The 45,919-nt window shown below is 65.2% G+C and carries 44 protein-coding genes and 2 pseudogenes; 24 read left to right on the top strand and 22 right to left on the bottom strand.

Going from position 1 to position 45,919, the window contains the following annotated elements:
- The coding region (locus G4O04_02250) for a homoserine kinase (protein ID HEY57358.1) at positions 1-168 on the top strand (168 nt) is incomplete at its 5' end.
- A gap of 67 nt (positions 169-235) precedes the next feature.
- On the opposite strand, the gene G4O04_02245 is transcribed toward G4O04_02250, so the two are convergent.
- Genes G4O04_02245 through G4O04_02220 form a run of 6 tightly spaced genes read right to left on the bottom strand, consistent with a single transcriptional unit; the run spans position 236 to position 4,751 of the window.
- Positions 236-784, bottom strand: a complete 549-nt coding sequence (locus G4O04_02245) for a hypothetical protein (GenBank protein HEY57357.1) — start codon at positions 782-784, stop codon at positions 236-238.
- A 51-nt stretch (positions 785-835) separates the two neighbouring features.
- Positions 836-1,321: a DUF402 domain-containing protein gene (locus G4O04_02240; GenBank protein ID HEY57356.1), complete on the bottom strand. Its 486-nt coding sequence runs from the start codon at positions 1,319-1,321 to the stop codon at positions 836-838.
- Positions 1,314-2,126 carry an energy-coupling factor transporter transmembrane protein EcfT gene (locus G4O04_02235; protein HEY57355.1) on the bottom strand — a complete coding sequence of 271 codons (813 nt, stop codon included), beginning with the start codon at positions 2,124-2,126 and terminating at the stop codon, positions 1,314-1,316. Before G4O04_02235 ends, G4O04_02240 begins: the two co-directional genes overlap by 8 nt.
- A gap of 9 nt (positions 2,127-2,135) precedes the next feature.
- Positions 2,136-2,312, bottom strand: coding sequence for a hypothetical protein (locus G4O04_02230; protein ID HEY57354.1), 177 nt, complete (start codon positions 2,310-2,312; stop codon positions 2,136-2,138).
- Between the two features lie 25 nt (positions 2,313-2,337).
- A complete protein-coding gene (locus G4O04_02225; protein ID HEY57353.1) occupies positions 2,338-3,588 on the bottom strand; it encodes an AI-2E family transporter in 1,251 nt (416 codons plus the stop codon).
- The gene (locus tag G4O04_02220) at positions 3,585-4,751 is read right to left on the bottom strand and encodes an AI-2E family transporter (GenBank protein ID HEY57352.1); all 1,167 of its coding nucleotides are present in this window, start codon (positions 4,749-4,751) and stop codon (positions 3,585-3,587) included. Before G4O04_02220 ends, G4O04_02225 begins: the two co-directional genes overlap by 4 nt.
- A 69-nt stretch (positions 4,752-4,820) precedes the next feature.
- On the opposite strand from G4O04_02220, the gene G4O04_02215 reads away from it, so the two are divergent.
- Positions 4,821-7,157, top strand: a complete 2,337-nt coding sequence (locus G4O04_02215; GenBank protein HEY57351.1) for a DNA translocase FtsK — start codon at positions 4,821-4,823, stop codon at positions 7,155-7,157.
- A 45-nt stretch (positions 7,158-7,202) separates the two neighbouring features.
- On the opposite strand, the gene G4O04_02210 is transcribed toward G4O04_02215, so the two are convergent.
- Positions 7,203-9,242: a peptide ABC transporter substrate-binding protein gene (locus G4O04_02210; protein ID HEY57350.1), complete on the bottom strand. Its 2,040-nt coding sequence runs from the start codon at positions 9,240-9,242 to the stop codon at positions 7,203-7,205.
- A 287-nt stretch (positions 9,243-9,529) separates the two neighbouring features.
- On the opposite strand from G4O04_02210, the pseudogene G4O04_02205 reads away from it, so the two are divergent.
- The 3 genes and pseudogenes from G4O04_02205 (at position 9,530) to G4O04_02195 (ending at position 14,387) form a co-directional block, all read left to right on the top strand.
- Positions 9,530-10,789 (top strand): annotated as a pseudogene (locus G4O04_02205) (ATP-binding protein).
- The gene (locus G4O04_02200; GenBank protein ID HEY57349.1) at positions 10,786-11,553 is read left to right on the top strand and encodes a hypothetical protein; all 768 of its coding nucleotides are present in this window, start codon (positions 10,786-10,788) and stop codon (positions 11,551-11,553) included. The pseudogene G4O04_02205 and the gene G4O04_02200 overlap by 4 nt, the downstream one beginning before the upstream one ends.
- A gap of 56 nt (positions 11,554-11,609) precedes the next feature.
- A complete protein-coding gene (locus tag G4O04_02195; protein HEY57348.1) occupies positions 11,610-14,387 on the top strand; it encodes a hypothetical protein in 2,778 nt (925 codons plus the stop codon).
- 79 nt (positions 14,388-14,466) lie between these two features.
- Here G4O04_02195 and acnA read toward each other — a convergent pair whose 3' ends face one another.
- Positions 14,467-17,175 (bottom strand): aconitate hydratase AcnA, encoded by a 2,709-nt coding sequence (gene acnA / locus G4O04_02190; GenBank protein ID HEY57347.1) that lies wholly within the window; start codon positions 17,173-17,175, stop codon positions 14,467-14,469.
- 153 nt (positions 17,176-17,328) lie between these two features.
- Between acnA and G4O04_02185 the strand changes: the two genes are divergently transcribed.
- On the top strand, positions 17,329-18,471 hold the full coding sequence (locus tag G4O04_02185; protein HEY57346.1) for a CoA transferase: 1,143 nt from the start codon (positions 17,329-17,331) through the stop codon (positions 18,469-18,471).
- Between the two features lie 19 nt (positions 18,472-18,490).
- On the opposite strand, the gene G4O04_02180 is transcribed toward G4O04_02185, so the two are convergent.
- Entirely contained in the window at positions 18,491-19,258 is a 768-nt protein-coding gene (locus G4O04_02180; GenBank protein ID HEY57345.1) for a triose-phosphate isomerase, read from the bottom strand.
- Positions 19,259-19,298: 40 nt separating this feature from the next.
- Entirely contained in the window at positions 19,299-21,119 is a 1,821-nt protein-coding gene (locus G4O04_02175; GenBank protein HEY57344.1) for a protein kinase, read from the bottom strand.
- A 237-nt stretch (positions 21,120-21,356) separates the two neighbouring features.
- Between G4O04_02175 and G4O04_02170 the strand changes: the two genes are divergently transcribed.
- On the top strand, positions 21,357-22,532 hold the full coding sequence (locus tag G4O04_02170) for a M48 family metalloprotease (GenBank protein HEY57343.1): 1,176 nt from the start codon (positions 21,357-21,359) through the stop codon (positions 22,530-22,532).
- Between the two features lie 71 nt (positions 22,533-22,603).
- Here the strand turns inward: G4O04_02170 and G4O04_02165 are convergent, their stop codons facing one another.
- The gene (locus tag G4O04_02165; GenBank protein HEY57342.1) at positions 22,604-24,505 is read right to left on the bottom strand and encodes a hypothetical protein; all 1,902 of its coding nucleotides are present in this window, start codon (positions 24,503-24,505) and stop codon (positions 22,604-22,606) included.
- A gap of 94 nt (positions 24,506-24,599) precedes the next feature.
- Between G4O04_02165 and G4O04_02160 the strand changes: the two genes are divergently transcribed.
- Genes G4O04_02160 through tsaD form a run of 3 tightly spaced genes read left to right on the top strand, consistent with a single transcriptional unit; the run spans position 24,600 to position 27,284 of the window.
- Complete coding sequence (locus G4O04_02160) at positions 24,600-24,974, top strand: hypothetical protein (GenBank protein ID HEY57341.1); 375 nt, start codon at positions 24,600-24,602, stop codon at positions 24,972-24,974.
- Positions 24,974-26,203, top strand: coding sequence for an aminopeptidase P family protein (locus G4O04_02155; protein HEY57340.1), 1,230 nt, complete (start codon positions 24,974-24,976; stop codon positions 26,201-26,203). The genes G4O04_02160 and G4O04_02155 overlap by 1 nt, the downstream gene beginning before the upstream one ends.
- A gap of 1 nt (position 26,204) precedes the next feature.
- Positions 26,205-27,284: a tRNA (adenosine(37)-N6)-threonylcarbamoyltransferase complex transferase subunit TsaD gene (gene tsaD / locus G4O04_02150; protein ID HEY57339.1), complete on the top strand. Its 1,080-nt coding sequence runs from the start codon at positions 26,205-26,207 to the stop codon at positions 27,282-27,284.
- Positions 27,285-27,383: 99 nt separating this feature from the next.
- Here tsaD and G4O04_02145 read toward each other — a convergent pair whose 3' ends face one another.
- The 11 genes and pseudogenes from G4O04_02145 to G4O04_02095 all read right to left on the bottom strand — a co-directional run bounded on the left by G4O04_02145 (position 27,384) and on the right by G4O04_02095 (position 34,486).
- Positions 27,384-27,860 carry an OsmC family protein gene (locus G4O04_02145; GenBank protein ID HEY57338.1) on the bottom strand — a complete coding sequence of 159 codons (477 nt, stop codon included), beginning with the start codon at positions 27,858-27,860 and terminating at the stop codon, positions 27,384-27,386.
- A gap of 58 nt (positions 27,861-27,918) precedes the next feature.
- Complete coding sequence (locus tag G4O04_02140; GenBank protein ID HEY57337.1) at positions 27,919-28,521, bottom strand: TlpA family protein disulfide reductase; 603 nt, start codon at positions 28,519-28,521, stop codon at positions 27,919-27,921.
- A gap of 263 nt (positions 28,522-28,784) precedes the next feature.
- A pseudogene (locus tag G4O04_02135) lies at positions 28,785-28,856 on the bottom strand (hypothetical protein).
- Positions 28,857-29,072: 216 nt separating this feature from the next.
- A complete protein-coding gene (locus G4O04_02130) occupies positions 29,073-29,330 on the bottom strand; it encodes an NrdH-redoxin (GenBank protein ID HEY57336.1) in 258 nt (85 codons plus the stop codon).
- Between the two features lie 24 nt (positions 29,331-29,354).
- On the bottom strand, positions 29,355-30,026 hold the full coding sequence (locus G4O04_02125) for a glutaredoxin (protein ID HEY57335.1): 672 nt from the start codon (positions 30,024-30,026) through the stop codon (positions 29,355-29,357).
- 111 nt (positions 30,027-30,137) lie between these two features.
- The gene (locus G4O04_02120; protein HEY57334.1) at positions 30,138-30,320 is read right to left on the bottom strand and encodes a DUF2892 domain-containing protein; all 183 of its coding nucleotides are present in this window, start codon (positions 30,318-30,320) and stop codon (positions 30,138-30,140) included.
- Between the two features lie 102 nt (positions 30,321-30,422).
- A complete protein-coding gene (locus G4O04_02115; GenBank protein HEY57333.1) occupies positions 30,423-30,692 on the bottom strand; it encodes a hypothetical protein in 270 nt (89 codons plus the stop codon).
- Positions 30,689-31,300, bottom strand: a complete 612-nt coding sequence (locus G4O04_02110; GenBank protein HEY57332.1) for a sigma-70 family RNA polymerase sigma factor — start codon at positions 31,298-31,300, stop codon at positions 30,689-30,691. The genes G4O04_02115 and G4O04_02110 overlap by 4 nt, the downstream gene beginning before the upstream one ends.
- A gap of 115 nt (positions 31,301-31,415) precedes the next feature.
- Positions 31,416-32,684 carry an exonuclease SbcCD subunit D gene (locus G4O04_02105; GenBank protein ID HEY57331.1) on the bottom strand — a complete coding sequence of 423 codons (1,269 nt, stop codon included), beginning with the start codon at positions 32,682-32,684 and terminating at the stop codon, positions 31,416-31,418.
- A gap of 60 nt (positions 32,685-32,744) precedes the next feature.
- Positions 32,745-32,909 carry a hypothetical protein gene (locus tag G4O04_02100; GenBank protein ID HEY57330.1) on the bottom strand — a complete coding sequence of 55 codons (165 nt, stop codon included), beginning with the start codon at positions 32,907-32,909 and terminating at the stop codon, positions 32,745-32,747.
- Between the two features lie 47 nt (positions 32,910-32,956).
- On the bottom strand, positions 32,957-34,486 hold the full coding sequence (locus G4O04_02095) for an L-lactate permease (GenBank protein ID HEY57329.1): 1,530 nt from the start codon (positions 34,484-34,486) through the stop codon (positions 32,957-32,959).
- A gap of 147 nt (positions 34,487-34,633) precedes the next feature.
- Between G4O04_02095 and G4O04_02090 the strand changes: the two genes are divergently transcribed.
- The 14 genes from G4O04_02090 to G4O04_02025 all read left to right on the top strand — a co-directional run bounded on the left by G4O04_02090 (position 34,634) and on the right by G4O04_02025 (position 45,850).
- Positions 34,634-35,434 carry a DUF2085 domain-containing protein gene (locus G4O04_02090; protein HEY57328.1) on the top strand — a complete coding sequence of 267 codons (801 nt, stop codon included), beginning with the start codon at positions 34,634-34,636 and terminating at the stop codon, positions 35,432-35,434.
- Between the two features lie 16 nt (positions 35,435-35,450).
- Positions 35,451-36,020, top strand: coding sequence for a DUF4126 domain-containing protein (locus tag G4O04_02085; GenBank protein HEY57327.1), 570 nt, complete (start codon positions 35,451-35,453; stop codon positions 36,018-36,020).
- Between the two features lie 10 nt (positions 36,021-36,030).
- The gene (locus tag G4O04_02080) at positions 36,031-37,035 is read left to right on the top strand and encodes a carbohydrate kinase family protein (GenBank protein HEY57326.1); all 1,005 of its coding nucleotides are present in this window, start codon (positions 36,031-36,033) and stop codon (positions 37,033-37,035) included.
- A 5-nt stretch (positions 37,036-37,040) separates the two neighbouring features.
- Positions 37,041-38,150 (top strand): M20/M25/M40 family metallo-hydrolase, encoded by a 1,110-nt coding sequence (locus tag G4O04_02075; GenBank protein HEY57325.1) that lies wholly within the window; start codon positions 37,041-37,043, stop codon positions 38,148-38,150.
- A gap of 3 nt (positions 38,151-38,153) precedes the next feature.
- Complete coding sequence (locus tag G4O04_02070; protein ID HEY57324.1) at positions 38,154-38,894, top strand: DUF72 domain-containing protein; 741 nt, start codon at positions 38,154-38,156, stop codon at positions 38,892-38,894.
- On the top strand, positions 38,891-39,340 hold the full coding sequence (locus G4O04_02065) for a GatB/YqeY domain-containing protein (GenBank protein HEY57323.1): 450 nt from the start codon (positions 38,891-38,893) through the stop codon (positions 39,338-39,340). Before G4O04_02070 ends, G4O04_02065 begins: the two co-directional genes overlap by 4 nt.
- Positions 39,341-39,424: 84 nt before the next feature.
- Entirely contained in the window at positions 39,425-41,599 is a 2,175-nt protein-coding gene (locus tag G4O04_02060) for an HDIG domain-containing protein (protein ID HEY57322.1), read from the top strand.
- Entirely contained in the window at positions 41,577-42,029 is a 453-nt protein-coding gene (gene ybeY / locus G4O04_02055) for an rRNA maturation RNase YbeY (protein HEY57321.1), read from the top strand. The genes G4O04_02060 and ybeY overlap by 23 nt, the downstream gene beginning before the upstream one ends.
- A gap of 12 nt (positions 42,030-42,041) precedes the next feature.
- On the top strand, positions 42,042-42,428 hold the full coding sequence (locus tag G4O04_02050; GenBank protein HEY57320.1) for a diacylglycerol kinase family protein: 387 nt from the start codon (positions 42,042-42,044) through the stop codon (positions 42,426-42,428).
- 196 nt (positions 42,429-42,624) lie between these two features.
- Positions 42,625-43,476, top strand: coding sequence for a TIM barrel protein (locus G4O04_02045; GenBank protein ID HEY57319.1), 852 nt, complete (start codon positions 42,625-42,627; stop codon positions 43,474-43,476).
- Positions 43,477-43,495: 19 nt separating this feature from the next.
- On the top strand, positions 43,496-43,852 hold the full coding sequence (locus G4O04_02040) for a cupin domain-containing protein (protein HEY57318.1): 357 nt from the start codon (positions 43,496-43,498) through the stop codon (positions 43,850-43,852).
- Between the two features lie 29 nt (positions 43,853-43,881).
- Positions 43,882-44,442: a hypothetical protein gene (locus G4O04_02035; GenBank protein ID HEY57317.1), complete on the top strand. Its 561-nt coding sequence runs from the start codon at positions 43,882-43,884 to the stop codon at positions 44,440-44,442.
- A 16-nt stretch (positions 44,443-44,458) separates the two neighbouring features.
- Positions 44,459-45,520, top strand: coding sequence for a M42 family metallopeptidase (locus tag G4O04_02030; protein ID HEY57316.1), 1,062 nt, complete (start codon positions 44,459-44,461; stop codon positions 45,518-45,520).
- Between the two features lie 3 nt (positions 45,521-45,523).
- Positions 45,524-45,850 (top strand): antibiotic biosynthesis monooxygenase, encoded by a 327-nt coding sequence (locus G4O04_02025; protein ID HEY57315.1) that lies wholly within the window; start codon positions 45,524-45,526, stop codon positions 45,848-45,850.
- The last annotated feature ends 69 nt before the right edge of the window (positions 45,851-45,919 follow it).

Below are 45,919 nucleotides of genomic sequence, written 5' to 3'. Positions count from 1 at the left end.
GCGGTGGCCGTGGCCCTTTCGGGTGCCGGGCCGGGGGTTGTGGCCTTTGCCCCGCAGATGGACGACGCCACGCCTGTAGCCGACGCCATGGTGGCCGCGTGGCGCGAGCAAGGCGTCGCGGCGCGGGGGTGGGCGTTGCGCCCGGCCATGACGGGGGCCCAGGTGTAGCATCAGGGGCGTTAAACGACCCCAGGGGTGCGCGCGGCACCCCTGGGGGTTCGGCATGAGGGGGCGTTTATTTGGGATGGCCGTACAGGAACCAGAAGGGGCCTGCAGGGAAAGCAGGGGCCAGATCCTTGTCCCAGATAAAGGGGCCTGGGGCAAAGGAGGCGCGTAGGACACGATCCAGACGATGGCACAGATCGGCCTCGGCTTCGGGCCAGCCGCCCAGGTCCTGGGCCAGCAGTTCCACGATCACCCGCTGGCGCACCTGGTAGGTGTAGTAAGCGGCCTGGGCAGGATCAGTCTCGTATTCGTGGAGATAATCGGCCCAACACTGCAACCGGGATTGCAATTCGTGGCGCGCTTTCTTGTTCCAGGCGGTGCGCCACTGTTCGCGCAGTTGCGCGATGGGGGCAAACAGGGCTTCGGCTTCGGCGGAAGACCGGGCCCGCAGGCGGGTATAGGCCAACAGTACATTCCCCAGGGTCAGGCAGGGGAAGGGAGGCTCACCCTTGGGGGGCTCGGCCCGAAGCATCCAGTACAGGTCCTGGGCGTGCAGGTAATCTTCCAGCACGCTCTGGATGGCTTCCAAATAAGCCCGATCGTAGGCAGCGCTTTTCATGGGCACCTCCTTGGGACGCAGAGCGCCCGCTGCGGGTTTGTGGCTTCACTTTTATTGTAGCACGGAGGCCAGGGGTTTGCATGGCCCTCGCTGCAACCGCGCCCGGACCTCCTGGAGGGCCTGCTGCGCCCGCAGGCGTTGCGCCGGGCTCAAGGGCAAGGCGGCAAAGGCCTCTTCGTCCAGCAGGGCCAGGCGGCCATCGCGGAGGAAGACCAGGTCCAACTCCCAGTCGCGGTAAAGCAGGAGGTTCCCGCGACGTTGAGTTGGCGAGGCGATGTTGATGTACCAGCCTTTGAGGCGTCCTCGGGGGCCGTCGTACACGGCGAACAGGTTGTACCAGCGTTGGCGGTAATAGAATTCGATCAGCCGATCGCCGGGGCGGAAGGTCAGGCCGCCAGCGGTGACGGCAGGCCCCTCAAAGAAGGCTTCGATGGCCCAGCCTCGCGGCGTGGCCCAGAGGAGACGGCCCTGCCAGCGCCGCACTTCCTCCCCCCAGTAGTTTTGTTTGCTAACCCACAGCCAGAGGAGTTCAGACATGGGGAATCCACTGCAAATCGGCCAGACCGAAGTGGAGCGCCATCCAGTACACCAGGGCCGTGTAGCCCGTCAGGATGAGGACGAAGAGGGCGTCGCGCCAGGTGAGCCACATCTGGCGGTAGTAGGTGCGTTCAGGCCCGGCGCCGAAGGCTTTGGCGTCCATGGCTAGGGCGGTGCGCTCGGACTTGCGAATGGCGGCGGCGAGCAAGGGGATGGCGTAGCGTCGGGTGCGGGCCAGCAGCCCCCGCAGCCCCCGGCCTTCGGCAAAGCCCCTCACCCGGTGGGCCATGCGAATCGTCTCGTATTCCCGTCGCAGGAGGGGGAGGAACCGGTACGAGACGAGCACGCCGTAGCCGAAGCGGTAGGGCACCTTGAGGTTCTGGATGAGGCTCAGGGCAAAATCGGTGGGGTCGGTGGTGCTGACGAAGAGCAGGGAGGTGGCCATGAAGGTCACCACGCGCAGTCCCAGGCCGATGGCGCCCCGCAAGCCCTCGGCGGCGACGACCCAGGGCCCCCAGCGCCACAGAATGTGTGGTTGCGGGTACCGGCTCAGGTCGGCGTAGAGTGCGGTGAAGACCACCAGGGGGAGGGGGAAGAGCAGCAGCGGCACGCTCCAGCGCAGCATTTGCCGCCAGGGGATGCGCCCCACCCACCAGGCGGTGAGCACCAGCCCCAGGGCCAGCATGCCCGGCACGAAGGGGTCGAAGGCCAGCGTGGCCCCGGCGGCGATGATGGCCAATCCGACCAACTTGGCCGCCGGATTGAGCCGATGGAGCGGGGAGGCATGGGCCAGATAGGTGAACATGAGGAGGAATTACAGTTGGCGAATCAGGGTGAGAAATTCGTCCCATTCCTCCTGGAAAAAGTGCAGCGTCACGGCGCCCAGTTCCACATGGTAGGTGGTTTCGCCGTCCGGCTCCTTGGCTTTCCACACGATGAAGTTTTGCGTTTCGGCCAGGGTTTCCGTTTGGATGTCCATCGGTTCGCTCATGAGCCTTCCTCCATCAAAAAAGGGTTCAACGGCGACGCAGCCGTCGCCAGAGTTTGACCAGGGAGGGGAGCAATGGCCAGGTGGGGGAGGAGGCCGGCTGAAGCCCTTCCCACGGGTTGGGGTGGTCGGCCAGTTTGGCCAGGATGTAGTGGCCGATGAGGCGCAGGGAGGCCACGGTGGGCGCGGCCAAGAGCAGCCCCAGGATACCCACCAACCGGGCCAGCACCAGCGCGCCCACCAGTACGGCCGCCGGATGCACGCCCAGCACATCGCCCATCATTTGGGGCACCACCACGCTGTCGAAGACCTGGTCCACAAACATCATGCTCCCCACGACCACCAGCACATGCTGCAGGGCGGTCATCCCCCAGGGGTGCTGGGGTTGGAGCAGGATGACGACCCCGGTGATGATGTACACCACCAGGGGGCCCAAGTAGGGCACGAAACGGCCAGCCACGACCAGCATGGCGAGCACCAGGGCGTTGCGTACGCCCAGGGCCCCCAGGAGCACGCCGTTGACCAGCCCGACCATCAGGGCGATCATGAGTTGGCCGCGCAGGAAGGCGTTCCAGATGCGCCCCAACTCGCGCCCCATGCGTTCCAGGTCGGCCTGGTAATCGGGGATCTCCACGCGCACCAGGGCCACGGAGACCTGCCCGGCTTCGGCCAGCAGGAAGTAGGACACCAGCAGCACGAAGGCCGTCCAGCCCAGGGCCTGCAGCGTGCGCGAGGCCAGCCCGCTGATCAGGCTGCCCAGTTGGCCCAACAGAGGCTGGACCGAGGTCAGCAGGTTTTGGCTCAGGGTGTTGAAGTCGAAGCGGGTGAAGTCCAGGGTGAAGGGGCCGAGGACGAAAGGATGGGTCTGCAAGACGCTCAACCAGGAAGGGAGGGTGGTGAGCAGAAAGTCGGAGACCACGGTGTAAAGGCTTTGGGCCTGTTGCACCAGGGCCAGCCCGCTCAGGGTCAGTACGCCGAGGAGGAGCAGAACCAGGGCCAGGTAAAGCAGGGCCACCACGGCCCGCCAGGGGAGGGGGGTGTGGCGGTCCAGCCAGGCTGCGACCGGGTGCAGCAGGTAGGCCAGGATGAAGGCCAGCGCCAGGGGGACGATATAGGCGCGAAAGTAAATCAGCGCTCCGAAGAGCAGGGCGACCAGGGTCAGCCCCACGATGAGTTTGGTGGTGGGGCTCCAGGGGGGCGACGATGAAGGCGGAGGGGTCTCGCGGTTCGGGGGTGGCTCTGGGGAAGCAGCCGGTGACGAAGGGGTCGGGGCTTTCATCGACGCCTCCTGCGCGGAAAGCGGCGGCGAGAGGTCGAGCGCTTTTGCCACCATTGCAGGTTGGGCGGCGGTAAGGGCTCGGAGACCGGGCTGGGGAAGGGGTCGAGGTCGAAGAGCCGGGCGTACACATAGCGCCCCAGCACCCGCAAGGAGGCGATGGTAGGCGAGGCCAACAGCACCCCCAGCACACCGCCCAAAATGGCGCCGGCCAGGATGCCCAGGATGACCACCATGGGGTGCAGATGCACCCGTCGGCCCACGATGCGCGGGATCAGGTAGTTGATGTCCACCTGTTGGAAGATGAGGTGGATGCCGATGATCAGGGCCGCGAAAGCCCAGTTGGGGAGGGGCAGCCAGGTGGAGCCCACGAAGAAGGCCAGCAGGCTGGCCAGGGTGAGCCAGATGCCGTGCCCCAAACTGGGCAGGAATTCCAGCAGGCCGGCCAGAATGCCCATGGGAATGGCTCCGGGCAGGCCCACGATCAGGCCGATGACGGTGAACAGCCCGCCCACCACGGCGGCCAGGGTCAGTTGTCCACGGAAGAAAGCGCCCCAAATGGCACTGATTTCGCGGCGCAACCGCTGGTAGTCTTCCTGGAAGGGTGGGGGTGGCAGCGAATCCAGGTACGCCTTGACCAGCGGCGCGTCTTTGACCAGGTAGAAGGAGATGATGAGGACGAACACCCCCAGCGCCACGGAGGACACCACATTGACCACGATGCTCAGCGTGCTGCTCAGCAGCGCCTCGATGCCCTGTTGCAACACGCCGCGCAACTGTTCCAGAGCCTGTTGCCCGTCCAACACCTGCCCGGCGATGACGATCCGCTGGCCCAGGATGGATTCGGCCTGCAGGATGAGCCGCTGGACATCGAGGTTGAGGCTTTGCACCTGCCCGACCAGCAGAGGCACGCCCACCAGCAGGGTGACCAGCAACACAGCGAACAGGAGCAGGTAAACCAGCGCGGTGGCCCACCCGCGGGCCAGGCGAAAGCGTTTGGTGAGGAGTTCCACCGGCCAGGAGAGCACATAGGCCAGGAGCACCGCCACAATCAGCGGCGGCCATAGTTCACGGAAGCGGGTGAGCAGATAGACCCCCAGGGCGAGCAGCATCAGGGAGACGGTCCACTTGGTTTGCCACGACCAGGCAGCATGCGGTTTGCGCATATAGTGATTTTAGCCGCATTTGCTTGCCGACGCAACCGCCATGCTATAATCTTTTTTTGGAGAGGCGGTATGTCCCCAGCGCGAAAACGGAAAGGTTCCTCGAAGAAGCGAAAAAAAGCCCAGACCCGGCGAGGCTCCCGCAGCCCCCGACGTGCCGCGACGCGGAGTACGAGCCGCTGGCAGGGGGTACTGGCGCGCATCCCGCGTCCCCGGGTGCGGCTGCCTTCTCTCGGCCTGAGCGTGAGTCCGGAGCGCAAGGCCGATTTGGGGACGTTGTTGCTCTTGGTGCTGACGCTGTTTTTGCTGCGGGTGTTGCTCGTTCAGCAACCGGCGTGGGCGGCGGCCATGGGCGGGGGACTGCGGCGTGCCCTGGGATGGGGCGCGTATCTTTTCCCCCTGGGGCTGGGCGGGATGGCGCTGTGGCTGTTGTTGCGGCGGGTGGAGCGCGTTCCGCCGCCGACGCACGGCAGGGTATGGGGTGTGACGCTGGTGGGGGTAGCCCTGCTCACGGCCTTCCATGATCTGGTCGCCTCTGGCGAGACGGCGTGGCAGGTGGCCGCCCAGGGCAAGGGGGGCGGTTATGTGGGCGCCGTGGTGCTGCGCGTTTTTGCCGCTGCGTTGGGCGAAGTGGGGGGCTGGCTGGCCGTGCTGGCCCTGGGGTTGTTTGGTCTCTCGCTGGCTCTGGATCGACCGATTGTTGATCTTTTCGTTTGGGTGGGGGCGTTGTGGGAGCGGTTTCGGGACTGGCGCGACGAGCGCCGTCTGCGGGCCTGGGAGCGGCGGCCTAAGGTCTCCGTGGCGCCGGAGGGCCCCTTGGCTTCGGAGGAGGCTGCCGTGGCTCAGACCGCCACGACCTCCGAGGCGGCGCCCTCAGCGGAGGGCTCTGCTGCCCCGCCCACAGAAATCGTCTGGCAGTTGCCCTCGGTGCAGGCGATGCTCGATGAGGCTCCCTCCATGGAGGTGGACGACGCCTTCATCGCCGAACGGGCGCGCCTCATCGAGGAGACGCTGGCCCACTTCAACGCACCAGGCAAGGTGGTGGAAATCCAGCGCGGCCCCACGGTCACTCTGTTTGGCGTGGAGCCGGGTTATGTGGCAGGGCGGAACGGGGCCACCCGGGTCCGAGTGGCCAAAATCGCCTCCCTGGCCGACGACCTCGCCCTGGCCCTGGCGGCCAAGCGGGTGCGGATCCAAGCACCCGTCCCCGGCAAAGGCTATATCGGCATCGAAGTGCCCAACGACCGTCCGGCCCTGGTCACCCTGCGGCAGGTGATCGAAAGCGAGGCCTTTCAGCGCCTCAAGTCGCCCCTACGCATCGCCCTGGGGCAGGATGTGGCCGGGCGGGCCGTGGCCGCCGACCTGGCCGCCATGCCCCACCTGCTCATCGCCGGGGCCACCGGGTCGGGGAAGTCGGTTTGCGTCAACGGCATCATCACCTGCCTGTTGCTCCACAACACCCCCGAGGACCTGCGCCTGCTGTTGGTGGACCCCAAACGGGTGGAACTCAACGACTACAACGGCATCCCGCATTTGTTGGCCCCGGTCGTCGTGGATTTGGAGCGGGTGGTGGGTGCTTTGCAATGGGCTGCACGGGAAATGGAGCGGCGCTACAAATTGCTGGCCGAGGCCGGGACGCGACACATCGCCGACTACAACGCCAGGCAGGCGGCCCGGGGCGGCGAAAAGTTGCCTTATCTGGTGATCGTCATTGACGAGTTGGCCGATTTGATGATGTTGGCTCCTGAGGCCACCGAGCGCACCATCACCCGACTGGCGCAACTGGCCCGGGCCACGGGGATCCATCTGGTGCTGGCGACGCAGCGGCCCTCGGTGGATGTGGTGACGGGGTTGATCAAAGCTAACTTCCCGGCGCGGATTGCCTTTGCCGTGGCTTCCAGCGTGGACAGTCGCGTTATTCTCGACCAGCCTGGTGCCGAGCGCTTGTTGGGTCGGGGGGATATGCTCTTCATGGCCCCCAATGCGCCGGAGCCCATCCGGCTGCAAGGCGTCTATGTCTCCGACGAGGAGATTCGCCAGGTGGTGCGCTATTGGCGGACTTTTGTCGAGCAGGGGCTGGCTCCCGCGTCCACCACGGGCACGGTGGACGCGCCGCTGCCCCATGTGCCGTTGAAGCAAAAGCCGCTTTGGGAGGAATTCGAGGCGGCCAAAGAAGAGGAAGAACGCGACCCGCTTTGGGATGAGGCCATCGCCGTGTTACGCCGCGAGGGACGGGCGTCGGTCTCCCTCTTGCAGCGCCGGTTGCGCATCGGCTACACCCGCGCGGCCCGGCTCATCGAGGCGTTGGAGGCCGCGGGCGTCGTGGGGCCGCCACATCCCACCACTGGGATCCGGGAGGTGCTCCCGGAATCCGGTGACCCAAACCCGGATGCGGAAAAAACGGGCTGACCCCCTCGGAGGTCAGCCCGTTTTGGGTTTGTCTGGTTCCCCTGTTCAGGGCTGGCAGTCAGGGCCGTAGTCGAAGAACTCGATATGCCAGAGCACCGAGTCGGTGGTGGGGTCCACCAGGAAGCCGCACATGTCGGGCCGCGAGGCGGCGATTTTCACATGGAAATAGAGTGGCACCGCGGGCAGGTCTTCGGCAAAGATGGCCTGGGCTTTGAGGTGGTTTTGGGTGTAGATTTCCTGGTCTTCCAGGGAACTGTTGGCCGCGATGCAGGCGCGGTCGAAGTCGAGGCTGAAGTAGCCGGAGAGGTTGGTGCCGCCCCAGCCGTAGAGGAAGGCGGGCAGCTTGAGCGTGGGGTCATCCTCTTTGAAGGCTTTGCGGATCCATTCGATGTCGCCCCGGGTGGCGTTGGGGTCGCCGGGGGTGAAACTGCTGGTCCACAGCAGGCAGGGCGGCTCGCCCCCGGTGGCGAAGGCGGTTTGGGCCAGGTCGAACTGACGGCCAAAGAGCGGCCCTTCGGGCCCGGGCTGGTAGAGTTGCTTTGGAGGCAGGGTTTGCACTTCCACGCCCACGCCACAGGCCTGCAGGTCCTGAGCGATGCGCTGGGCGGCCTTTTGGCGGAAAGGTGCCGTGTCGGTCAGGTAGCGCAGCGTGAGGGGGGTGCCCTGGGGAATGAAGTACGGCTCCTTGGGGCCCTGGTACACGCGGGGTGTGGCGGGGTCGCCGTCGTCATCCACCCAATTGGCGGCTTCCAGCAAATCCTGGGCCTTTTGCGGGTCGTAGGGGTAATCCCGGGCTTCTTTGTTGTACAGCGGGTGCTGCGGCGGCAGGTAAGTGGCCGAGGTTTCGGCCAGCCCGTGGTACAGATCGTCCACCAGGGCCTGGCGGTCGATGCACATGGCCAGCGCCTGCCGCACACGCGGGTCGCTGAGGATTTCGGGCCGGTCACCGTATTGCCATCCGTTGTCGTAGGCCGCCGGGTTGATGCCGAAGTAGAGGAATTCCTCGGTGGTGGCCATGGGGGCGATGTGCAGGGCGATCTTGCCGGCGTCGGCCAGGGCTTTCAAAGTGTCGAACTGCTCATCCAGAGGGATGGAGGTGTCCAGCACATCGCATTCCCCGGCCACGAGGGCATCCACCGCCGTGGCCGCGTCCTGGCCGATGAAGCGGAAGACCAGGTACTCGAACCGGGGGAGCCCCTGGCCGCCGCGGAAGTAGTAGGGGTTGCGGGCCAGGGTCAGGTGGTCGCCGGGGACCCATTCCTGGAGCAGGTAGGGACCCCAGCCCAGGGGGCGCAGGCGGGCTTCCTCGACTTGCCCCAGGCCCTGCTGGGCGGTGTATTTCCCCAACCGGTGCTTGGGCAGCGGAGTCCAAAAGTTGAGGAAGTAGGTGGGGTCGTAGAACCCCGGCAGGCCCACCCAGCGGACGGTGTGGTCGTCTTCTGCTGAGTAGGCGGCGGTGCGTTGCTTCTTGAAGTTTTGTGGGGCCACCTGGAAGGAGAACACGCTATCGTCGGCGGTCAGGCGCTCTCCGTCGGACCACTTCACGCCGGGGAGCAGGCGGAAGGTGATCTCCAGGCGATCCATGGTCACGGCGCCGTCCTGGTTGGCGTCGTAGGTGCGCGCGCAGGTGAGCCGCTGGCAGCCCGAGGGGAAATAGGTCACCCCGTCGATCAGCGGCGTCACGCGGCCCCGCACATCCACGATGGTGTCCCCCGGCTGCACGGTGACGGGCTTGAGTTGGGCGTCGCCATCGGCCAGGTTGGGGAGTTTTTCCAGGATGACGGGCTCGTAGCCGTAGTTGGTGGTGTCAATGGGGCCGTCGTAAAGGGCATCCAGCACGGCTTGCTTGGCAGGCGAAGCCGCGCCGTAAAGGTAGAGGTCTTGCGGCTCGGCGCCCAAGCAAACGGTGAGGGTTTTGGGCGGGCTGGCGGGAGGGGTGGGGGTGATGATGCGCACGCCCACGGTGGGGGTAGGCGGTGCGGTGACGACCGGCGTCACGCTCACCGGGGTGGGGGCGCCTGAACATGCGACCAGCAGCAGCGCCGCGAAGGTGCCCATGAACCAGAGTATTGCGCGTCTTCGCATACCTTCCTCCTCAAAACGGGCCGCAAAGCGCCCGCGGGGGCTTGGGTTCGTCTTCGGCGCCCTGCCGGGGGGAGTGCCTGGGAGCATGGCAGGGACGCGATGAGCACAATTGTACCATCCCGCCTCTGGTCGTTTGCCGGGGAGCCGGGCCCGTGCATGCTATAATACTTCTGGTCGCGTTTCGGTGGCGGTTGCGCCCGCCGGAGCCTCTCCGACCCAGTCCCTCCCCCTGGAGGTGCTTGATGACGGCGACATCTGGCGAGTTTATTCCCAAACCCATCACCCGCATCGAAGAGACCGGGCTTTCGCCGTTGTGGCTGCAGGATTTGATCCTCAAGATTTTTTACTTTCAGGGTTATCTGAGCGGGTATGAGTTGGCCGAAGCCATCGCGTTGCCTTTCACCGGCGTGCTGGCTCAACTGCTGGAGACGCTGAAACGGGAGAAGTTGGTCGAAGTGCGTGCCTCCCGGGGGGGCTTAGGGGCCGGGGCTTATGAGTACGGCCTGACTGGCGAGGGGGTGCGGCGGGCCCGGGAAGCGTTGGAGCGCAGTCAATACGCCGGCCCGGCGCCGGTGCCCCTGCAGGATTACATCCGCGCCATGCATCGTCAGAGTCGCAAGCGGCTCTTCGTCACCCCCAGGGTGATGCGGCGCGCGCTCGCCCACCTGGTGCTCTCGGAAAAGACCTTCCATCGGCTGGGCCCGGCGGTGAACTCCGGTGCCTCCATTTTTCTCTATGGGCCGCCGGGCAACGGGAAGACCACCATCGCGCGCGCCATCGGCAACCTGGTGCTCAGCGAGACCATCTACATTCCCTTTGCCCTGTATGTGGATGGGCAGGTGATCACCCTGTACGACTCGGTCAATCACAAGCTGGCCCCGGAGGAAGACAGCACCCCTGTGGGCACCGGCTCCCTGCGCAGCAGCCTGCGGCGTGACCCACGCTGGGTGCGCATCCATCGGCCTTTCATCATGGTGGGGGGCGAGTTGACCCTGGCCAATCTGGACCTGATCTTCGATGAAGTGAACAAGTTCTACCAGGCTCCGGTGCAGTTGCGCGCCAACGGCGGGTTGTTGTTGGTGGACGATTTTGGTCGGCAACAGGTCCGCCCCCGGGATTTGCTCAACCGCTGGATTGTGCCCCTGGAAAACCGCATCGATTATCTCACCCTGCACACCGGGCGCAAAATCGAGGTGCCTTTTGATGTGCTGGTCATCTTTTCAACCAACCTGCCCCCGCGCGATCTGGTGGATGAGGCCTTCCTGCGCCGTTTGCGCCACAAGATTTACATTGGCGATCCTTCGTACAACGATTACCGTGAGATTTTCCGCCGCGTGGCCAGGGAAAAAGGCGTGGCCTACAGCGACCAGGGGCTGGCCTACCTGCTCCAGGAGTGGTACATCAAGCGCGGGCGCAAACTGCGCGCTTCGCACCCCCGCGACTTGTGCGACCAGATTTTGGACGTCGCCCGCTATCGCTCCGTCGAGCCGGCCATGACCAAAGAACTCCTCGATCAGGCCGCTGAAGCCTACTTCGTGGATCTATGAGCCTGTTGGAGCAACTGCCTCGCCCGGCGATTATTGCCCATCGAGGGGCTTCGGCTTACGCGCCGGAGAACACCCTGGAGGCCTTTCGCCTGGCCGTGGCCCAGGGGGCCCACGCCATCGAACTGGACGCCAAACTCACCCACGACCAGCGGGTGGTGGTGTTTCACGATATGCGTTTGGGACGCACCGCCCGGGGCACGGCGCGGATTCGGGATGTGGACCTGGTGGACCTGGAACCTTTGGATGCCAGTCAAGGCTTTGCCGGGGGCTATGCTGTCACCCATATTCCCACTCTGGATGCCGTGCTGGCGCAGTTGGCCGGGCAGATCCCCATCAACATTGAGTTGACCAATTACAACCATTTGTGGGACGACCTGCCCCAACGGGTGGTCGAGTTGGTGTTGCGTTTTCAGGCCACGCAGCGCGTGTGGTTTTCGTCCTTCAACCCCCTTGCCTTGTCCCGTGTAGCCCGTCTTTTGCCCGAGGTGCCCCGGGGGTTTCTGGTTCTGCCCGGAGCCCGGGGACGCCTGATTTATCGCCTGTTTGCGCCTTTCATTCCCCACCAGGTGGTGCATCCGCACTTTTCCCTGGTCGATGCGGCGTGGCTGCGGCGGCTGCACCGCCGGGGAAAGCGGGTCTTCGTGTACACCGTCAACGACCCGCGGGAGATGCAGCGCCTTTTCGCCCTGGGCGTGGACGGTATCTTCACCGACGATCCCGTACTGGCCCAGCAGGTGTGGTCGTGTCAGGCCGGGGCCGCGTGACCGGAAGGCCGTCAAGCCGTCGCCGCACGGCAAGTCTCTCTCGGAGGAGGAGGGTGTTGCCCAAGGCCCGTCGTCGCCGTCTGGGTAGCGTGTGGATACTTTTTTGGCTCCTGGGATGGCTTGTAGGGGTTCCTACCCAGGCGGCCCCTCTACCTCAACCTGTTACCCCGGAAGAGCGCGCTCAAGCCCTGCTGGACGAGATGACCCCAACTGAGCGGGTGGGGCAGTTGTTCCTCGTGGCGGTGAGCGACACCGACCTCACCGAAGGCAGCCCGGTGTACAACCTCATCGTCCAGCGGCACATCGGCGGCGTGATCCTGCGCCGGGACGCTCCAGGCTCCGGCGACATCCCCGAGACGCCACGGGCCCTCCAGGAGTTTACGCGTCGGATGCAGGGTCTGGCGTGGCGGGCGCAGTTTAGCACCTTCACGGATCCCGTGAGTGGGGCATCGTATCATCCCACCTTTGTTCCGCTGTTTGTGGCCGTGGCGCAGGAGGGGGACGGTTACCCCTGGGACACGCTGCTCAGTCCCGACCTGACCCCGCTGCCCAGCCCCCTGGCCCTGGGGGCCACCTGGTCGCCAGAGGTGGCGCAGGAGGTGGGACAGGTGCTGGGACGGGAACTGGCCGCGTTGGGGTTCAACATGCTCTTCGGCCCGCCCCTTGATGTGGCCACCACCCCCTCGTCAGAAAGCCCCGGCGATTTGGGCGTGCATACTTTCGGCGGCGATCCCTACTGGGTGGGCCTGCTGGGGCAGGGGGTTGTCCAGGGCCTGCACGAGGGGGCGCAGCGACACCTGGCGGTGGTGGCCAAGCATTTTCCGGGGTACGGGGCCTCGGATCGGGACCCCACCCAGGAGGTGGCCACGGTCCGCAAATCCCTGGAACAGTTGAAACAGATCGAACTGGCGCCTTTCTTTGCGGTGACGGGCAATGCCGCCACGCCGGACGCGGTGGCGGATGGACTGTTGACCTCTCATCTGCGCTACCAGGGCTTCCAGGGCAACATTCGGGCCACCACCCGGCCGGTGAGCCTGGATGCGCAGGCCATGGCCCTGTTGATGGGTTTGCAGCCTTTTACCACCTGGCGGCAAAACGGGGGTTTGCTGGTGAGCGATGATCTGGGCAGCCCGGCCCTGCGGCGGTTCTACGACCCCACGGGGCAGACTTTCAGCGCCCGGCAGGTGGCCCGGGATGCGTTTCTGGCGGGAAACGACCTGCTGATCCTGGGCGACATGACGGAGCCGGGGGACGATTCGCCCTATCCGGCCATCAACCGGGTGCTGGATTTCTTTGTGCAGAAATACGGCGAGGATCCGGCGTTCGCCCGTCAGGTGGATGAGGCCGTGCTGCACATTCTCACGGCCAAGGCGCGGCTTTATCCTTCCTTTGCCCTTTCGGCGGTGCAGGCCTCGCCTGACGACCTGGCGGTGTTGGGCCAGGGGGAGGAAGTGGTGTTTCGCGTAGCCCAGGCAGCGGCCACTTTGATCAACCCTGGGGCCACCGACCTGGAGGCCGTGCTGCCCCAGCCGCCCGGGCCAAAGGACCGCCTGCTGTTTCTCACCGATGCGGTCTCCTACCAGGCCTGCGAGACCTGCCCGGTGCGCTGGGCGCTGGCGCCGGACGCCCTCTCCCAGGCCGTGCTCCGGCTTTACGGCCCTGACGGCAGCGGGGTGATTGCCCCCAGGCGGGTGGTCAATTTGACCTATGACGATGTGCTGGCCTGGCTTCAGGAGCCGGATCAGCACCCTGAGGTGCCCGCGTTGCTGCGCCAGAGCGATTGGGTGATCGTGGCTGCCCTGGATGCCGACCCCCAGCGGCCCTCCTCGCTGGCCTTCAAGGAGTTGCTGAACCAGCGCCCGGACCTGTTGCAGGACAAAAAGGTGGTGGCCTTTGCCTTCAACGCTCCGTACTATTTTGACGCCACCGATCTCTCCAAAATCAGCGCCTATTACGGCCTGTACAGCAAAGCGCCCCCCTTTGTGGAGATGGCGGCCCGGCTGCTCTTTCGGGAAGTGCGTCCCCAGGGGGCCTCGCCGGTTTCCATTGAAGGCATCGGCTACGACCTGATCACGGCCACTTCGCCGGACCCCGAGCAGGTCATCCCGTTGACCTGGGATTTTCCGTCCCCCACTTCGGCGGCCGAAGCGGTGACGCCGGAGCCCGGTCAGCCGTTGACGGTGGCTTCGGGCACGGCGGTGCCCATCCGCACCGGGGTGATCGTGGACCACAACGGGCATCCCGTCCCCGACGGCACGGTGGTGCGCTTTCTGCTCACCGGGCCTGGGGGTGAGGGGGTGCAACAGCAGGTCACGGTGACCACCATCTCCGGAGTGGCCCGCGCTTCGTTGCAACCGACTCAGCCGGGCACCTGGGAGATCCGCGCTCAGAGTGAGCCGGCATATCAGTCGGAGGTGCTGCTGGTGCAGGTAGGCGGGGAGCTGGAGGAGGAGGCCACCTTGACGGTGGCTCCCCCGGCCACGCCCACGGCCCCGGTGCCTCCGGCGACGGTGGAGCAACCTGGCCTGGCCCCGGTGCCGCACACCCAGGTGGATTGGGAGGATTACCTGACGGCGCTGGCGCTCAGCGTGATCCTGGCCTGGCTGGTGTACCGGCGTTTTCTGCGCCAGGGGCAGGTGCGGTGGGGATTGCGCTATGCGGCCCTGCTTCTCAGCGGGGGCATGCTGGGCTACCTCTATCTGGCGTTGCAACTGCCGGGCAGCACGGCGGGGATGGTGCATTTGGGCCGCGGGATGCCTGTGTTGTCCGCTGCGGTGGGGTGGCTCCTGGGCGTGTTGGTGGGGCTGCTCTGGCAGCGCCGCGCCGCAGGATAACGGCGATTTTCTGCCGCCCAAAAAACCAACCGGGGTCGCTATGGACCCCGGTTTTGTGTTGCGGGCCGCGCCGTGCGGCTCAGGCCTCGCGGGCCATGTTGCGCAGCACGGTGTGCAGGATGCCGCCGTTGCGGTAGTAGGTGATCTCCATCGTCGTGTCCAGGCGCACGATGACGGGGAAGGTGATTTCCGTGCCGTCTTCGCGCACCGCGCGCACGGTGACCACGCTCAGCGGTTCCAAATCGTCCTTCAGGCCCTCAATGTGGAAGACCTCGTGGCCGGTGAGGCCCAGGCTCTCCACGCTGTCACCGGGCTTGAACTGCAAGGGCAGCACGCCCATCCCCACCAGGTTGGAGCGGTGGATGCGCTCGAAGGACTCGGCGATGACCGCCTTGACGCCCAGCAGGGCCGTACCCTTGGCCGCCCAGTCGCGGCTGGAGCCAGTGCCGTATTCTTTCCCGGCCAGCACCACCAGCGGCACGCCTTCCTCCTGGTACTTCATGGCCGCGTCGTAGATGGTCATCTGTTCGCCGTCGGGCAGGTGGATGGTGTAGCCACCCTCCACACCCGGCACCAACTTGTTGCGCAGGCGGATGTTGGCGAAGGTGCCGCGCATCATCACCTCGTGGTTGCCGCGCCGTGAACCGTAGGAGTTGAAGTCCTTGGGCTGCACGCCTTTGGAGATCAGGTGCTTCCCGGCCGGGCTGTCGGGCGGGATGGCCCCGGCTGGCGAGATGTGGTCTGTGGTCACCGAGTCGCCCAGCACGGCCAGCGCGCGGGCGTTGTGGATCTCGGTGATGGGCGGCACATCCAGGGAGAGGTCCATGAAGAAGGGCGGCTCCTGGATGTAAGTGGAATCCGGACTCCAGGCGTAGATTTCGCCGTCAGGGCTGGGAAGGCTGTTCCACATTTCGTTGCCGGTGAACACATCGGCGTACTTTTCTTTGAAGAGATCGGGGGTGACATGCTCGTCGATGGCGCGCTGAATCTCTTCCGTGGAAGGCCAGATGTCGCGCAGGTACACCGGATTGCCGTCCTGGTCGTAGCCCAGGGGATCGGTGGCCATGTCGAAGTCCACCGTACCGGCCAGGGCGTAAGCCACCACCAAAGGCGGGGACATGAGGTAATGCGCCTTCACCAGCGGATGGACACGGCCCTCGAAGTTGCGGTTGCCCGAGCTCACCGCGGCTACCACCAGATCGCCCTCGGTGACCGCCTTGGCGACCTCCGGCGGCAGAGGCCCACTGTTGCCGATGCAGGTGGTGCAGCCGTAGCCCACCAACTGGAACCCTAGTTGGGCCAGCGGCTCCAGCAGACCTGCCTGTTTCAGGTATTCGGTGACCACGCGGGAACCGGGGGCCAGGCTGGTCTTCACATAGGGCTTGGTGCGCAGGCCCTTCTCCACCGCCTTTTTGGCCAGCAGCCCGGCAGCGATGAGCACCGAGGGGTTGGAGGTGTTGGTGCAGGAGGTGATGGCCGCAATGACCACCGAGCCGTGGGTCAGTTCGGCCTCCTGGCCGTTGCGCACCACGGGCACTTTGCGCACCAGGTCTTCCGGTTTCAGCCCGAAGCCGTGCAGGCCCTTCTCATTGGTCAACGCCTTGCGGAAGGCAGGCTTGAGGTCGAAGAGCCGCACCCGGTCCTGGGGGCGCTTGGGGCCGGCCACGCAGGTCTCCACCGTGCTCAGGTCCAGTTCTACCACATCGGTGAATTCGGGGTCCGGGGTATCGAGAGTGCGGAAGAGGCCCTGGGCTTTAGTGTAGCGTTCCACCAGGTCGATGAGTTCTTCCGGTCGCCCGGTCAACCGCAGGTAGCGCAGGGTCTCCTCGTCCACGGGGAAGAAGCCCATGGTTGCGCCGTATTCGGGGGCCATGTTGGCGATGGTGGCGCGGTCGGGCAGGCTCAACGCGATCACGCCGGGGCCGAAGAACTCGACGAACTTGCCCACCACGCCTTTCTGGCGCAGGATGTTCGTCACGGTGAGCACCAGGTCGGTGGCCGTGACGCCTTCGCGCAGTTCACCGTAAAGTTTGAACCCGATGACATCGGGCGTGACCATGTAAATGGGCTGGCCCAGGATGGCAGCCTCGGCCTCGATGCCGCCTACGCCCCAGCCGACCACGCCCAGGCCGTTGATCATCACTGTGTGGCTGTCCGTGCCCACCAGGGTGTCGGGGTAGGCCACCGTCTCGCCGTCCACCTTGGTGGTCATCACCACCCTGGCCAGGTATTCCAGGTTGACCTGGTGGATGATGCCCGTGGCGGGGGGCACGACCTTGAAGTTGTCAAAGGCCTTTTGCCCCCAGTGGAGGAATTCGTAGCGCTCGCGGTTGCGCCGGAACTCGAGTTCCACATTGCGCCGCAGGGCGTCGGGCGTGGCGAAAAAGTCCACCTGCACCGAGTGGTCGATGATCAGGTGCACGGGGATGAGCGGGTTGACCTTGGCCGGATCGCGGCCCAGGCGGGCCATGGCCGAGCGCATGGCGGCCAGGTCGACTACCGCCGGGACGCCGGTGAAGTCCTGCATGACCACCCGCGCCGGGCTGTACGGCAGGGTGGGGCGATGCTCGGCCCGGGGCGTCCACTTAGCCAGGTTGACCACATCCTCCTCGGTGATCTCGACACCGTTGACCTGGCGCAACACCGATTCCAGCATGACCCGGATGGAAAAAGGCAGCCGGTCGATCTGGGTCAGACCGCGCTCCTCCAGGGCGGCCAGCCGGTAATACACCACTTCACCGCTGGCCGTCTTCAGCGTGCTTCGTGCTTCTACAAAGGGATGGCTCATCACGCGCTCTCCTTGAAAAAGTCTAAAAGCGGTCGCTCCGCAGGCTTCCTGACAAAAAGTAGGGTCGGAGAATTATAGTAAGATTATACCGCACCCCGTTTGCGCCGCCCCCGGTGGGTGGGGCCTTTTTTTATGGAGGTTTCCATGGCTACCGTGCTACCCCTTCAAGGCATCACCATTCTGGATTTCACTCGCTTGCTTCCCGGCCCCTACCTGACCCAACTGCTGAGCGACTTAGGGGCCACGGTCATCAAGGTCGAGAGCACCCTGGCCGGCGACTATGCCCGGATCGTCCCGCCGGAGATGGGGCTGGCCGGGCTGTTCGAGGCGGTCAACGCGGGCAAGAAGAGCCTGGCGGTGAACTACCGCAGGCCTGAGGGGCGCGAGGTGATCTACCGCCTGGTGGAGCGGGCCGATGTGTTCATCGAGGGGTTCCGACCGGGGGCCGTGGAACGCTATCGTCTGGACTACACGACCCTGCAGGCCATCAACCCGCGGCTGGTGTACTGCGCTCTTTCGGGATATGGGCAGGCAGGCCCTTACCGTCAGCGCGCCGGGCATGATCTCAACTATGTGGCCGTCGGCGGTGCCCTGGGCCTCAACGGCGAAGCGGATGGGCCGCCCGTGCCGCCGGGGGTGCCCATCGCCGATTTGGCCGGTGGGATGCTGGCGGCCATTGCTATCCTGGCGGCTTTGATGGGGCGCGAGCGCACTGGTCAGGGGATGTATCTGGACATCGGGTTGATGGATGCGGTGGTTTCGTGGATGACCCCACTGGCCCTGGGACCTTACTTCGCTCAAGGGGTGGTCCCCGAGCGGGGGCAGATGCCCCTGGCCGGAGGGTTGCCCTGCTACCAGGTGTACCCTACGGGCGATGGTCGATACCTCACCCTGGCGGCGCTGGAGCCTCATTTCTGGGCCGCCTTCTGTGAAGCGGTGGACCATCCAGAGTGGATCCCCCGACAACTGGACCCAGCCTTGAAGGACGAGTTGCGCGCGCTTTTCCGTCAGCGCACCCTGGCGGAGTGGCTGGCCCTTCTGGACCAGGTGGACGCCTGCGTTGAGCCGGTGGTCACGGTGGAAGAGATGCTGAACCATCCCCAGGTGCGGGCGCGGGGGCATGTGCGCGTGGAAGGGGGGCGGCCGGTGGGCATGGCACCGCCTTTCGTCTTCGTGCCGCGGGAGCGCCCCCCGGCACCCCGCCTGGGGGAACACACCCGGGAGATTTTGCGCAGCATCGGCTACACCCCCGCCGAGGTGGAGGCCCTGGACACCGAAGGGGTGGTGAAGGCCTGAGTTGGGGTCAGTCGGAAGGCTATACCGTCTCCGCGGCGGCGCGGACGATGGCCAGGAACTGGTCGGCGTGCAAGCTGGCCCCGCCCACCAGCGCGCCATCGATGTCCGGTTGGTTGAAGAATGGCGCGGCGTTGTGGGGTTTCACCGAGCCGCCGTAAAGCACCCGCACCCCCTGCGCCACCTTTTCATCGAACATCTCGGCTAGCGCCCGGCGGATGACCTCGGCCACCACCCGGTTGGCTTCCTCGGGCGTGGCGGCCTTGCCCGTGCCGATGGCCCACACCGGTTCGTAGGCGATGACGATGCGGGCGGCTTGTTCGGCGCTCAGCCCGGCCAGCCCCTGGGTGATCTGACGCTGCACCACGGCCTCGGTTTGCCCGGCTTCGCGTTCCTCCAGGGTCTCGCCTACGCAGACGATGGGGGTTAAATCGTGGCGCAGGGCGGCCTGGACCTTGCGCTGAACCATCTCGTCGGTCTCGCCGAAGTACCCGCGGCGTTCGGAGTGCCCGAGGATGACATAGCCGGCGATTTCGGCCACCATGGCCGGGGCAATTTCGCCGGTGTAGGCCCCCTGCTCTTTCCAGTGCATGTTCTGGGCACCGAGGCCGATATCGGTGCCGGCCAGTAACGCCGACACGGGCAGCAGGGCGGTAAAGGGTGGACAGAGCACCCGCTCCACCTGGGGGTACTCCCGGAGCCCGCCGTCCAGCAGTTGCCAGACCAACATGCGGGCCTCTTCAATGGTTTTGTGCATCTTCCAGTTGGCGGCGACCATGGGTTGGCGCATGGTGTCTGCCTCCTCAATGAAAGGGGTGGGCCGAGGCGCCTCAGGGCGAGGGCGTCGGCAACATCTTAAGCATCTCCTGCGCGGCGTCCAGCACCCAGCCGGGGGCTTCGGACATGCTTGTCAGGCGTTCCAGCCGACGCCGGGCCAGGTCCGGGTCGCGGGCGTCGAGCACTGCGTATTCGGCGTCCAGGAGCAGAGCTTCGGGCATGGTGCCCTTGTCCCGCAGCACCCGCCTCAGCAGGGCGTACCCGCGGGCGGGGTCGCCATTGTAGAGTTGGTAACGGGCCTGCACGACCTCGCTGAAGGGCGGGTCGTACTTGGCCAATGTGCCCGCCGGGATGAAGTGCTCGAAGTTGGGGTCTTCGGCCGCCCAGTAAGCGGCCTGGCGAAACACATCGTCCCATTGCCCGCGTTGATCTGCGGGGATGAGCGGCCCGGCGGCCAACAAAAGCCGCGTGGCCGGCAGCGGTTCGCCTAGATCCAGAAACTGGAAAGCGTAATCGAGGAGCAAATCGGGGCGTTGTTGTTGGACGCACAGATTGATGCCGCGCGTCAGTGGCGTTTCGCCGCGGCCAGGCTGGTGGCGGCGGTACTGCAACAGAGCCAGTTCGAGGTAAGGTTGGGGATCGGTAGGGTTGGCCCGGATGCGCTGCAGCAGGTCGTTGGCTCCCGTGTCCTGGGGGGAGACCCCCTGATCGAGGGTCTCGGTGGAGGTGGGGGTGGCCGGTGCCGTGGGGCGAATGGGCCGCCCTTGCGTGGGCCGGCCGGGATGCGCCTGACCGAGCAGGCCCACGCCCAGCAGGCAAAGCGCGCCGACGCCCATCAACGCCAGCAGCGCCACCCACCAGCGACGCCGGCGTCGGGGTGGCGAGGGCGCTTCCGGCCGGGTGGGCGTTGGGGAAGCAGTCACCGTCCCGGCGGCAGGTCGCTCCCCGGGGGGCAGGGTGGGTTCGGCCGGCGCGGGAACGGTGGTCTGAGGCGGGGGTGGGATGCGCGGGGTTTCCTCTCCCTTAGGGGGCGTTGTGGGCACGGTGGGGCTTTCCCAGGCCTGGCGAAAGGCCCGGAGCATCTCCTCTACCGTGACGAAGCGATCTTCGGGGGCTTTGGCCAGCGCTTTGAGCAGCACCCGCTCCATGGCTTCGGAGACCCGGGGGTTGAGGTCCCGTGGGCGAGGAAGCGGGGAGTAGATGTGATCGTGGATGATGGAGTAGGGCGTGTCGGCCAGGAAAGGCACGCGCCCCACCAGCATTTCGTAGAGCATTACCCCAAAGGAGTAGATGTCCGTGCGGGCGTCCAGGTTCCTCTTGCCCATGGCCTGTTCGGGGGCAATGTACTGGGGTGTGCCCATGATCATGTCGGCCGAAAGCGTCGATTCGCCAGAGGCGGCCATGCGGGCCAGGCCGAAATCGCTCAGGTAGATGCGCCCATCCTGGCTCAGGAGCACATTGGAGGGCTTGATATCCCGGTGCAACACGCCCTGACGATGGGCATAGGCCAGGGCGCTGCCCACGGCCTCCACCACGGTGCGGATTTCTTCGGAGCTGAGCGGCCCGTGCTTCATCCGGGCTTTGAGGGTCTCCCCCTTGATGTACTTCATCACCAGATAGGGATATCCTTGGTGTTCGTTGAAGTCGTAGATGGGGACGATGTTAGAATGATCCAGTTTGGCCACCACCCGCGCCTCGCGGCGAAAGCGGGCCAGGAAGTTGGGGTCTTCCAACAGGGCCGGGTGGAGCACTTTGATGGCCACGTAGCGATCCAGCGCGGCGTGGTAGGCCTTGAACACCGTGGCCATCCCTCCCTGGCCCAGGGGTTCCAGAATGCGGTATGGCCCAACTTGCATGCCAGCGGTGAAGGGCACGTTTTCCTCCGCAGGGGCGCACGGCCCGAAAGAGTGTAAGGTTATTATAGCCTGAACTGGACGGGGTGGGGGTGTGGTGAGGCGTCGTCGCGTGGTTTTTCACCGGGGGGAAGGAAGGGGATGACCGCAACCCGCGGCGTTGGCCCTCGGAGAGCCCGACCCACGCCGCCTGTCTTTCTCCGGACCGAGATGTGGTATTATGTATAAACGGTTCACCTTGTCCGAAGGAGAAACGCCATGCGCAACCTCGACCCCGAACTGCAAGCCGTCATCCGCGACCTGGAAGCCGCCTTAGGCGAGGAAACGCTGGAAAAGGCGCGCTACCAACTGCGGATGAAGATCACCCAGTTCCTCGTCGGTCTGCTCACTTCCCTGGTGCTGGCGCTGCTCTGGTTGCCCACCGGTTGGGCGGTGGCGCTGCGCGACGCCTTGCACGCCAACACCGTCTGGTGGCGCACCTGGGGCTTCATCCTGCTGGTCACGCTCATCAACGCTATCCTGCAGTTCCCCCTGGATTGGTTCTTCGGCTTTCGCCTGGAGAACCGCCTGGGCACCAACAGGCAGTCCTTCGGCGGCTGGCTGTGGGATCGGGTGAAGCAAGCGGCGCTGGGGATACCGGTGCAAAGCCTGCCTTTTCTGGGGCTCTATCTCATCTTCCGTCGCTGGCCGGACCGCTGGTTCCTGGGGCTGGTGGGTATCGTGGTGGTGTTCCTGGGGGTGTTTTACCTGCTGCAGCCCGTGTTCCTGCGGATGCAGTACAAGGCTGAGCGGCTGGACGACCCCGAACTCACCGAGCGCCTGCGCTGGCTGTTTGCCAAGGCGGGCGTGCCCTTCGCCGGGCTGTCGGTCATCAAGGCCTCGGAGAAGACCAGCCGGGGTAACGCCGCGCTGGTGCCCAGGGGCGCTGGCACCGAGGTGGTCATCTTCGACACGCTCATTGAGGAAGTGGGGCCGGAGGGGGTGGAAGGTACCATCGCCCACGAACTGGGGCACAAAGTCCATCGTGATATGCTCAGATTGATGAGCCTGATGGGTGCGCTGCTCATTGCCGCCTTTGGGGTGGGCTACTTCGTGCTGCAAAGCCTGGGCACCTGGGACGGGTTGCAAGGGCCCATCGATGTGGCCACCCTGCCCCTGCTGGAGTTGACCGTGGCCTGGCTGGGCGCGGCGTTGCAGGTGCTGATTAACGCCTACAGCCGCCGCCGGGAAATAGCCGCCGACCGCTTCGCTCTGGAGATGACCCAACAGCCGGATGTCTTCGAGCGAGTGATGGTCGCCCTGCTCAGGCAGAACAAACATCTGCCTCAACCGCCAGCCTGGATAGAAGCCTTGCTTTACAACCATCCCAGCCCGGCCCGGCGGGTGCTGATGGCGCGGCAGTTTGGGAAAGCCTTGTCCGCTCGTCCTGCTTGAAGCCCGCCGAAAAGAGGGAGAAAGCGATGTTGTGTTGGAGGCGGACCCTCCAAAACAACATCGCTTTTTTCTTACCTCCCCCCGCCGTCGGGCCGGCAGGGGTGTTTCGGGTCCGGATTCTTAGGCGGCATCCCCTCGGTGCCGGGGCCGTACTCACACACCGCCCGCCAGGGCTGATAGTGGGTGACGAATTCGTCACGGTACCGCACCTCGCCGTTACGCCACACGATGCGGGTCACCGTCACCTCGGCGCCTTCTACGGCCCAGTCCACCTGGCGAATCTCCCCCGGCTTCAACTCGGGGTTTTCGATGTATTTGGGGTCTGGGGGATCCGTCTTGTTCTGCAGGCCCGTGGTGTGCCACTCCACCGTGCGCCCGTCGGAGGTGGAGTACAGTCTCCAGGTGATGAACCGGTGCGGGGCGTTCACCTGGACTTCCATCAAAATCCAGTAGGGCGTGTCGTTCTTGAACTTGAAATCCACCAGCGGCACATAGACGGTGGCGTCCAGCCCCGCCCACTTGGGGTTGGCCCACCCGCTGGCGGTCTGCTCGTAATAGAGCACCCGATAGGCGTGGGGGTGGCGTTCCACGATGGGGTATCCGGCGAAGAACACGGTGCGGAACAGGGTGGTGCTTACCTGGCACACCCCGCCGCCCACGCCTTTGATGGTGCGGTCGCCGTAGATGATGAGGGCCTCGGCGTAGCCGTTGTCCAGGCTGATGTCGCCCAAGGCCTTGACCATGGAGAACACTTCGCCGGGCGCCACCAGGAGGCCATGGAAACGACCAGCCGCCGTGGCGATGTTGTGGATGCGCTCGGCGCTGGAGCCGTAGAAATAGGTGGTGTGCTCGCCCACCAGTTCGGTGATGCCCAGTTCCTCGGCCGTGGCGTCGTCGGCCACATTGGGTGGGTGCCGGTTGACTACCAGGGCTACCTGATGTTGCCCGGCCAGGATGGCCTGGACCAGGGCCTCCAACGAAGCCTCGATGTCCAATTCGCGCCCCTCCACGCCGTGCTGGATGAGTTTCAGTTGCTTGTTTTGCTCGTCGAATTCAAAACGCGGGCGAACCGCCTCGCGCTGCAGTTGCGGGGTCAGGCGTTCCAGGAAGGAGCGCAGTGGCTGGGGGTTGATCTGCACCACGAAGCGTGCGCCGTGCTCGTTGCGCTGGCGGGCGATGAGCAGATACGCTGCCAGGGTCTGCGGCTCGATGGTCCACGGGCCGGGGTCTCCCTCCTCGCGTTGCGGGAAGTCGATGGTGAGGGGCCCGGCCAGGATGGCACGCAGATGCTCGGCCGTGGGCGTGGGGTCGAGGATTTCCGGTGGGTGGGTGGTCACCGGGAGGGGGATCTGCAGGTCACGCAGGGCGGGCAACTGTTCGCGCAGTTGGGCCACCACCGCCGGAACATCCACGGTCACGCCCACCTGGCCCGGCGTGGCCACCACTTCGGTGCCCTGGATGCGAATCTCGGCCTCCACGGTGGGGCGCTCGATGGTCGCCGCCAGTTGCTGCACCGCTTTGTAGGCCAGCGGCTCGTTGAACACGGCCACCGGCGGCAGGTTCACCCCTCGCTGCCAGGCCACCAGGCGCTGCGCGATGCGCTGCGCCAGGCTCCCCTCGCGGCCATAACGATAGGCGGCCAGCGCCGACGCCTGGGGGTCGAGGGCAAAGCCCAGGGCGATGGGCGGCAGTGTCCAGGTGTGCCCCGGCGCGGTGAGCGTCACCTTGCCGGTGGTGGGGAAGGTCAGCGTCTGGGAAAGCCGTTGCGCCGCCTGGTCGGGGGTTAACCCGGAGAGATCCACACCGGCCACCGCCACGCCGGGGTAAGTCGTCCCGCGATAGGACAGGCTGTACCAGGCCACCGCCACGCCCACGAAAACTAAGGCCAGCAACACCCCCAGCGCCCCGGCCAGCAAGAAGTGGTACCAGCGGAGCCTCAGCGCAGCGAAAGAGCCCAACAGTCGTTTCGGCATGGGAGAGATTATAATCCATCGTGTTTTGAGGAGCAGGGGCGGTGAAGCAAAAGGACGGTATAATGAACCCACAAGCCCCTTTGCGGCGGTGAACATGCACCCACGAGCCTTACGACATCTGCTCTATGCCTCGCTGAGCATGGCCCTGGTAGGCTGGGGCACCCTGGCCTATTTGGCCCTGACCACCTACCCGCTCCTTTGGGCGCGGTGGGCCTTCTTCAGCGCCTTAGTGCTGGCCGTCACCGGCGTGGTGACCCCCATCCTGGCCCTGATCTACCGGCGCTTTGCGGCGCATCCCGTGCCCGAACGCAGCGTGTTGCGCGAAGGGCTGCTCAGCGGAGTCTATGTGGGCCTGCTGGCCTGGTTTCAACTGGGCCGCATGGTGACGCCCTTTTTGCTCATCACACTGGCCCTCATTCTGTTCCTGCTGGAAGTTGGCATTCGCTTGTGGGAAATTCGGAGGCGCTAATGCGACACGACCTGGACGCATTCATGGAAGCCCACCACCTCGACGCTGTGGTCGTGCTGGGGCCAGCCCAGCACAACCCGGCCATGGTGTACCTCACCGGCGGCGCTCACCTGACCGACGCCATCCTGGTCCAACGCCGGGGGATGCCCGCCGTGCTCTTCTACCACCCCATGGAGCGGGACGAGGCCGCCAAAACCGGCCTGGAAACCCGCGACCTGAGCGCTTACCCCTACAAACGCTACCTGGAACAGGCTCAAGGGGACCGGGCCCAGGCCGCTGCACTGCGCCTGCAGGATTTGTTGCGCGACCTGGACATCACCGCCGGCACCCTGGGACTGGCCGGGCGGGTGGACATTGGCCCGGTGGTGGCCATGCTGGACCGCCTGCGCGACCTGAACCCCGCCCTGCGGTGGACTTCGGCGCGGGAGGCCTTGCTGGCCGCCCGGCGCACGAAGACGCCCCACGAAATCGAGCGCATTCGCGCCATGGGCCGCATCACCACCACCGTGGTGGGCAAAGTGGCCGACTACCTGAGTGGCCAGCGCGCCCAGGGTGATCTTTTGGTCGACAAAGACGGCCAACCCATCACCATCGGCCAGGTCAAAGGCCTCATCAACCGCTGGCTGGCCGAACTGGGCGCTGAGAACCCCGAGGGCACCATCTTTGCCCAGGGCTACGACGCCGGCGTGCCCCACAGCACGGGTAACCCGGAGGCCCCTTTGCGCCTGGGGGCGCCCATCGTGTTCGACATCTTCCCCTGCGAGGCCGGAGGGGGGTACTTCTACGACTTCACCCGCACCTGGTGTTTGAGCTACGCCACCGATGAGGCCCTGGCTGTTTATGAAGATGTGCTGGCGGTGTACCGCACCATCATGGCCGAACTTCAGGTGGGCGAGCCCTGCAAGGTTTACCAGCAGCGCACCTGCGACCTCTTCGCCGCCCGGGGGCATCCCACGATTTGCGAGGACCCCCGGACGAAAAACGGGTATGTGCACAGCCTGGGGCATGGTCTGGGATTGGAGGTCCACGAGGCCCCCTGGTTCGGCAGCACGGCCACCGGAGAGGATCGTCTGGACCCCGGGGTCGTGGTGACCATCGAACCGGGGTTGTACTACCCCGAGAAGAAGGTCGGCTGTCGCCTGGAAGACACGGTGGCCGTCACCGAAAAGGGCTTCGAGGTGCTGGCCGAGTTTCCGCTGGATCTGGTCATTCCCGTGCGAGGGCGTTGAAGTGAAGGCAGCCTGGCGTGAACTCGCCAGCCCCTTTCGTGTGCTGGCGGTGGAAAGTTCCTGCGACGAAACCGCGGTGGCGGTGGTGGAAGACGGCGAGCGCGTGCTGTCCAATGTGGTCGCCTCCCAGGCCGACTTGCACGCCCAATACGGCGGGGTTTTCCCCGAGGTGGCCTCACGGCAGCACATCAAGGCCATCTACCCGGTGATGGAAGAGGCCCTGCGGCAGGCCCATCTGACCCTCGGCGAGGTGGACTTGCTGGCCGTGACCCGGGGGCCGGGGCTGCCGGGGTCCCTCTCGGTGGGGGTGAACTTCGCCAAGGGGCTGGCCTTGGGGAGCGGTTTGCCCCTGCTTGGGGTGCACCACCTGGAAGCCCATGTGTATGCCGCCTTCCTGCGGCTGCCCGATGCACCGCCCAACGACGCTCCGGCTTTCCCGGCGGTGGTGTTGCTGGTCTCCGGCGGGCACACTGAACTGCTGCTCATGCGCGGCCACCTGACCTACGAGCGCCTGGGTGGCACGCGGGACGACGCGGCCGGGGAAGCCTTTGACAAAGTGGCCCGGCTGCTGGGATTAGGCTACCCCGGTGGGCCGGCCATCCAGCAGGCCGCGGCGGAGGGCGACCCCAACGCCTTCCCCTTCACCCGGCCCTGGCTCAAGGGCACCTGGGAGTTTTCCTTCAGCGGCCTGAAGACCGCCGTGCTGCGTGAGGTGCGGGCCCTGGAAGCCCGGGGCGAGCCGTTGCCGGTGGACGACCTGGCCGCTTCTTTCCAGGCCACGGTGGTGGATGTGCTGGTGGGCAAGACCCTGGCCGCCGCCCGCGCGTTTCGGGCGCGCAGCATCGTGGTGGCCGGGGGCGTCTCGGCCAATCGCCTGCTGCGGGCGCGTCTGCTGGCCGAGGCCGAGGTGCCGGTGCACATCCCGCCGCTGAGCCTGTGCACCGACAACGCCGCCATGGTGGCTGGTGCAGCCACCTGGCGCTACCGCGCCGGGCAGACCGACGATCTGGGTTTCGATATTTTGCCCACTTGGCCGCTGGACGAATTGCCTTCCCCTCCTAAGCAAGCCCTGGCCGACTGAGCCCGTCCACAACCAACATCCCCCTGGGAGCAGAGGTTCCCAGGGGGATGTTGCTTTTTGGGGCCGGGCGACCTCCCCAAATCCGGGGAGGAAGAGGGATCAGTATTTCTCTTTGGGTGGGCGGTATTCGCCCCGGGTCACCAGTTGCGCTCCCTCGGGCGTGTCCTCATAGATGAAATACTGGAGTTCGATGGGGATTACCTTGGCCAGCATCCCCTGGGCCGGGCAGTAGCGAATGGCCGAGAGTTCGATGGAGCGTACCACGGCCTTCTCATCCACTTGATGCCCGGTGACATGGTACTCGATGGTCACATGGGTGAACACTTTAGGGTGTTGCGGCGCACGCTCGGCGTGACCAGTGACCTCAAAGGCGGTGACCTCCTGACGCTTTTTGCGCAGGATGGAAATCACATCCATCGCCGTGCAGCCCAGCAGCGAGATGAGCATCAACTCCATCGGGCGAAAGCCGTCGTCATCGCCGCCCACCTCCGGCTCCGTGCCCAGGGTGACATGGAAGCCGCTGTCGGCGGTGGCGTCGAAAGTCATCCGTTGCAGCATGGTTACTTTGGCGTTCATGGTCAGTTCACTACCCATGGGTTCTCTCTCCTCTCAAGGACCGCCCACCGGACGAAAGTTAGCGGGTGAGCATGGGGGTGACATATTTTTCCAGCATCGTGCGACTGATAGCTCCCACCCAGGCCAGTTTGACCCGCCCCTCGGGGTCGATGACGAAGGAGGAGGGAAGGGATTGGGTGCGGAAGGCCGCCAGCGAAGCGCCTTGGGGGTCTTCCAGCACGGGGAAGGTCAAATCAAAGCGCTCGGCAAAGTTCACAATCTGGTCATGGGGATCACCGCCGGCCTCCACGGCCAGAATGACAAAGCCCTCGTTGTGGTGATCCCGATAGTACCCCTCCAGGGTGGGCATCTCGGCGCGACAGGGGGGGCACCAGGTGGCCCACAGATTGACCAGCACCACCTTGCCCCGGTAATCTTGCAAGGAGACCGGTTGACCGTTGAGGTCGGTCAGAGTAAGGTTGGGGGCGTCGTAATCCACGGCTACCGGCACGGCCGAAGGCTCGTCGGTGTTGGCGGTGTACTCCTTGGGCTTGGGTAGCAGCAGAGCCATGGCCACCCCGACGAGAATCAGCCCTACCCCTACCACCACGATCAGCCAGGCGGTGGAAGGTTTTTGCTTTCGGGAGGGGCGGCGTTTACGCTTGTGGCGTGTACGGGCCATGGTTTGTTTTCCTCAGCAACGGGATGCAACGACAAAGTAGGCAAGGGGGGATAGAGGGTTTAGTGATGATGCTGGTGAGGGGAATGCAGGCGCCGGAGGTCAGAGGTTAATTCCCCGCGCAGGTAGGCCTCCACGGCCTTGCGGATGTCTCCGCCCGCAAGGACTACTTCCAGCCCGCTGGCCTGAGCGGCCTGATAGGCCGGCGTACCCATGCCCCCGGCAATGAGCACCTGACAGTGGGTAATAGGTTGGAGCATTTTCCAGGGATCATGATGACCGTGCCCGTGGTCATGGTCATGGTCGTGATCATGGTCATGGTCGTGGTCGTGCACATGCGGGCGGGGGATCATCTCCTCTGCCACGATATGATTTTCGTCGATGGTAAACACTTTGTAGTATCGGGCGTGCCCGAAATGGGCCGAGATCCGCTTTCCATTGTCGGTGACGACGGCAATTTTCAGGGTCATGAGCGCTCCTCTCCAGCCGAAGGAGAAAAGGGAAAGCGCAGCGTCAGCCCAGCAGAAGCGACGCTGCGCCGCGAGGGTGCTTGGTTATTTCAAACCCAGCAACTGGTTGATTTTGGCGCGGTCGAAACCGACCACGATTTTGCCACCGATGTCGATGACCGGCACGCCGGACTGCCCGCTGCGGCGCACCATATCGCGGGCCGCCGCCTGGTCGCGGGAGACATCCACTTCTTTGAATGGGATGCCGCGTTCGCGCAGGTAGCGCTTGGTCGCCCGACAGAAGCGGCAGGTGGGCGTGGTGAACACGATGATGCGCGGATATTTCTTCTTCTTGTCAGCCATGGACCTCATCACCTCCTCAAAGGGTTAGAGACCCAACGCGCGACGAATCTCCGCGACAAAGTGCTCCTCGGGCACAGCCCCCACCACGGTCCCCCGGCCGTCGTTGATGTCGGTGTGGGGCACACCGCTCACACCGTACTTGTTGGCCAACTCGTAGAATTCCTGGGCCTCCACCATATCAGCGGTGAGCATCTCGGATTCCATAGCCATGCGATGGGTCAGGATGACCGCGCGCGGGCAGTAGGGGCAGGTAGGGGTGACGAACACTTGCAGGTGCACTGGTTGAGTCAGGGAGCGCAAGAACTCCCGTGTGGCCGGCTGCAGCCCCGAATCCCGCTCGGAGACCTGCAAGATGTCCTGGATCAGCGAAGAGAACTCGTGCCCCGAGGGGATACCGTAGTAGCGGATGCCATAATCCTTGATGTCATCGCCGCCCTTGGCGGCGATGACAATAGCCGGGGCCTTGTCCACTTTATACTTGGTCACCTGCTCGGTATCCTTGTCCAGGTCGTAGATGTCCAGGGAGATTTTGTCCGAGATCTGGGAGACCTCTTCCAGCAACTGCTGGGTCTCGCTGCAGAACATACAATCGTCCTGCTGCGTATTGAAGTAAATCAGAGCCACCGGCTCTTTGAGCGATTCGTTGAAAAGGTCACGTACCTGTTGCACAATATCGTCGTTCAACAAACGAGCCATGCTTATCCTCCAAAAAAAATGAGTTTGGGATGCGCTTTGCGCTGCTGGCAAGGCGATGCCCGTGGCCACGCCACGGGCATCGTGCTCACACCAGCGAGCCCAAGCGCGATCTTACTTCTTGGTGCTGAAGTTGAACACTGTGTAGAGGGGGCAGAAGCCTACGATGCCCGTGAGCAAGGGGATCAAACCGATGATGCCCACGATAGTGGCCGTGGTGCCCTGCAGTGAACCGCTGAAGAAGCCCCAGTACACCAGGAAAATGCCGATAATGACCCGGATAATCCGGTCCCACAAGCCTTTCGTTCACCTTCATGATTCACTCCACCTTTACAGGATTACCTGCATCCTATTTAGATGCAGAGACCGGGAAAAGGTTACATCCTTGGGTAAAGCGGCTCAACCCCGCGCCTGCAGCCGCTGGCGCAATGCCTCCAGGCTGATGCGCGCATACAAACGCTGCTGCACTTCGGGCGGCAAAGTGGGCGTTTGCTCCCGCAGGATGGTCTGGTAAAGGTAAAGGGTTTGCCGCAAAGTATCCACCACCACCTGACAATGAGGGCAGCGTTTGAGGTGTGCTTCCAACTCGCGGCACACCGCAACCTCTAATTCCTTGTCAAGGTAATCCGAAAAGAAGTTCAGCCAATAGCGGCAGTCTTTCTCGCTCATGAGCGCCCCTTTGGGGTGGAAAGGGCTTTCGGGCCAAAGTAGGTGGAGAGCATTTTGCGCAACTGTTCGCGCGCCCGCGAGAGCCGTACCTTGACGGCGCCCTCGCTGATCCCTAACGCCTCGGCGGTCTCGCGGGTGGACAGCCCCTCCACATCCCGCAGCAGGAACACCGTCCGCAGCGAGGTCGGGAGACGGGCCACCGCCTCTTCCAGGACCTGCCGAGCCTCCGCCGAGAGGAGTTCGTCTTCCGGGAGGCAGCACCAATCGACCAGGTCGTACTGGCCGGACGAGCCGTCTTCCTGCTCATACATCGCCTCCACCGAGATGGTCTCCAACTCTTTGCGGCGGATGTGCATCAACGCCTCGTTGACCGCAATCCGATAGAGCCAGGTGGAAAGTCGGGAGCGTCCGTCGAACTCGGGCAGCGCCCGATAGGCCTTCACAAAAGTCTCCTGGAGCGCGTCCTCAGCCTCCTGCGGATGCCGCAACATTTTGGTCAGCAGGCGGTAAAGGCGCGGCGCATAGGCTTCCACCAAGCGCGAAAAGGCCTCTTCATCGCCGGCCTGCAGCCGCTCCAGGGGAAAATCCAGTTCTTYGTCTACTGTCATGTTAGATGCATCATCCTCAAATTGGTTACAAAAGCCCACCGGTTCCTCCCTCCAGGCACGCTTCGCCCCAAAGGGCCTTCCCCGCGCYCCAGGGGGTGGGTTCCGGAGAAGCCGCTCAGGCCGCTTCCTTGCCTGCGTCGCGGGCACTCTGGATGATTTCCTGGGCCAGGCGCTTCAAGCGGGCGATCTGCTCTGCATCGCGGTGTTGGGCTTTCCAGTAAATCTCGAGCAGGTCCTCGGGGGTGAGGCTTTCCAGCGTTTCGTCTTGCGGCAAACGCGCCCTTGCCCGGTGTTCGGGGCGCTTGACCAAGTGGAACTCCAGCGTCTGCCGGGCGTGTGCATACAATCTGGCGTCGTCGATCAGGCGCTCCAGTTCGCGCGGGTAAGTGACCACCAGGCGCACCACGGCGTCCTTGAGCGACTCCGGCGGGCCAAGCGCCGCCAGCAACTGCTCCATCACCTCTTCGGCCTGGCTCAGCTGCACGCGCTTCTCGATGAAAGGCCGCGTGGGCAGGCGTCGCCAGTCCACCCTGGTGGGCGCGCCGGGGGTCAGCGTGGCGATGACGAAGGCTTTTTGGTCTTCTGCCTCCCCGAAGTCCACCCGCTCGATGGAGCCGGGGTAGATCACCGGCGGCTGGCTGTTGGCGTTGAGGTCCTGCGGCTTGTGGATGTGCCCCAGCGCCACATAGGCAAAGGCGGGGCGCTTGACCAGCGCCGGCGGCAAGACCAAATCGTCACCCATCATCACCAACCGCTCGGCGCCGTAAGAAGCCCCCTGCACCGAAGCGTGGGCCGTCAGCACCAGCGGCAGGTCGGGGTGAGCGGCCTGGGCTTGCCGGATGAACTCCTCCACCAAGGGGGTCAGGTTGTGTTCCAGCAATTCCTGGAGCCGCTCCGGGGTCAGTTGGTTGGCCAGCAAGGCCAGCCGGGCGCGGGAAATCCACGGCAGGGCGAGGACCTGCAGCGGCAATCCCCACAGATCCTTAGGGCCGAGCAACGCCGGGCGGTCCAACACGCGCACATAAGGCACCTGAAAGGTGGCGAAGGGGTCCAGGGCGTGGGCCCGCCCCACCGCTGGCGTGTAATCGTGGTTGCCCACCAACAACAGGGTGGGAATCCGGGCTGCGGAGAGGCGCAAAATGCGCCTGGCCCATTCCCGCAGGTAGGTGGGCGCCGGGCGGCGATCTCGGAAAGCATCCCCGGCAAAAAGCACCAGATCGACCTGCTCTTCGATGGCCGTCTCCACAATCACATCCAGGGAACGCAAAAAGTCCATCACCCGGACGGGTAGTCCGGTCTCCGGGTCGTGACGGCCATGGGCGGCGATGTCGATATGGGCGTCGGCGAAATGAAGCAAGCGCAGCGATCGCGGTTGAGGGGTCATGAGAAACTCCCCAGGCGGATACCGCACCTCCTGGAGCGGCACCACACCCGGCGGTCCGGTTCAGACGAAGAGGGCCAGCACCGCGCCCAGGACGGCCATGCCGAGCAGGAGCCCCGCCTTCCATCCGTGCCCGGCGGCGGTGTACAGGCCCCAAGAGGAGAACACGAACAACAGAAACACCACGGTGTGCACTTCAAACCGTCGTTGACGCAGGCGTTGCAGCATGTGTACTCCTTCCTCTATTCTACCGTACAATCACGCCGGGGGACGCTTTACAACCCCAGCCACAGGCCCAGGATGGCCAGCAGGCTGATGAGCAGCAAATGCAGGGCGACAAAGAGGCCCAAATGGCGCATCACTTCGCCCTCCTTGCCCGCCATGCCGCCGGTGCTGGCGCCCACGATGACTTTGGTGGGTGCGATGATGGAGCCCAAAGCCCCGCCAGCCGTTTGCGCGGCCAGAATCAGCGGCACACTGCAGCGCAGCAACTCGGCCGTGCGCATCTGCAGGGCCGCGAAAACCACATTGGAGTTGGTGTTGCTCCCGGTCATGAAAGCGCCCAACGCGCCGATCCACGGCGAGATGAGGGGATACGCGCCGCCCACGGCCCTGGCCAGCCCCTGGGCGATGGCCTCGGTCATCCCGGCGTGCTGCATCAGGATGGACATGGCCACCATGGTGAGGATGCCCACCGAAGAGGCCATCATCTTGTGGGCCGTTTGCCCCAAAATGCGCCTCAACGCGTCGGGACGGTAGCGCCCCGTCCGCGCGTAAAGAATGTAGGCTGCCACCGCCGCGTAGAACAACAAAGCGCCCGTGTGGCGAAAGAGGGCAATGCGCCGCCCCGTGCCCGCCGGGGTGATATACCCCAAAGCCGTGCGAATCTCGGGGAAGGAGGCTGTGAGCACCACACGCCCCAAAAACGCCTTCCACGGAGCGATGAACTGCACGGCCAGGATGATGATCAGCAGAACCAGGTAGCCCGCCAGCGCCAAAGCCAGGGCCCGTGCGTCAAAAGTGGCGCGCCTTACTTGCTGAGCGCCGGTGTGACGGCGCGCCAGAAAGAACCCCACGGTCAGGCCCACCAGGCCCGCCGAGAAAGAGCCGATGTGCCAGGGGCCAAAACCGGCCACCAGGTACAGCGTGCCGCCCATGGCCAAGCCCATAAGCAGGGCTGGCCGCCACAGGCGGCGCGCGGCCGACCAGCCCTCGGCGGCATAGAGCACGGTGAAACCGGTAAGCATCCCGGCGAGGGCCAGGAACAGCGCCGCGGGCGGCGCCAGCACGGCCTCAGGCAGTCCCGTGGCGGCCAACAAAGCCTGGAAAGAGGAGCCTAAGGAGCCAAAGGTCACCGCCCAACCATGGCCGATGGACGGCACGACCACCGCGGCCAGGGGCGAGAAGCCCAGCCCCACCAACAACGGCGCCACCACGGCCACCGGAACCCCAAAACCGCCCACGCCCTGCAAAAACGAGGCAAAGGCCCAGCCGATGAGCAGGGCCTGCATCCCCCGGTCGGCGGTCAGGTGTGGGAGCATTTCGCCAAAGATGACAATGGCCCCCGCTTCGTCGGCCACGCGATAGAGCAGATAGGCCGCCCAGACGATGAGCAGCACATCCAGGCTGAGCAGCAGCGCCTTGGTGTGGGCGTAAGCCAGCCCCTCCGGACCCAGGCCGAAGACCCGCCAGGCCAGCACCAACGCCAGCAGATAGCCCGCTGCCCCGGCGCGAGAAGCGCCCCAGCGGAAAGTCAGCATCAACACCAAAATCAGCGCAATGGGGAGAAGAGCCAGGAGTACCATGAGCACCTCAACGCATAAAACGGGGCCTCTCCGGTCGGTAGCCGGATGCTCCAAGTTTACCACTCTCCATCCCCACACCCATCAGAAGACCCCATTCGCCCGGAGGGCCGCGCCCATTTCCCTCGCGAGTACGGTAAAATGAAACCTATGAAACTTTCTCGGCTCCCCTGGAAGGTGGCTGTCAAAGCCCTACTTGTCGGGGCTGCGCTGGCTGTGCTCATCCTCTGGCTGGAGTTCACCCCGGCGGGCCTGCTGGGCAAAACGGTGGGCATCGGCTATGCGGTCTGCCATCGCTTGCCTGATCATTCCCCCTTCTTCGGAACGGTTCAGTTTCCCCTTTGTTTTCGCTGCTCCGGAATGTACCTGGCCGCGCTGACCACCTGGCTCTGGCTGCACTTCACCGCCCCCAAACGCACCGGCTTCCCCCGTGGGGCCACGGCCGCGCTTTTGGGGCTGTTTTTCGCGGCCTGGGCCGGCGACGGGCTCAACGCCTTCCTGCACGATTTCATCGGCCGCAGCCTCTATTCCCCGGACAACACGCTCCGCCTGATCACCGGCCTGGGGATGGGCATCGTGATGGGAACCCTGCTCTATGCCGTGATCCAGCAAACTTTTTGGATCGCCAGGGAGCCTGAACCTGTCCTGGACCTTCCCCGCCTGGCCGGTTTGCTCTTCCCTGTGGCCGGAATGGGCGGGCTAATGCTCTGGCGGCCAGAGGCGCTGTTGTTGCCCCTGGCCGTGCTCAGCACCCTCACCGTGCTGGGCGTGCTCACCCTGGTTTACACCGCCTTTGCGGTGGGGCTCCGACGCCGCGAAAACACGGCCCGCACCTGGTGGGATTTGCGCTGGCCCCTGCTGGCCGGATGCACCGTGGCGTTGGGGCAAATCCTGGCTCTGGACTTTTTGCGGTACATCCTCACCCAATCATGGGTGGGGGTGCCTCGCTAACCCAAGGAGACGCCCGATGGATGTGCTTTCTGGCGTGTTCGCTGCCTTTGGCCTCTCGGCCAGCGCCGGGCTCAACGCCTACATCCCGCTCCTGGTCATCGCGCTGACCGCACGCTATACCCACTGGTTGCACCTCAACCCACCCTGGGATGCGCTGACCAGCCTGTGGATCATCCTGCTTTTGCTCACGCTGGCCGCCATCGAGTTCGTGGCCGACAAGGTGCCGGCGGTCAACCATCTCAACGACCTCATCCACACCTTCATCCGCCCAGTGGCCGGAGCCATTGCCTTTGCTGCCAGCGCCGGGGTGATCTCCGACCTGCATCCCGGACTGGCGCTGGCCCTGGGGCTGCTGGTCGCCGGCAGCGTGCACACCATCAAAGCCGGTGTGGTGCGCCCGGCGGTCACGGCCACCACCGGCGGAGCGGCACACCCCCCGCTCAGCCTGGCCGAGGATGTGACGGCCGCCGTCGTCTCGCTGCTTTCGGTCCTCGTGCCGCTGCTTTTGGGTTTGGCACTGCTCCTTTTCGCGGTGGCGCTTCTGCTGTGGCTTCGGGGCCGCCGCCGACCAGATCGGGCCGCATAAGGAGGCTGTTTTGGCACCCCGTCTGCTCTTTTTGGGCCCGCTGTATCGGGATTTCATCCTGCCCCCGCACGGACGCCCGGCCATCGACATCCCCGGCGGGGATGTGCTCTATGCCGCCATAGGCGCCGCGTTATGGGGTGCCCAAGTGAGCCTGGTCTCCCGGGTGGGGGAGAACTTCCCCCGGGCGTGGCTGGAAGATTGGGCCCGGCTGGGCTGGGATGTCCGGGGAATACGGATCCTGCCCCAAAGGTTGGAGCACCGCCGGGTGCTGGTGTACGAAGCGGGGTTCCGCCTCTCCGGGGCCTCGGTGGCCGGGGCCTTCCTCCAGAGAGGGCTGCCGTTTCCCAAAATGCTGATGGACTACGAGCCCCCCACCCCTTCGCCCCTCCATCCCGACCGGCTCACCGAGACCACCCTGCGGATGAACGACCTGCCCCCGGACCTGGACCGCATCCAGGGGGCCCACCTTGCCCCCCAGGACTGGGTGACCCATACCCTGCTCCCCGCGGCGCTGCGCCAGGCCGGGATTCCGACCATCACCCTGGACCCCGCCGAAGGGTACATGCTCCCCGAATGGCGCGACCGCACCCCTATGCTGCTCCAGGGGCTGACAGCCTTCCTGCCCTCGGAGGACGAACTGCGCCGCCTGTTCGCCCATCGCCTGCTGGACATCTGGGAAATGGTCGAAGGGCTGGCCGCCTGGGGGGTGGAAATCGTGGTAGTCAAACGCGGCGCTTCGGGGCATATCCTGTACGAAAAAAGCGCCGGTCGACGCTGGGAAATTCCGGCTTATCCGGCCGATGTGCGTGACCCCACTGGCGCAGGGTCGGCCTTTTGTGGCGGGTTTCTGGCCGGGTGGGTGCAAACCTACGACGCAGTCGAGGCCGCCCTTTACGGCGCCGTGGCGGCTTCCATTGTGGTGGAGCGGGTCGGGGCGCTCACCGCCCTGGATACGCTCCCCGGGCTGGCCGAATCTCGCCTGGAGCGGCTGCGCCCTCGGGTACGGCGGGTGTAAAAGCGATGCGTTTGAACACCGACCTCATCTCTCGCGTGCTAGAGCGGGCGCTGGATATCCAGCGTATCCCTGCGCCCACCTTCCACGAGGCGCAGCGGGCTGCCTTTGTGCGCCAATGCTGGGAGGAGGAGGGGGTGGCCGTCGAACAGGCCCCGGTGGGCAATGTATACGCCCACCTGCCAGGGCGGGGTGACGCCCCGCCGGTGATCGTCACCGCCCATCTCGACACCGTGTTCCCGGCGGGGACCGACCTCACCGTGCGGCGAGAGGGCCCACGCTGGTACGGCCCGGGTTTGGGCGACAACAGCCTGGGGGTGGCCGCGCTGTTTGGGGTGTACTGGGCGCTGCGCTCCCTTTTCCCCCTGCCCGGCGACTTGTGGCTGGTGGCCGATGTGGCCGAGGAGGGGTTGGGCAACCTGCGCGGGATTAGGGCCGTGGTGGAGCGTTTCGGCGGGGCGGTCAGCGCCTACCTTGTGCTGGAAGGGCTGGGCCTGGGGCATGTGTACCATCGCGCGCTGGGCGTGCGGCGTTATCGGGTCACCCTTCGCACCCCCGGCGGCCACTCCTGGGCCGACGCCGGCCAGCCCTCGGCCATCCATGAACTCGCCGCGCTGATCACCGAGATCACCCGCTTGCCCCTGCCGGCCAGGCCGCGCACCACCCTCAATGTGGGCCGAATCGGGGGCGGCGTTTCGATCAATACCATCGCCCCCGAAGCCTGGATGGAAATCGACCTGCGCAGCGAGGAGGCGCGTGCCTTGGGGCGGGTGGCCTCGGCCGTGGAACGCCTGGCCCAAAAACGCCACCGTGCCCATGTCGAGGTCTATCTGGAAGTCATCGGCGAACGCCCGGCCGGGGCCTTGCCCCCTGAGCACCCTCTGGTGCAGACGGCCGAGGCGGCCCTGCGCGCCCAGGGTGTCACTCCGACGCGGCTCATCGGCTCCACCGATGCCAACATCCCCCTCAGCCGGGGCTACCCCGCCGTGGGACTGGGCCTCGCCCGGGGCGGTGGAGCCCATTCGGACAGGGAGTACATCGAGCCGGATTCCCTGCCCCGGGGACTGGCCGCTGTGGTGGCGCTGGTGCGCCGGGCCTATTCCCTCGCCCGGAGGTAAAGCATGAGCGTCCGGGTGGGCTGCTGTGGCTTTCCCAAAGCCCGCGCGGAGTATTATTGCACTTTCGAGGCGGTGGAGGTGCAACGCACCTTCTACCGCCCCCCGAAACTCGATACCGTGCGTCGCTGGCGGGCGGAGGCGCCGGAGGGTTTCGCCTTTGCCATCAAGGCCTGGCAACGCATCACCCATCCCGGTCGCAGTCCCACCTACCGCCGCGATCCTCTCCCGGAGCATGTGCGGCGCGAGGTGGGGTTCTTTCGCCCCACGGAGGCCGTCCGACAGGCCTGGGAGGTCACCCGTGCCGTTGCCGAGGCGCTGGAGGCTTCCTGGATCATCTTTCAGTGCCCCGCCTCCTTTCGCCCCACGTCGGAAAACCTGGCTCACCTGCGTGACTTTTTCCACTCGGTCGAACGCGGCCCATGGCGTTTTGGCTGGGAACCCCGAGGCGACTGGCCCGCCGAAACGGTGCGCGAACTGTGCCGGGAACTGGACTTGGTGCATGTGGTGGACCCTTTCACCCAACCTGCTCAATGGGGGTGCCCTGTGTACTGGCGCCTCCACGGCCGGGGCGGGTACGCCTATCGCTACACCGAGGCCGATCTGGCCCAACTGAGCGCCTGGGCGCAGGGCCTGGACGAGGTTTGGGTGATGTTCAACAATGTGTCGATGTGGGAGGATGCCCTGCGCTTTCGCCAGCGGCTTTCCACCGCCTCCCTTGAGGCCAATGGTATAATGAAATCATGAGCGTCAAAGAACAACTCCAAAAAGCCCTGACCCAAGCCATGCGCCGGCAAGACACCCTGCGCAAGCGGGTGTTGCGGCTGGCCCTTTCGGCCATCAAACTGGCCGAGGTGGAGAAAGGCCATCCACTGACCGACACCGAAGCCTGGGCCGTCCTGCAAAAAGAAGTCAAAGCCCGTCACGAGACCATCGAAGGTGCCGAGCAGGCCGGGCGGCAGGATTTGATCGACGAAGCGCGGGCCGAGATCACCGTGCTGGAAGAGTTTCTCCCAACGCCGCTGACGCCGGAGGAGTTGGAAGCCCTGGCCCGCGAAGTCATCGCCGAGGTGGGGGCTGCCTCCCCCAAGGACATGGGCAAAGTGATGAAACCTTTGCTGGCCAAAGTCCAGGGACGGGCCTCCGGAAGTGAAGTGAGCCAGGTCGTCCGACGCTTGCTGGCCGAGGGCTGACGGTTTCCGCAACCCTCCTTTTCGCGCATCGGCTGGGGTGGACACTTGTGCGCTCCAGCCGCTTTGGTATGGCTATAGGTGACCATGAAAAACGAAACCCCGCGCACGCACACCTCCTGGGCGCAACGGATGCAGGCCGCCTATCCCGGCCTGTTGTTTGCTTTGGGGGTGCTGGCCGCCGCGCTCATCATGCTGGTCACCGGAGACGCTGAACGCGCCCTGACGCTTCAGGTCGGGGATGTGGCCCCTCGAGACATCCTGGCGCCCTACAACCTGACTTACGAAAGCCGTGTGCTCACCGAGCAGCGCCGCGAGGCGGCCGCTGCTGCGGTGGCGCCGGTCTATGCGCCCCCCGACCCTGCCATCGCCCGCCGCCAACTGGAGCAATTGCGCAGCGCCCTGGATTTCGTCTCCCAGGTGCGCGCCGACCCCTACGCTTCGGACGAACAAAAACGCGCCGACCTGCAAGCCCTGAAGGGCGTCCGCCTCACTCCCCAGCAAATCGACTACCTCCTGCGCCTCTCCGATGCCCATTGGGAGGCCATCCAAAAAGAAGCCGAGCGCGTGCTGGAACAGGTCATGCGCGCCTCCATCCGCGAAAGCCAACTCCCGCAAATCCGCCGCACGCTGCCCACCCTGGTGAGACTGGACTTCTCTCCCGAACAGGCGGGGTTGGTGGTGGCTTTTGTTGAGGCTTATCTGACGCCCAACAGCCTGTACTCCCCCGAATTGACCCAGGCAGCCCAGGAACAGGCCCGGCAGGCGGTTCCCCCTGTGGAGCGCCACATCCGCCGTGGGGAGACCATTGTGCAGCGAGGACAGGTGCTTACCGCGGCCGACATCGAAGCCTTGGCGCAATACGGCCTGCTCAAAACGCACACCCATTGGCAGATCTGGCTGGCGCCCCTGTTCCTTTTGTTGGGCATCATGGGCTGGCTGGCCCTTTACCTGCGCCAGAACCGTCCGCTCCGGCGCCACCTGCGGGCCCTGGCCCTCCTGATCACCGGGGGCCTGCTCTGGGTTCTGGGCGCCCGCCTGCTGTTGCCCGGCCATATTGTCCTCCCTTACCTCTACCCCTTCCCACTTTTCATGATGACGGTGGCCCTGCTCGTGGGCCGCGAACCGGCTCTGATCTTCGGCTTTGTCATCGATGTCCTGGGGCTGTATGGCCTGCCCAATGGATTTGAACTCTTCCTTTTCCAGTGGCTTGGCGGGGCCATCGGCGTCTTCGCCCTGGGCCGTCAAAGCCGCATGCGCGCTTACTTTTGGTCCGGGGGGCTGTTGGCCGCGGGGCAGAGCGCCGTCATGTTGGCCTTCCGCCTGCCCTCGCCGGACAGCGACTGGTTAGGGATGGCCACCCTGAGCGCGGCCGCGCTGGTCAACGCTGCTCTCTCCTCTGGTGGCAGCTTGTTGCTGCACTATCTGCTCGCCCCGCTGCTGGATGTGGTGGCACCTTTGCAATTGCTGGAATTGGCCCGGCCCGACCATCCCCTGCTCCAACGCCTCCTCCAACAGGCTCCGGGGACCTACCAGCACAGCCTGCAGGTCGCCAACCTGGCCGAGCAGGCGGCAGAGCGCATCGGTGCCGACCCGCTGCTGACCCGGGTGGGGGCGCTCTACCATGACATCGGCAAGGCCGAAAACCCGGCCTACTTCATCGAAAATTTGCCCCTTGGGGTGCCCAGCCCTCACGAAGCCCTCTCCCCTGAGGAAAGCGCTGCTTACATCATCCGCCATGTGACCGACGGCCTGGCGCTGGCGCAAAAGCATCGCCTGCCCAAACCCATCCAGGCCTTCATCGCCGAACACCACGGCACTTCCATCGCCCGCTACCAGTACGCCCAGGCCCTGGAGGCGGCGGGGAACGATCCCGCCAAAGTGGACATCCGCCGCTTCCGCTACCCTGGCCCGCGTCCGCGCTCGAAAGAGACCGCTATCGTGATGCTGGCCGACGGCTGCGAAGCCCGGGTGCGCGCCGAGCACCCCACCGAACTGGAGGTCATTCGCGCCCTGGTGCGGCGCACCTGGCGAGAGCGTCTGGATGAGGGGCAGTTGGACGAAGCCCCCCTCACCCTGCGCGATCTGGCCGCCATCGAAGATGCGTTCGTCGAGGCCCTGAAAGGGCTCTACCATAGCCGCATTCGTTACCCGCAGGTCTCGCCGACCCAACCCGTGGAGGAAACCCCCTCCCTCGACGAGACCGCGGCTCCGGAGCCCCAAGAGGTTCTGTTCCCCCATGACGATCTATCTCCGCGTTGACCCGGCCTACGCCGCCTTGCTCCAGACCGAGGCCATCCGTCAGGCCGCTGAAACCACCCTGGCGTACCAGAAGGTGAGCGGCCCGGTGGCGCTCACCGTTTGGATCAGCGACGACGCCACGCTGCGTCGGTGGAATCTCCGTTTCCGGGGCGTGGATGCGCCCACCGATGTGCTGTCCTTCCCCGACGGAGAGGTGGATCCGGACACCGGAGCGCGGTATCTGGGCGATGTGCTCATCTCCTACCCACGGGCCGCGGCCCAGGCGGCGGTTGCAGGGCACGCCGTGGCCGATGAACTGACCCTGCTGGTGGTGCATGGCGTGCTCCATCTCCTGGGCCACGACCACGCCACACCCGAGGAGAAGGCCCACATGTGGGCTGCCCAGCGCGAGGTGTTACGCAATCTGGGATGCCCTCTGGACCCTCCATGAGGCGGGACTGCGATGCGCGACAGGCTACGCTCGCGTCTGGCTGCCTTTCGCTATGCTTTTCAAGGACTGGGGCACCTGTGGCGTACCCAGCCCAACGCCCGCATCCATGCCCTGGCCACGGTACTTGTCGTCGCCCTGGCGTGGTGGTTACGCATCGACGCCGCCCGTGGGGCGCTTCTGTCCCTGGTCATTGGTCTGGTGTGGATGGCCGAGGCGTTCAACACCGCGCTGGAGGCCGCCGTGGACCTTTGTAGCCCCCAACCCCACCCGCTGGCCAAGGTGAGCAAGGATGTGGGCGCTGCGGCTGTGCTCCTGGCCGTCTTCACCGCTGTGGCCGTGGGCCTGCTCATCCTGGGCCTGCCTCTGCTGGCCCGCCTCGGTTGGGGTAGCGGCGGCTAAGCCGGGCCAGCAAACCAAGGAGTCGCCATGAAGCAAGACGAAGCCACCTTTCGGCCGAGATCACCTTCACGCTGGGTGATTTCCACCTGATGCGCCTGGTGCCGGAGGAAGTGCGCTTCGTGGCCGGATTTGCCCGCGCATATTCGCTTACCTTGACCCAGTTGCAGCACTGGCTTCAGAAGTTAGGAGACCCATCATGAACCTTTCCTTTCGATTTGGCACCGTCGGTAATCCTCTCTCAACGCCCAAAAAGCCCGGCGGCAGCGTGGGCGGGGTGATGCGTCTGGCCGAACTGGGCCTCGACGCCCTGGAATTGGGCTGGGTGCGCTCGGTGCGGGTCAGCGAGAAGACCTGCGCGGCCATCAAAGCCACCGCTGCCGCCCACGGGGTCGCCCTCAGTGTTCATGCGCCTTACTTTATCAACCTCAACGCCGACGACGAGGAGTGGCCCAAATCGCGCCAGCGCCTGATGGCCGCCGCCTATTACGGCCATTTGGCCGGGGCCACCGACATCGTGTTTCACCCCGGCTCCTACTTCGGTCGCCCGCCCGACGAGGTGCTGCCCAAGGCCATCGCCCGCCTGCAGGCTGTGGTCGCCGAACTTGAAACCCTGGGTGTGGCCGTCACCCTGCGGCCGGAGACCATGGGCAAAGCGGCGGTCATCGGCTCTCTGGAGGACACGCTGCGCTTGAGCCAGGAGGTGCCGGGGGCGCAGCCCTGCTTGGATTTCGCGCACTTGCACGCCCGGCCCGGCGACGGCAGCATGAACACCTACGACGAATGGGCCCGGGTATTGGAAGCCTACGCCCAGGCCCTCGGCGAAGAGGCGCTGCGCCATCTCCACATTCACCTTTCAGGTATCGAGTACGGGCCCAAAGGGGAACGGAATCACCTCAAAATCGAAGAAGCCGACCTGGACATCCGCGCCATCTTCCGCGTCCTCAAGGCCTTTGGGGCCGCCGGGCGCATCCTGTGCGAGAGCCCGGTCCTGGAAGAAGACGCCGTGCTGCTCAAAGCCTGGTGGCAGGAAGTCAGCGGCGAGAATTAACCTGCACAAGGAGGCAACCATGCCCGTCAAGCACGCTGATCAAATTCCGGCGAATCCGGTGAGTGCCGGAAAAGACACCTTCATCCAGATTCTCATCAGCCCGGAAGAGGGGCCGCATTTCGCCATGCGGCGTTTCACCATGAAGCCCGGCGGCAGCATGCCCCGGCACACCAACGAGGTGGAGCACGAGCAGTATGTGCTCCAGGGACGCGCCCGCATTGGCATCGGCGACGAGGTGTATGAGGTGGGGCCTGGCCATGTGGTCTTCATCCCGGCCGGCGTACCCCACTGGTACGAGAACATTGGTAACGAAGATTTCGTCTTTCTCTGTCTGGTACCCAACAAAGAAGACACCCTCCGCATTTGCGACGAATGACGGCTCGAGGAGGAGCCTAAGGACAGCCCATGTGGTTGAGGCCCAGAGAGCCTGACGAACGTGCACGCCGCCTCAGGCTGCGTTACCTGCTGGTGTGGATCATTCTGGCCACCCTGCCGTGTTACTGCGCGGGCTGGGTGGCCATCCGCCTAGCCCCGCGTTCCCGGGTGACGTCTACCCCCATCCCGACGCAAAGGCCTTCCCTCACCACGCCCATGGCCACGGTGCCCCTCTACCCCACGCCGTGGCCCACCCGCACCCCCGTGGTCACGCCTTCGCCCTCACCCAGCCTCGCGCCCACCTCGACGGCCATCGTTGTGGTGACGCTGACGCCCTCGCCCACTCCATTGCAACCCGCCACCTACACGCCCACGCTCACCCCCACCTGGACGCCTTCGGCCACGCCGACCTTCACCGCCACGCCCACTGCCACGGCGACCCCAACGGAAACGGCCACGGCTACTCCCACGGACACCGCCAGCCCTTCGCCTACCCTTACGGCCACGCCGACCCTCACCGCCACGGCTACGCCGACCCCCACGCCCAGCGCCACCCCCACGGCGACACCGCCGCCTACCTCCACGCCCTGACTTTGGAGAAGAAAGCATGTCTCTCGACACCCTCCGCGACCGCCTGCAAACCCTGCTGCGCCTCCCCGGCCCCTCGGGGCGCGAAACCACCATCGCCGACCATCTTGCCCGCCTGTGGGGCCCGCTGGCCGACGAAGTGCGACGCTCACCCCTGGGCTCGGTCCACGCCCTCAAGGGCGGCCAGGGGCCAGACCCGCGGCCCAAGGTGCTCTTGGCCGCGCACATGGACACCATCGGCCTCATCGTCTCACACATCGAGGGCGAATTCCTGCGCGTTCAACCCATCGGCGGGCTGGACCCCCGCGTGTTGCCCGGCCAGCCGGTGGTGGTTCAGGGAAGAGAACCGATACCCGGCCTGCTGGTGGCCCCGCCGGATCATCTGTTGCCGCCCGACCTGCGCGGTAAGCCGGTGCCGGTGGGCCACCTGTTGGTGGACACTGGACTGCCGGCGCGGCGGCTGCGTCGTCTGGTTCAGGTGGGGGCCCCGATCACCTTTGGGACGGCACCCACCTCTCTGGAGGGGGACCTCCTGCGGGGTCCGGGCCTGGACAACCGGGCCTCGGTGGCCGTGCTCACCGAGGTGCTGGAGGCTCTGCGGGGGCGGCCGCATCGCTGGGATGCCGTCTTCGTGGCCACGGTTCAGGAAGAGGAAACCCTGGGCGGCGCGTTGACTTCGGCCTTCGCCGAGCGCCCGCAAGTCGCCGTGGCCGTGGATGTGACTTTTGCCACCGGCCCCGGCGTGGGCGAGGACAAAGGCTTCCCCCTGGGCGAGGGCATCACCTTGGGTTGGGGGCCCAACATTCACCCGGCCCTTCATCGTCGGTTCAAAGCGTTGGCCGAGGCGCTGGAAATTCCCCACCAGGTGGAATACCTACCCACCCATTCGGGCACCGACGCCATGGCCTTGCAGGTGACCGCTGAAGGCATGCCCAGCATGGTGGTCAGCATTCCCCTGCGGTACATGCACACGCCGGTGGAGACGGTCTCGCTGAAGGATGTGCGCCGGGCGGCGCGGTTGCTGGCCGAGTTCGTGCTCACGTTGGAAGCCGAAACCCCTTGGTTGACCTGGGAGGAATAAGCGATGAGCGTACGCATGTGGCACGGCCGAGTACCGACTGAAAAAGCCGCAGCCTACCGGGCCTTTCTCAACGAGCGGGCCATTCCCGATTACCGCTCGGTGGACGGCAACCTGGGCGTGTACATCCTGGAGCGCCCCGAAGGCGAGGTCATGCATTTCATCACCCCGACGTTTTGGGAGAACCTGGATGTGATCCGAGCCTTTGCGGGCGAGGATGTCGAAAAGGCCAGGTATTACCCCGAAGACCGGGACTTCTTGCTGGGGTTCGAACCCACGGTGGTGCATTATGAGGTGGTGGGGATGGCCTCGCATACACTTCCCGAGGAATAGCCGGAGTATTTCACCTTCGTAAGGTCGTGTGAGAAAAGATGTTGGGTATAAGTTTAGTCACCAAGGCCT

The organism is Anaerolineae bacterium, from assembly GCA_011176535.1.
In the GTDB taxonomy this organism is placed as follows: Bacteria; Chloroflexota; Anaerolineae; order Anaerolineales; family DRMV01; genus DUEP01.
This window is presented reverse-complemented; position numbering and strand designations above follow the sequence as displayed.

What these genes read in the sequence shown, in the direction of transcription:
- G4O04_02245 (HEY57357.1), bottom strand. Translation starts at nt 784, where the DNA reads ATGAAAAGCGCTGCCTACGATCGGGCTTATTTGGAAGCCATCCAGAGC.
- G4O04_02240 (HEY57356.1), bottom strand. Translation starts at nt 1,321, where the DNA reads ATGTCTGAACTCCTCTGGCTGTGGGTTAGCAAACAAAACTACTGGGGG.
- G4O04_02235 (HEY57355.1), bottom strand. Translation starts at nt 2,126, where the DNA reads ATGTTCACCTATCTGGCCCATGCCTCCCCGCTCCATCGGCTCAATCCG.
- G4O04_02230 (HEY57354.1), bottom strand. Translation starts at nt 2,312, where the DNA reads ATGAGCGAACCGATGGACATCCAAACGGAAACCCTGGCCGAAACGCAA.
- G4O04_02225 (HEY57353.1), bottom strand. Translation starts at nt 3,588, where the DNA reads ATGAAAGCCCCGACCCCTTCGTCACCGGCTGCTTCCCCAGAGCCACCC.
- G4O04_02220 (HEY57352.1), bottom strand. Translation starts at nt 4,751, where the DNA reads ATGCGCAAACCGCATGCTGCCTGGTCGTGGCAAACCAAGTGGACCGTC.
- G4O04_02215 (HEY57351.1), top strand. Translation starts at nt 4,821, where the DNA reads ATGTCCCCAGCGCGAAAACGGAAAGGTTCCTCGAAGAAGCGAAAAAAA.
- G4O04_02210 (HEY57350.1), bottom strand. Translation starts at nt 9,242, where the DNA reads ATGCGAAGACGCGCAATACTCTGGTTCATGGGCACCTTCGCGGCGCTG.
- G4O04_02200 (HEY57349.1), top strand. Translation starts at nt 10,786, where the DNA reads ATGAGCCTGTTGGAGCAACTGCCTCGCCCGGCGATTATTGCCCATCGA.
- acnA (HEY57347.1), bottom strand. Translation starts at nt 17,175, where the DNA reads ATGAGCCATCCCTTTGTAGAAGCACGAAGCACGCTGAAGACGGCCAGC.
- G4O04_02180 (HEY57345.1), bottom strand. Translation starts at nt 19,258, where the DNA reads ATGCGCCAACCCATGGTCGCCGCCAACTGGAAGATGCACAAAACCATT.
- G4O04_02170 (HEY57343.1), top strand. Translation starts at nt 21,357, where the DNA reads ATGCGCAACCTCGACCCCGAACTGCAAGCCGTCATCCGCGACCTGGAA.
- G4O04_02165 (HEY57342.1), bottom strand. Translation starts at nt 24,505, where the DNA reads ATGCCGAAACGACTGTTGGGCTCTTTCGCTGCGCTGAGGCTCCGCTGG.
- G4O04_02160 (HEY57341.1), top strand. Translation starts at nt 24,600, where the DNA reads ATGCACCCACGAGCCTTACGACATCTGCTCTATGCCTCGCTGAGCATG.
- G4O04_02155 (HEY57340.1), top strand. Translation starts at nt 24,974, where the DNA reads ATGCGACACGACCTGGACGCATTCATGGAAGCCCACCACCTCGACGCT.
- G4O04_02145 (HEY57338.1), bottom strand. Translation starts at nt 27,860, where the DNA reads ATGAACGCCAAAGTAACCATGCTGCAACGGATGACTTTCGACGCCACC.
- G4O04_02140 (HEY57337.1), bottom strand. Translation starts at nt 28,521, where the DNA reads ATGGCCCGTACACGCCACAAGCGTAAACGCCGCCCCTCCCGAAAGCAA.
- G4O04_02130 (HEY57336.1), bottom strand. Translation starts at nt 29,330, where the DNA reads ATGGCTGACAAGAAGAAGAAATATCCGCGCATCATCGTGTTCACCACG.
- G4O04_02125 (HEY57335.1), bottom strand. Translation starts at nt 30,026, where the DNA reads ATGGCTCGTTTGTTGAACGACGATATTGTGCAACAGGTACGTGACCTT.
- G4O04_02115 (HEY57333.1), bottom strand. Translation starts at nt 30,692, where the DNA reads ATGAGCGAGAAAGACTGCCGCTATTGGCTGAACTTCTTTTCGGATTAC.
- G4O04_02105 (HEY57331.1), bottom strand. Translation starts at nt 32,684, where the DNA reads ATGACCCCTCAACCGCGATCGCTGCGCTTGCTTCATTTCGCCGACGCC.
- G4O04_02100 (HEY57330.1), bottom strand. Translation starts at nt 32,909, where the DNA reads ATGCTGCAACGCCTGCGTCAACGACGGTTTGAAGTGCACACCGTGGTG.
- G4O04_02095 (HEY57329.1), bottom strand. Translation starts at nt 34,486, where the DNA reads ATGGTACTCCTGGCTCTTCTCCCCATTGCGCTGATTTTGGTGTTGATG.
- G4O04_02090 (HEY57328.1), top strand. Translation starts at nt 34,634, where the DNA reads ATGAAACTTTCTCGGCTCCCCTGGAAGGTGGCTGTCAAAGCCCTACTT.
- G4O04_02085 (HEY57327.1), top strand. Translation starts at nt 35,451, where the DNA reads ATGGATGTGCTTTCTGGCGTGTTCGCTGCCTTTGGCCTCTCGGCCAGC.
- G4O04_02075 (HEY57325.1), top strand. Translation starts at nt 37,041, where the DNA reads ATGCGTTTGAACACCGACCTCATCTCTCGCGTGCTAGAGCGGGCGCTG.
- G4O04_02070 (HEY57324.1), top strand. Translation starts at nt 38,154, where the DNA reads ATGAGCGTCCGGGTGGGCTGCTGTGGCTTTCCCAAAGCCCGCGCGGAG.
- G4O04_02065 (HEY57323.1), top strand. Translation starts at nt 38,891, where the DNA reads ATGAGCGTCAAAGAACAACTCCAAAAAGCCCTGACCCAAGCCATGCGC.
- G4O04_02060 (HEY57322.1), top strand. Translation starts at nt 39,425, where the DNA reads ATGAAAAACGAAACCCCGCGCACGCACACCTCCTGGGCGCAACGGATG.
- ybeY (HEY57321.1), top strand. Translation starts at nt 41,577, where the DNA reads ATGACGATCTATCTCCGCGTTGACCCGGCCTACGCCGCCTTGCTCCAG.
- G4O04_02050 (HEY57320.1), top strand. Translation starts at nt 42,042, where the DNA reads ATGCGCGACAGGCTACGCTCGCGTCTGGCTGCCTTTCGCTATGCTTTT.
- G4O04_02045 (HEY57319.1), top strand. Translation starts at nt 42,625, where the DNA reads ATGAACCTTTCCTTTCGATTTGGCACCGTCGGTAATCCTCTCTCAACG.
- G4O04_02040 (HEY57318.1), top strand. Translation starts at nt 43,496, where the DNA reads ATGCCCGTCAAGCACGCTGATCAAATTCCGGCGAATCCGGTGAGTGCC.
- G4O04_02035 (HEY57317.1), top strand. Translation starts at nt 43,882, where the DNA reads ATGTGGTTGAGGCCCAGAGAGCCTGACGAACGTGCACGCCGCCTCAGG.
- G4O04_02030 (HEY57316.1), top strand. Translation starts at nt 44,459, where the DNA reads ATGTCTCTCGACACCCTCCGCGACCGCCTGCAAACCCTGCTGCGCCTC.
- G4O04_02025 (HEY57315.1), top strand. Translation starts at nt 45,524, where the DNA reads ATGAGCGTACGCATGTGGCACGGCCGAGTACCGACTGAAAAAGCCGCA.